General features: G+C 49.5%; 51 protein-coding genes, 1 pseudogene and 1 other annotated feature (2 of these 53 running past the window's edge). Of the genes and pseudogenes, 42 read left to right on the plus strand and 10 right to left on the minus strand.

Annotated elements, in window-relative coordinates; translation table 11 throughout:
• The 5 genes in view from AC0YN0_RS10575 to AC0YN0_RS10595 are tightly spaced (at most 52 nt apart) and all read left to right on the plus strand, a layout consistent with a single transcriptional unit that may run on beyond the window.
• Window positions 1-949, plus strand: the 3' portion of a protein-coding gene (locus AC0YN0_RS10575) for an amidohydrolase (protein ID WP_475821246.1). Its footprint begins 233 nt before the window's first position; the window shows 949 of its 1,182 coding nt (coding positions 234-1,182); its start codon lies off the left edge, out of view; the stop codon is at window positions 947-949.
• 3 nt (window positions 950-952) lie between these two features.
• Window positions 953-2,110, plus strand: coding sequence for an N-methyl-L-tryptophan oxidase (gene solA, locus AC0YN0_RS10580; RefSeq protein WP_475821247.1), 1,158 nt, complete (start codon window positions 953-955; stop codon window positions 2,108-2,110).
• Between the two features lie 18 nt (window positions 2,111-2,128).
• On the plus strand, window positions 2,129-2,614 hold the full coding sequence (locus AC0YN0_RS10585) for a DinB family protein (protein WP_475821248.1): 486 nt from the start codon (window positions 2,129-2,131) through the stop codon (window positions 2,612-2,614).
• A 16-nt stretch (window positions 2,615-2,630) separates the two neighbouring features.
• Complete coding sequence (locus AC0YN0_RS10590; RefSeq protein WP_475821249.1) at window positions 2,631-3,164, plus strand: GNAT family N-acetyltransferase; 534 nt, start codon at window positions 2,631-2,633, stop codon at window positions 3,162-3,164.
• A 52-nt stretch (window positions 3,165-3,216) separates the two neighbouring features.
• Window positions 3,217-4,548 carry an LLM class flavin-dependent oxidoreductase gene (locus AC0YN0_RS10595; RefSeq protein ID WP_475821250.1) on the plus strand — a complete coding sequence of 444 codons (1,332 nt, stop codon included), beginning with the start codon at window positions 3,217-3,219 and terminating at the stop codon, window positions 4,546-4,548.
• A gap of 501 nt (window positions 4,549-5,049) precedes the next feature.
• On the opposite strand, the gene AC0YN0_RS10600 is transcribed toward AC0YN0_RS10595, so the two are convergent.
• Window positions 5,050-5,934 carry an IS1595 family transposase gene (locus AC0YN0_RS10600; protein WP_475821251.1) on the minus strand — a complete coding sequence of 295 codons (885 nt, stop codon included), beginning with the start codon at window positions 5,932-5,934 and terminating at the stop codon, window positions 5,050-5,052.
• A gap of 748 nt (window positions 5,935-6,682) precedes the next feature.
• On the opposite strand from AC0YN0_RS10600, the gene AC0YN0_RS10605 reads away from it, so the two are divergent.
• From AC0YN0_RS10605 to AC0YN0_RS10650, 10 genes are all read left to right on the plus strand, one after another.
• Window positions 6,683-7,816, plus strand: a complete 1,134-nt coding sequence (locus AC0YN0_RS10605) for an AbrB family transcriptional regulator (RefSeq protein ID WP_475821252.1) — start codon at window positions 6,683-6,685, stop codon at window positions 7,814-7,816.
• 17 nt (window positions 7,817-7,833) lie between these two features.
• Window positions 7,834-8,064: a binding site (T-box leader), on the plus strand.
• A gap of 106 nt (window positions 8,065-8,170) precedes the next feature.
• Window positions 8,171-9,712 (plus strand): 2-isopropylmalate synthase, encoded by a 1,542-nt coding sequence (locus AC0YN0_RS10610; protein WP_475821253.1) that lies wholly within the window; start codon window positions 8,171-8,173, stop codon window positions 9,710-9,712.
• A 179-nt stretch (window positions 9,713-9,891) separates the two neighbouring features.
• Window positions 9,892-11,664, plus strand: a complete 1,773-nt coding sequence (locus AC0YN0_RS10615; RefSeq protein WP_475821254.1) for a cache domain-containing sensor histidine kinase — start codon at window positions 9,892-9,894, stop codon at window positions 11,662-11,664.
• A complete protein-coding gene (locus tag AC0YN0_RS10620) occupies window positions 11,657-13,165 on the plus strand; it encodes a response regulator transcription factor (protein ID WP_475821255.1) in 1,509 nt (502 codons plus the stop codon). Before AC0YN0_RS10615 ends, AC0YN0_RS10620 begins: the two co-directional genes overlap by 8 nt.
• A gap of 164 nt (window positions 13,166-13,329) precedes the next feature.
• Window positions 13,330-14,703, plus strand: coding sequence for an ABC transporter substrate-binding protein (locus AC0YN0_RS10625; protein ID WP_475821256.1), 1,374 nt, complete (start codon window positions 13,330-13,332; stop codon window positions 14,701-14,703).
• 85 nt (window positions 14,704-14,788) lie between these two features.
• Window positions 14,789-15,655 carry a carbohydrate ABC transporter permease gene (locus AC0YN0_RS10630; RefSeq protein WP_475821257.1) on the plus strand — a complete coding sequence of 289 codons (867 nt, stop codon included), beginning with the start codon at window positions 14,789-14,791 and terminating at the stop codon, window positions 15,653-15,655.
• A complete protein-coding gene (locus AC0YN0_RS10635; protein WP_475821258.1) occupies window positions 15,652-16,482 on the plus strand; it encodes a carbohydrate ABC transporter permease in 831 nt (276 codons plus the stop codon). Before AC0YN0_RS10630 ends, AC0YN0_RS10635 begins: the two co-directional genes overlap by 4 nt.
• A gap of 36 nt (window positions 16,483-16,518) precedes the next feature.
• A complete protein-coding gene (locus AC0YN0_RS10640) occupies window positions 16,519-18,084 on the plus strand; it encodes an alpha-L-rhamnosidase-related protein (RefSeq protein ID WP_475821259.1) in 1,566 nt (521 codons plus the stop codon).
• Between the two features lie 118 nt (window positions 18,085-18,202).
• Window positions 18,203-18,868 (plus strand): NAD-dependent epimerase/dehydratase family protein, encoded by a 666-nt coding sequence (locus AC0YN0_RS10645; protein ID WP_475821260.1) that lies wholly within the window; start codon window positions 18,203-18,205, stop codon window positions 18,866-18,868.
• A 156-nt stretch (window positions 18,869-19,024) separates the two neighbouring features.
• On the plus strand, window positions 19,025-20,581 hold the full coding sequence (locus AC0YN0_RS10650; protein ID WP_442049300.1) for an ABC-F family ATP-binding cassette domain-containing protein: 1,557 nt from the start codon (window positions 19,025-19,027) through the stop codon (window positions 20,579-20,581).
• Between the two features lie 58 nt (window positions 20,582-20,639).
• Here the strand turns inward: AC0YN0_RS10650 and AC0YN0_RS10655 are convergent, their stop codons facing one another.
• Window positions 20,640-21,422, minus strand: a complete 783-nt coding sequence (locus AC0YN0_RS10655) for a CAP domain-containing protein (RefSeq protein WP_475821261.1) — start codon at window positions 21,420-21,422, stop codon at window positions 20,640-20,642.
• Between the two features lie 250 nt (window positions 21,423-21,672).
• On the opposite strand from AC0YN0_RS10655, the gene AC0YN0_RS10660 reads away from it, so the two are divergent.
• The 5 genes from AC0YN0_RS10660 to AC0YN0_RS10680 all read left to right on the plus strand — a co-directional run bounded on the left by AC0YN0_RS10660 (window position 21,673) and on the right by AC0YN0_RS10680 (window position 27,362).
• Window positions 21,673-22,452, plus strand: a complete 780-nt coding sequence (locus tag AC0YN0_RS10660; protein WP_337099300.1) for a phytoene/squalene synthase family protein — start codon at window positions 21,673-21,675, stop codon at window positions 22,450-22,452.
• A 255-nt stretch (window positions 22,453-22,707) separates the two neighbouring features.
• Window positions 22,708-23,826: an ABC transporter permease gene (locus tag AC0YN0_RS10665; RefSeq protein ID WP_475821262.1), complete on the plus strand. Its 1,119-nt coding sequence runs from the start codon at window positions 22,708-22,710 to the stop codon at window positions 23,824-23,826.
• Window positions 23,826-24,503: an ABC transporter ATP-binding protein gene (locus AC0YN0_RS10670; RefSeq protein ID WP_475821263.1), complete on the plus strand. Its 678-nt coding sequence runs from the start codon at window positions 23,826-23,828 to the stop codon at window positions 24,501-24,503. The genes AC0YN0_RS10665 and AC0YN0_RS10670 overlap by 1 nt, the downstream gene beginning before the upstream one ends.
• A gap of 194 nt (window positions 24,504-24,697) precedes the next feature.
• Window positions 24,698-26,191, plus strand: coding sequence for a DHA2 family efflux MFS transporter permease subunit (locus AC0YN0_RS10675; RefSeq protein WP_475821264.1), 1,494 nt, complete (start codon window positions 24,698-24,700; stop codon window positions 26,189-26,191).
• Between the two features lie 181 nt (window positions 26,192-26,372).
• Window positions 26,373-27,362 carry a glycoside hydrolase family 113 gene (locus tag AC0YN0_RS10680; RefSeq protein ID WP_475821265.1) on the plus strand — a complete coding sequence of 330 codons (990 nt, stop codon included), beginning with the start codon at window positions 26,373-26,375 and terminating at the stop codon, window positions 27,360-27,362.
• Window positions 27,363-27,426: 64 nt separating this feature from the next.
• Here the strand turns inward: AC0YN0_RS10680 and nagZ are convergent, their stop codons facing one another.
• Complete coding sequence (gene nagZ / locus AC0YN0_RS10685) at window positions 27,427-28,728, minus strand: beta-N-acetylhexosaminidase (RefSeq protein ID WP_475821266.1); 1,302 nt, start codon at window positions 28,726-28,728, stop codon at window positions 27,427-27,429.
• Between the two features lie 137 nt (window positions 28,729-28,865).
• Entirely contained in the window at window positions 28,866-29,228 is a 363-nt protein-coding gene (locus AC0YN0_RS10690) for an IDEAL domain-containing protein (RefSeq protein WP_475821267.1), read from the minus strand.
• Window positions 29,229-29,546: 318 nt separating this feature from the next.
• On the opposite strand from AC0YN0_RS10690, the gene AC0YN0_RS10695 reads away from it, so the two are divergent.
• From AC0YN0_RS10695 to AC0YN0_RS10740, 10 genes are all read left to right on the plus strand, one after another.
• Complete coding sequence (locus AC0YN0_RS10695; protein WP_475821268.1) at window positions 29,547-30,668, plus strand: NADH-dependent flavin oxidoreductase; 1,122 nt, start codon at window positions 29,547-29,549, stop codon at window positions 30,666-30,668.
• Window positions 30,669-30,826: 158 nt separating this feature from the next.
• Entirely contained in the window at window positions 30,827-31,726 is a 900-nt protein-coding gene (locus AC0YN0_RS10700) for a hypothetical protein (protein ID WP_475821269.1), read from the plus strand.
• Between the two features lies 1 nt (window position 31,727).
• Window positions 31,728-36,047: a DUF4062 domain-containing protein gene (locus AC0YN0_RS10705; RefSeq protein ID WP_475821270.1), complete on the plus strand. Its 4,320-nt coding sequence runs from the start codon at window positions 31,728-31,730 to the stop codon at window positions 36,045-36,047.
• An 11-nt stretch (window positions 36,048-36,058) separates the two neighbouring features.
• On the plus strand, window positions 36,059-37,762 hold the full coding sequence (locus AC0YN0_RS10710; RefSeq protein ID WP_475821271.1) for a hypothetical protein: 1,704 nt from the start codon (window positions 36,059-36,061) through the stop codon (window positions 37,760-37,762).
• A gap of 34 nt (window positions 37,763-37,796) precedes the next feature.
• Window positions 37,797-38,567: a CBS domain-containing protein gene (locus tag AC0YN0_RS10715; RefSeq protein ID WP_475821272.1), complete on the plus strand. Its 771-nt coding sequence runs from the start codon at window positions 37,797-37,799 to the stop codon at window positions 38,565-38,567.
• Between the two features lie 52 nt (window positions 38,568-38,619).
• The gene (locus AC0YN0_RS10720; RefSeq protein WP_442049287.1) at window positions 38,620-38,904 is read left to right on the plus strand and encodes a RyR domain-containing protein; all 285 of its coding nucleotides are present in this window, start codon (window positions 38,620-38,622) and stop codon (window positions 38,902-38,904) included.
• Window positions 38,905-39,108: 204 nt separating this feature from the next.
• Entirely contained in the window at window positions 39,109-39,594 is a 486-nt protein-coding gene (locus AC0YN0_RS10725) for a hypothetical protein (RefSeq protein ID WP_475821273.1), read from the plus strand.
• Window positions 39,575-39,757 (plus strand): hypothetical protein, encoded by a 183-nt coding sequence (locus tag AC0YN0_RS10730; protein ID WP_337099311.1) that lies wholly within the window; start codon window positions 39,575-39,577, stop codon window positions 39,755-39,757. Before AC0YN0_RS10725 ends, AC0YN0_RS10730 begins: the two co-directional genes overlap by 20 nt.
• Before the next feature lie 351 nt (window positions 39,758-40,108).
• A complete protein-coding gene (locus tag AC0YN0_RS10735; protein ID WP_475821274.1) occupies window positions 40,109-40,558 on the plus strand; it encodes a hypothetical protein in 450 nt (149 codons plus the stop codon).
• Window positions 40,559-40,730: 172 nt separating this feature from the next.
• Window positions 40,731-42,362, plus strand: coding sequence for an MDR family MFS transporter (locus AC0YN0_RS10740; RefSeq protein ID WP_475821275.1), 1,632 nt, complete (start codon window positions 40,731-40,733; stop codon window positions 42,360-42,362).
• Window positions 42,363-42,447: 85 nt separating this feature from the next.
• Here the strand turns inward: AC0YN0_RS10740 and AC0YN0_RS10745 are convergent, their stop codons facing one another.
• Entirely contained in the window at window positions 42,448-42,906 is a 459-nt protein-coding gene (locus tag AC0YN0_RS10745; protein WP_475821276.1) for a MarR family winged helix-turn-helix transcriptional regulator, read from the minus strand.
• 144 nt (window positions 42,907-43,050) lie between these two features.
• Here AC0YN0_RS10745 and AC0YN0_RS10750 point away from each other — a divergent pair, with 144 nt between their 5' ends.
• Together AC0YN0_RS10750 and AC0YN0_RS10755 are read left to right on the plus strand one after the other, a co-directional pair.
• Window positions 43,051-43,488: a MarR family transcriptional regulator gene (locus AC0YN0_RS10750; protein WP_475821277.1), complete on the plus strand. Its 438-nt coding sequence runs from the start codon at window positions 43,051-43,053 to the stop codon at window positions 43,486-43,488.
• A gap of 1 nt (window position 43,489) precedes the next feature.
• The gene (locus AC0YN0_RS10755; protein WP_337099318.1) at window positions 43,490-44,242 is read left to right on the plus strand and encodes a GTP pyrophosphokinase; all 753 of its coding nucleotides are present in this window, start codon (window positions 43,490-43,492) and stop codon (window positions 44,240-44,242) included.
• Window positions 44,243-44,257: 15 nt separating this feature from the next.
• On the opposite strand, the gene AC0YN0_RS10760 is transcribed toward AC0YN0_RS10755, so the two are convergent.
• Window positions 44,258-45,157, minus strand: a complete 900-nt coding sequence (locus tag AC0YN0_RS10760) for a LysR family transcriptional regulator (protein WP_475821278.1) — start codon at window positions 45,155-45,157, stop codon at window positions 44,258-44,260.
• Window positions 45,158-45,279: 122 nt separating this feature from the next.
• Here AC0YN0_RS10760 and AC0YN0_RS10765 point away from each other — a divergent pair, with 122 nt between their 5' ends.
• Window positions 45,280-46,374 (plus strand): branched-chain amino acid aminotransferase, encoded by a 1,095-nt coding sequence (locus AC0YN0_RS10765; protein ID WP_475821887.1) that lies wholly within the window; start codon window positions 45,280-45,282, stop codon window positions 46,372-46,374.
• Between the two features lie 108 nt (window positions 46,375-46,482).
• On the opposite strand, the gene AC0YN0_RS10770 is transcribed toward AC0YN0_RS10765, so the two are convergent.
• Window positions 46,483-47,322 (minus strand): helix-turn-helix transcriptional regulator, encoded by an 840-nt coding sequence (locus AC0YN0_RS10770; RefSeq protein WP_475821279.1) that lies wholly within the window; start codon window positions 47,320-47,322, stop codon window positions 46,483-46,485.
• 122 nt (window positions 47,323-47,444) lie between these two features.
• Here AC0YN0_RS10770 and AC0YN0_RS10775 point away from each other — a divergent pair, with 122 nt between their 5' ends.
• The 3 genes from AC0YN0_RS10775 to AC0YN0_RS10785 all read left to right on the plus strand — a co-directional run bounded on the left by AC0YN0_RS10775 (window position 47,445) and on the right by AC0YN0_RS10785 (window position 50,718).
• Window positions 47,445-48,446, plus strand: coding sequence for a Gfo/Idh/MocA family protein (locus tag AC0YN0_RS10775; protein WP_475821280.1), 1,002 nt, complete (start codon window positions 47,445-47,447; stop codon window positions 48,444-48,446).
• Between the two features lie 24 nt (window positions 48,447-48,470).
• Window positions 48,471-49,409, plus strand: coding sequence for an aldo/keto reductase (locus AC0YN0_RS10780; protein WP_442049277.1), 939 nt, complete (start codon window positions 48,471-48,473; stop codon window positions 49,407-49,409).
• A 220-nt stretch (window positions 49,410-49,629) separates the two neighbouring features.
• Entirely contained in the window at window positions 49,630-50,718 is a 1,089-nt protein-coding gene (locus tag AC0YN0_RS10785; RefSeq protein ID WP_475821281.1) for an LLM class flavin-dependent oxidoreductase, read from the plus strand.
• Between the two features lie 83 nt (window positions 50,719-50,801).
• Here the strand turns inward: AC0YN0_RS10785 and AC0YN0_RS10790 are convergent, their stop codons facing one another.
• Window positions 50,802-51,491 (minus strand): LrgB family protein, encoded by a 690-nt coding sequence (locus AC0YN0_RS10790; RefSeq protein ID WP_475821282.1) that lies wholly within the window; start codon window positions 51,489-51,491, stop codon window positions 50,802-50,804.
• On the minus strand, window positions 51,488-51,865 hold the full coding sequence (locus AC0YN0_RS10795; RefSeq protein ID WP_475821283.1) for a CidA/LrgA family protein: 378 nt from the start codon (window positions 51,863-51,865) through the stop codon (window positions 51,488-51,490). Before AC0YN0_RS10795 ends, AC0YN0_RS10790 begins: the two co-directional genes overlap by 4 nt.
• 110 nt (window positions 51,866-51,975) lie before the next feature.
• Between AC0YN0_RS10795 and AC0YN0_RS10800 the strand changes: the two genes are divergently transcribed.
• Window positions 51,976-52,908, plus strand: a complete 933-nt coding sequence (locus AC0YN0_RS10800) for a LysR family transcriptional regulator (protein ID WP_475821888.1) — start codon at window positions 51,976-51,978, stop codon at window positions 52,906-52,908.
• A 131-nt stretch (window positions 52,909-53,039) separates the two neighbouring features.
• Window positions 53,040-53,192 (plus strand): annotated as a pseudogene (locus AC0YN0_RS10805) (NAD(P)-dependent oxidoreductase); the annotation flags it as partial.
• Between the two features lie 93 nt (window positions 53,193-53,285).
• Here AC0YN0_RS10805 and AC0YN0_RS10810 read toward each other — a convergent pair.
• Window positions 53,286-54,062, minus strand: coding sequence for a Cof-type HAD-IIB family hydrolase (locus AC0YN0_RS10810; RefSeq protein WP_475821284.1), 777 nt, complete (start codon window positions 54,060-54,062; stop codon window positions 53,286-53,288).
• 133 nt (window positions 54,063-54,195) lie between these two features.
• Between AC0YN0_RS10810 and AC0YN0_RS10815 the strand changes: the two genes are divergently transcribed.
• The 4 genes from AC0YN0_RS10815 to AC0YN0_RS10830 all read left to right on the plus strand — a co-directional run.
• Complete coding sequence (locus tag AC0YN0_RS10815; protein WP_475821285.1) at window positions 54,196-54,750, plus strand: NADPH-dependent FMN reductase; 555 nt, start codon at window positions 54,196-54,198, stop codon at window positions 54,748-54,750.
• A gap of 158 nt (window positions 54,751-54,908) precedes the next feature.
• Window positions 54,909-55,493: a TetR/AcrR family transcriptional regulator gene (locus AC0YN0_RS10820; RefSeq protein ID WP_475821286.1), complete on the plus strand. Its 585-nt coding sequence runs from the start codon at window positions 54,909-54,911 to the stop codon at window positions 55,491-55,493.
• 61 nt (window positions 55,494-55,554) lie between these two features.
• Window positions 55,555-57,003, plus strand: coding sequence for a DHA2 family efflux MFS transporter permease subunit (locus tag AC0YN0_RS10825; RefSeq protein WP_475821889.1), 1,449 nt, complete (start codon window positions 55,555-55,557; stop codon window positions 57,001-57,003).
• A 178-nt stretch (window positions 57,004-57,181) separates the two neighbouring features.
• Window positions 57,182-57,671, plus strand: the 5' end (the start) of a protein-coding gene (locus AC0YN0_RS10830; RefSeq protein WP_475821287.1) for a glycoside hydrolase family 43 protein. The gene runs 1,115 nt beyond the window's last position; only the first 490 of its 1,605 coding nucleotides appear in the window; its start codon is at window positions 57,182-57,184; its stop codon lies beyond the right edge, outside the window.

Genomic DNA, 57,671 nt, shown 5'->3' on the forward strand with positions numbered 1-57,671 from the left:
GGATATCGACGCTTTGCCCATACAGGAGGAGACGGGATTGCCGTTCGCCTCGAAGGTACCGGGTAAGATGCACGCATGCGGGCATGACTTTCATACGGCATCCATTATTGGAACAGCTTTGCTGCTAAAGGAGCGGGAGGCGGAACTTGCCGGAACGGTGCGGTTCTTGTTCCAGCCCGCGGAGGAGAAGGCGAAGGGCGCGCAGCAACTGATTCGGGCCGGTGCGCTAGCCGGCGTCGATGCGGTATTCGGCTTGCATAACAAGCCGGACTTGCCGGTAGGCACGATCGGGATTAAGGGCGGACCGCTCATGGCGGCAGCGGATGGCTTCGTTGTTGAGGTGGAAGGTCGAGGCAGTCATGCCGCCGTTCCTGAAGCTGGGCTTGACCCTATCGTAACTGCAGCGCATATGATAACAGCGCTGCAGTCGATCGTCAGCCGCAACGTTAGCGCGCTGGATAGCGCGGTCATCAGCGTGACGAGACTTAACGCCGGAACGGCGTGGAACATTATCTCGGACAAAGCGGTATTCGACGGCACGCTGCGGACGTTCGGCGATGAAGTGAGAAGTGTGGTGCGAGAGCGGTTCGAGCAGGTCGTGCATGGCGTGGCGGCAGCTTTCGCCACGAAAGCAGCAGTGAAATGGATCGAGGGTCCGCCAGCTGTACGCAATGATCAGAAATGGGCGGAAGCAGCGATTCCGATTGCCGAGAAACTAGGGTATAAGGTCATAGCGCCAACCCCTTCACCAGCAGGCGAAGATTTCGCTTTCTACTTGAAGGAGACGGAAGGTTTGTTCGTCTTCCTCGGAACGGACGGTCCGCAGGAATGGCATCATCCTGCCTTCGATCTTGATGAGTCAGCGCTGCCAGTAGCGGCTTCGTTCTTCGCAGCGCTTGCGGATGAAGCTCTTCACAAGCTGTCGGCACAGTCCCGTAAAGGAGGATAGACCATGTCTAATGCGTATGACGTCATCGTCATTGGAGCCGGTTCGGCAGGGATGAGCGCAGGTTACGAGCTTGCTTCGCGAGGGCACAAGACGCTGCTGGTAGATGCCTTCGATCCGCCTCATCAGGAAGGCAGCCACCATGGCGAGCCGCGCCTCATCAGGCATGCTTATCATGGCGGTGACGTATATGTGAAGCTTGCTCTGCGCGCGGATGAGCGATGGCTGGAACTGGAGCAGTTATCCGGGAAGAAGTTGCTGGAGCGGTCAGGCGTTCTGAACATGGCCGATATTAGCTATTACGATTACGCTGGCCGTCTTGACGATGCACAAGCGAATGGCGTTGTGACCGAGTTGCTGGAAGCAGATGAAATCAATCAACGTTTCCGAGGCGTACAAGTACAAGACAGCTACCGCGGCTTATATGAGCCGAATGCGGGTTACCTGTATAGCGAGCGATGCGTGGCTGCATACAAGCAGTTAGCTATCGCTGCAGGAGCGGAGCTTGTTACGAACACCCTCGTGACGAAGATCGTCCCGCAGCAATCAGGTGTGACGGTGTATACGAAAGATCGCGTTTATACCGCAGAGCAGGTCATTGTTGCTGCGGGTGCAGCGTTCAACCGGTTATTTTCATACGAGGTTGTTCCAGTGAAGGCCGTTCGCAAAGTAGTAGCCTGGTTCGAGACGAACAGCGGAAACTTCGATGCCGGCATTTTTCCTGGTTTTACATGGGGAGGCGCATCGGGCGGCTATTATGGATTTCCGAGCATTGACGGTGCCGGAGTGAAGATCGGTCGTCATGATGGAGGCTACGAATGGAAGCCGGGAGAGACAATCGCACCCTTCGGGACATACCCCGAGGATGAAGCCGATCTGCGAAGAGCACTCGAATCCTTTATGCCAGGCGCGGCCGGAAAGCTGCTACGGGGCGTTGTGTGCAAATACGAGATGACGCCGGATGAAGATTTTATAATCGATGCTCATCCCGAGTATCCGAATGTAAGGCTTGCTGGAGGCTTCTCCGGGCATGGCTTCAAATTCGCAAGCGTGATAGGCGAAGTGCTTGCCAATCAGATTGAAGGCGTAGATACCGGCTATGATCTGACTAAGTTCAAGATCGGCCGCTTCAAATCGCATGAAGTAAATGATAAACGTTCGTAACGATGAGGGGGAGCTTGCATGAGCCAGATAACTGAAAATGTGAAAGCTTATTTGAACGCCTATGATGAAATCGAACAAGAAATTAAGGGATTAACGGAGGAGCAGCTCAAGTGGAAAGCGGCTCCGGAATCATGGAGCGTGACGGAGGTGCTTACCCATCTTGTGGATCACAGCATCGTCGTCTCCTTCCGTATACGCGAGCTGTTATCCGGATCGGAAGCGAAGCTTCCTGCCTTCAATCAAGATGCTTGGGTGAGCGGTCAGCTTGCGAATGAAGAGGATGTGCAACATATCGTGGCGGCAGCTCATGCCTTCGTTTATTACAATAGCTTGTTGTTCAAACGAATACCTGCGTCGGATTGGGATCGCACGGCCGTTAATTTCAAAGGCGAAAGCGTATCGTTATCGACGATTGTTAAGGCATTCGTTATTCACGTTAACGGACATTTAGGGCAAATTCGAAGAATTAAGGCGGCAGAGTCGGCTGCACGCAACATCATATAAGAGGGCAGGTGGCAGTATGAGTCAGCAATCTATTAACATCCGTCATGCGGAACAAACCGATCGCGCAGCGATCGAAGAGGTGCTATTAGACGCTTACGGTCAGTATGAATCGGTGCTGCCTTCGCCATATTGGGAGCAATATAAGTCAAATATATTGGAAGCTATCGATGCCGGTACGACAAAAGCAAGATTGGTAGCAGAGCTGGATGGAGAGGTTGTTGGCAGTGTGTTCCTGTTTGATTCCTCGGCGCTTGCTTACGGCAATCCCGAGCTGGATATTCAATCTCCGATCATTCGTTTGCTTGCTGTATCGCGCAAGGCGCGCGGCCATGGCGTAGCTACCGAACTTATCCGCGGCAGCGCTAGATTGGCGCTCGAGTGGGGAGCTGAAACGCTGCATCTCCATACTTCCGATATGATGGATTCGGCCGTCCGCTTGTATGAGCGTCTTGGTTTCGAGCGAGCGTTCGACAAAGATATCGTGAACGGTGCAACGCTCGTCAAGAGTTACCGACTGCAATTGAAGGAGACAGCGTTGTTACAAGCTTGACAATCAGTCTGCAATTTCATGCAAAAATGAATCATATAGGAGGTTGACTACAATGGCGAAGAAGCGTAAATCGATCAAGTTTGGTGCAATTATTCATGGTGTAGGAGGCAATATATCGGCTTGGAGACATCCTGAAGTGCCTGCCGATGCGAGCGTTAATCTCGACTTCTACAAACGGCAAGCACAAACGGCAGAAGCCGGTAAATTCGATCTCGTATTTATTGCCGATGGACTTTATATTAACGAGAAATCGATTCCTCACTTCTTGAACCGGTTCGAACCGATTACGATCTTATCAGCATTAGCTGCGGTTACGTCCAAGATCGGGCTAGTCGGTACGTTGTCGAGCTCTTATGCCGAGCCGTTCACGGTCGCTAGACAATTCGGCTCGCTCGATCATATTAGCGGAGGTCGCGCAGGCTGGAACGTCGTTACTTCGCCGCTTGAGGGCTCGGCGAACAATTACAGCAAGAAAGAGCATCCGACGCATGATGAGCGTTACAAAATTGCCGAGGAGTTTCTCGAGGTTACGCGCGGGTTATGGGATTCGTGGGAGGACGATGCTTTCGTAAGGGATAAGGAAAAGGGCGTATTCTTCGATCCATCGAAGATGCACCGTCTCGACCATAAAGGCGAATATTTCTCGGTCCAAGGACCGCTTAATATTGCACGTTCCAAGCAAGGGCATCCCGTCATCTTCCAAGCGGGCTCGTCGGAGAGCGGCAAGCGACTGGCAGGCAAAGCAGCGGACGCTGTCTTCACTGGCCATGAGAATATTGAGGAAGCAAAAGCTTTCTACAAAGAAGTGAAGGAACGTACCGTGGCCGAAGGCCGATCGGTCGACGACATCGCGATCTTCCCTGGTATTGGTCCGATTATCGGCCGGACAGAGGAGGAAGCGGAGCGCAAGTATCAGGAGATCGCAGAGCTTGTCTCGATCGAGAACGCGCTGAACTACCTAGGCCGTTTCTTCGAGCACCACGACTTCTCGCAGTATCCGCTTGACGAGCCATTCCCGGATCTCGGCGATCTCGGCAGCAATAGCTTCCGCAGCGGCACGGATAAGATTAAGCAGAACGCCAAAGCTCATAATCTGACGCTTCGTCAAGTTGCGCTGCAATCGGCTACTCCGCGGGGCCAGTTCATTGGTACGCCTGAGAGGATTGCTGATCTTATTCAGCAATGGCATGAGGAAGAAGCGGCAGACGGCTTCATTATTCACTCCTCCATCCCTACCGGGCTGAACGACTTCGTCGAGCTGGTCGTTCCTATTTTGCAAGAACGCGGCATCTACCGTACCGAATACGAGTCGGATACGCTGCGCGGCAATCTCGGGCTGCCAATCCCTGAAAACCGTTATGCGAAGCAGAAAGTAAACATCTAATTTTAGAGGTTGCATCTTAAGGCCAATTGGCGTCAACTGCCGTTTGGCTTTTTTTTGCTATCTTCCGACTATGTCTGATAGTAGGAGTATCGAAGCTGAAAAGGCAATCGGAGGAATAGATGGTTAAGGCGAACACCTAACGCGTCGATTGCTGCTACGAGCGAACAATATTATTTCTATAAACGTCCCTACTCTAAAAATTGCTTTAGCTAACACTCCCAACAGCTCAGGAAAAACTCATAGCGATAGCTTAGAATTAGATAGGTAAACATTAAGTTGCAATCACAACCTCGGTACCCTGTTTTTCCAGTAGAGCTCACTTCACAAAACTAAATTTTTCTTCAACTAAGATTGACCGCAGCTCAGGAAAGGGTTCACATAGGAACAAGCAATGAGGTGCAATTATAAGATTGTAGCTAGTAACGATAATCGTGTTATCGGATGTCAGTTGTATTCTAAAAGTAGGTATTATAATGAGACCGCGATCTACTCATTAGTAGGCTATATAGCTTGTTGATAGAGGTTGTTTTGTTGTTGAGACATAGCCTGATCTTGTTTAAGACATATGTTGAGAAGTGTCTCCATGGCTTGCAATGGAGACATATGCTTCGTGTTTTGGCGGAAACAGAATTCATCCAAATAGGGCTGAGCAGAGGAGGAAGGAAGGCCGTAGAAGGAAACATTTATCCAATTAAAAGCTGCTTTTGCGACTTGTTGCAATGGTGAGTGATCTACCAACCCAAATGCAGGACGACGATGGATTACTAGATTGTTGACGTTCTCGTTGACATGAGCAGCCAGAAACTCTTCTTCGGCTTCTTGGGTAAGCAGTTTTCGCGGCTCTTGTTTGCTGGAAGTGAACTTTATTTTGTAATAGGGAACATCAGCGTGACTTGTCGAACGAGCAACTATGACGGCACGTTCGGCTTGCTGCTTCTCAGCTGTTTGGTAAAGCTTAAGACTGTAGATGGCTGATTTGGCTTCGACTTTGCCTGACAGAAGTATTGTACAATCCATATCAGAAATAGCACGTCTGATTTTGCCCAACATGGACCAAGCTGTCTTGTACGATACCGAAATAAGCTCGGCGAGCGTAACAGCATTCATCCTCTTCTTGCAAGCAGCAACTAAATATATCGTACAAAGCCATTTGTTAAGCGGAGTCTTACTCTTGTCCATAACTGTACCTGAAGTAAGCGAGGTTTGATGCTTGCATCTGGAGCATTCGTACAAGGGTAATCGGCGAGTATTAATCGTGTAAGCGGAGTTGTGATCGCAACGAGGACACCGAAAGCCGACCGGCCACTTAAGCCGATGTAACAGTTCTATACAAGCTGCTTCATCCGAATATTGTCGTTGAAATAACAATAACTCATATTCCATCATTAATCGCCTCCACTTACTGATAGGAACATATGTTCTTATTTTATTGTAACATAGCTATCATTAAATTACAATCTTTGGATATTGAAGATTACTATGAGCTGAATTGGCGTAACGGTAACAAGTCGAATGTGGATTGCAAGCTGCTGGTTGTTAGTGTAGGAGGGTCTGTGTAAAAAGTAGTGGTTTCCTGAGCAGATGGGAGTTCTGCCTAAAGCGATTTTTTGAGGGATAGGATCGTATCCGAAGAGGAAAAGGCGGAGGTAGCAGTGATAAATTGAATGAGTGAGGGTATTGATTGAACTGGAAGGCGAGACATGCGAAAGAAGATTTTTTTCCTGAGCAGATCGGAGTTTTGTCTAAAGCGATTTTTTGAGGGGTAGGATCGTATCCGAAGAGGAAGAGACGGAGGTAGCAGTGATAAATTGAATGTGTGAGGGTATTGACTAAACTGGAAGGCGAGACATGCGAAAGAAGAATTTTGTTTCCTGAGCAGATGGGAGTCCTGTCTAAAGCGTATTTTTGAGGGATAGGATCGTACGTCGAGGAAGACGAGGAGGAGGCACCAGCTGGCGTTTGGACTTAATCGAATTGTGGGGGAGCGCGACCAAAGTCGGTGAAGCTGTGAGGAATGGAGGTTTGCACATGAAAAGTAATGTGTGCTAGAATCATTTGCTGGATTAGTTGGTTTTTATAGATTGAATTGAGCTTTTTTTCACAGTGAATGATAGGATGATGAGGAGTCTTACATATGATTTGGATAAAGAGAACGAATAGCCGCTTCGGCCGTTTTATGGTCACACTTGGCGCTGCTCTAACAGGGGGTATTCTTTTCAAGCTGCTTCATGTACCAATACCTTGGCTGTTAGGTCCTATGATCGCTACCTTAATCGTATGTAATACGACGAAAGTTAAGCTTGTGTGGCCGGGACAGCTGCGGCAAGCGGCTATGATCACGGTCGGATATACGATTGGATTATCGCTGACCGGTTCAGCACTGGGCGAGATGTCGCTGCAGCTTCCTACCATGCTGTTAATGACGGCGTTGTTGCTACTATTTTGCGCTTTCATCGCACTTATTATTTCCAAGCTGTCTCATTCGGATTACAAATCGGCGTTGTTAGGAAGCGTGCCGGGCGGGCTCTCTCAGGTGATATTGCTGGCAGAAGAGACGAAGGGCACGAATCTTACAATGGTTACGGTGACTCAGGTTATACGGTTGATGGTGATCGTTATCTGCATCCCGCTGCTCGCCTATAGTCCAATGATTAGTCATTATGACGGCGGATCGTCTGCAACAGCAGAAACTACTGTTACTGCTGTTGTTGAAGCTTCCACTTCATCGGCTGCATTATGGAGCAGCTTGTTTCCTAATCTTATTTTGTTCGCGGTAGTAGGTGTAGCGTGCGCATGGATAGGTGACAAAATCAAGTTTCCGACCGCGTATTTACTCGGTCCGGCGATCGGAACGGCAGCGCTGCAGTTCACAGGCGTTCATGGACCGGAACTTCCGTCCTTGTTCGTTAATGCCGCCCAGCTAATGATTGGAGTCTACGTGGGAATGCTGCTTAAGCCGCAGCAATTGGAGCATAAAGTGAGAACGCTGCTTTTGGCTATTGCCAGCGGGCTGCTCATGCTTCTAGGTGCGCTTGGTCTCAGCGTCCTGCTCTCAAAGCTTCAATCGGTATCCGAAGCGACCGCCATGCTAAGCCTCGCTCCTGGAGGCATGGATCAGATGGGCATTATCGCCCATGCCATCAATGCCGATCTATCGATGGTAGCCGGGTATCAGCTATTCCGCATGCTGTTTATTTTCTTTGTCGTTCCGCCGTTAATTAGGTTTGTGTTCAAGGTTGTTGACAAACGGCAGAGCAGTGGCATATAATTCAAATAATTTCATCCACAAATGTTACGATTAGAAATAGTAGAAATGTTATGACCTTTCAGAGAGCCGCTGGGTGGTGCGAAGCGGTAACGTCGTTCATTTCGAACTCGTCTATGAACAGCTGCCTGATATGTAGGGTATGCCGGAATTCCACCGTTACAGGGATAGATGGTGACAGCCATCGAAGAAGATCATTTCGCAACGAAATGAATTAGAGTGGTACCGCGAGCTAACGCCTCGTCTCTATACATAGAGACGGGGCTTTTTTGCGTGTTGAATTCCGGGTTCAGCACGCCTCGCTTCACATATAACCGAACAAAATTCCAATACGCAAAGTCCAAGGAGGACATACCTATGAGCCGTAAAATTATTGTATTCGACACCACATTGCGCGACGGAGAACAAGTGCCGGGAGCCAAGCTTAACATACAGCAAAAAATCGAGATCGCTCAGCAGCTCAAACGGCTGAACGTTGATATCATCGAAGCGGGTTTCCCTGCGTCTTCGCTCGGAGATTTCCAAGCCGTGCAGCAGATCGCCCGCAGTGTTGGCGACAGCGTGTCTATTACAGCTCTTGCGAGAGCGGTCAAAGGCGATATCGACGCCGTCTACGAAAGTATAAAGCTGGCGCAAAATCCGTTGATCCACATTGTGCTGGGCACATCCAACATTCACGTGGAGAAGAAGTTCAGCCGCTCCAAGGACGCGGTGCTGCAGATGGGCGTCGACGCCGTCAAATACGCGAAGACGCTGCTGCCGCAAGTGCAATATTCGACCGAGGATGCTTCGCGTTCGGAGTTCGAATATTTGTGGAGCACGATCGAGGCCGTCGTCAAAGCGGGCGCGACGATGATTAACGTGCCGGATACGGTCGGCTACGCGGTACCTGAAGAGTTCGGCGAGCTGATTCGCAAAATCAACGATCGTTTGAAAAATCTTAACGATCAAGTCATTCTTAGCGTTCATTGCCATAACGATCTTGGTCTTGCTACGGCCAATACGCTGAGCGCAATCAAGAACGGTGCCCAGAAGGTCGAAGTTACGATTAACGGTCTTGGCGAGCGGGCAGGCAATGCTTCCTTGGAAGAGGTCGTGATGGGGCTTAAGGTGAGAGAAAACCATTTCGGCTGCTACACGGATATTAACACGAAGGAGCTGCTCAAATCGTCGAGACTCGTTACTTTATTAACGGGGCTTGATGTGCAGGTGAACAAAGCGATTACGGGAGACAACGCCTTCGCTCACTCGTCAGGCATTCATCAGGACGGTCTGCTGAAGGATAAGCAGGTGTATGAAATTATGTCGCCGGAAGATATCGGAGCCGACAGCATGGAGTTGATCTTGACGGCAAGATCCGGCAGGCACGCATTCAAAAACGCGGTTGAGAAAATGGGCTTCGATACGAGCGACGCGGAAGACTTCGAAGCGTTGTTCGCCAAGTTTCTGACGCTGGCCGATGCGAAGAAAGAAGTGTACGACCATGACGTGTTCTATCTCGTGACGAATCACCGTACGATCGATGCGAGCAGCAAGCAGCTGTTCGAGCTGGAGTCGTTCCAGGTCGTCAGCGGCGACGTAAGTCCGTCAGCGTCCGTTACACTGAGAAAAGGCACGGAATCGGTTCAAGGAAGCTCGGGCGGAGACGGTCCGATCGACGCGCTCTATAGCGTCATCAAGTCATTGGTTGGCCTTGATGTCCAGCTCAAAGACTACAAGATCAACAGTCTATCCAGAGGCATGGAGGCCGTCGGAAGAGTCAATATCCGAATCGATTACGCGGGCAAGACGTATTCGGGCCGCGCGATGGATACCGATATCATTAAAGCGAGCGCGCTAGCTTTCTTGAATGCAATCAATGCTGTATTGTTGGACAGAGCCAATGAAAGCCAAAGCTAGGAGCAAGTATCAAAGAAGGGACCTGGACATCTATGTTCAGTGTCCTTTTTATTTGGATTGGATGTCCGATTTTTTTGGATTGCACACATTAGGCTAACTTTTGACCTTGTGCAGGTTTCAAGGAAGCAGTAATATTTATGAATACTTACTGATGATCGATCAAGGGGGCGGATATATAGATGAAGCAATGGCTGCATAACCTGTTCGTCCAGGTTCGCTTTCGTAAAATTAGAAGCCGTTTTTTCGCCGCCATGATTTTGTTATCCGTCCCGCCGCTGGCGATTCTCGGCTATATTTCCTTCAATATTGCCAAAGAGACGCTTATGGATACGAATAAGCAGACGACGCAGGATCATCTTCGCACGTCGAGTGAGGTAGCAGATTTGATGTTTCGCAATGTCATTAACCTTAATCGATCCGTCATCTTGAACAATGATATCCGAGACGACTTGAGAGCGAGCCGAAATCCGACTTCCGAAGAGCAAAGCCTCATTAAAGACCGAACAATGGATCAATTGCAAAAAATGATAAACAGCAACTTTCTCGATTCCCGGTTTGTTGATTCGATCTGCCTGTATGATCTTCGGTTCGAGGCGTATTGCTTAGGCCGATCGGACGATGCGGGTATTTATAAGGGTGAGAATAAATACGAGCAAATCGAACAGAGCGACTGGTATCAGAAAGCTTTTAAGCGCCAAGGCGGCGTCGTTTTTTTTAGCAGCAATATCTTGGGGGACAAGTCCAATACGTTCTCTACGGTTAAGCTGTTTCGCGACTCTGATACGAATAACGGAGAACCGATCGGGCTGCTCGTTATTAACATATCGAAGTCCATCTTCGATACGATTTTTACGAGAAACATTCATTACAGCGGTGAGTTCCTCGCTATCGATTCGTCCGACGACAAGGTCCAAGTGATCTATCCGAAGCAATCTAAAATGATAGAGCAGCAGACTAATGACAATCTTGAAGCTACGTACCGCAGGCTGCAGGATCAGGGCTACCTGAGCGTCAACTACGAGAATGAGACGACGGGATGGATATTCATCCATGTAATCGCCATGCAGGATCTGTTGAAGGAGTCGAACAAGATTGGCTGGGCGACGGCGCTCATTGCTTCTGTAATCGGATTCATTGCGCTGGTCTTGTCATTCATTATCTCCGGGAGCATAACGAAGCCGCTTCTGCAGCTCAAAAAAATGATGGTTAAGTGGACGACAGGCACAAGAGATTTCGACGAAACGTTCGAGGAGGATGAGGTCGGCGCGATCGGCGAGTCGTTCAAGAGAATGTCGTCCGTTAACGAGGAGCTCAGCGAGAGGCTGCTCCATTCGGAGCTGAAGGAACGCGATGCCGAGCTTCGCGCACTCCAGGCTCAGATCAAGCCCCATTTCTTGTACAATACGTTAGATTCGATCTATTGGATGGCGACGCTTCAGAATAATCATGATGTTGCCCAAATGGCGATATCGTTGTCGGAGAGTTTCAAGTTGAGCTTGAACAAAGGCAAGGAAACGATACCTTTGTACAAAGAGCTGAAGCATGTCGAACACTATATGACGATTCAAAATATACGCTATAACAATCGCTTCCAATATATAGAGGATGTGGAGCCTGCTATAATGGGCATCGAAATTTTGAAATTGCTGCTGCAGCCTTTAGTGGAGAATGCGATCTACCATGGTTTGGAGCCTAAGGTCGGCGAAGGGACGATCAGCTTGACAGGCCGCAAGGATGGAGAATTCGTGCAATTCGCCGTGGAGGATGACGGAGTCGGCATCGAGGATATGGCGAAGACCGAGCAAGGCTACGGACTTCGCAACGTAAAGGAACGCATTATGTTGTTCTATGGGGAATCGAGCTCATTTCTTATCGTAAGCGAAGCAAACGTGGGTACGAAAATCGTTATACGATTTAAATACTTGGAAGAGGGAGGCGCAGAACATGCTTAAAGCGGTCGTATTCGATGACGAATATATCGTGCTTAAGGGGCTGCAAACGATGATCGATTGGCCGAGCTTCGGTATTGAGCTGGCGGGTACGGCAAGCGACGGTTACAGTGCGCTAGAGCTGTTCAGAAAAGTGCAGCCTGACATTATTCTGACGGATATACGCATGCCCGGCATGGACGGCCTGCAATTAATCGAGGCGGTCATGAAGGAAGCTCCGAATACGTACTGCATCGTCTTCAGCGGCTTTAATGAATTCGAATACGTTCGCCGAGCTATAGAACTGGGCGTTGCCGATTATTTGGATAAGCCTATTACGATTCAAAGCATCGAAAAGGCGATCCGCAAAATGTTAGTAAAAACGGAAGAGCAGAAGGAAAACTTGGCGATTAAGCAAAAATGGGAGGAGAGCAAGCAGGAGCTGTTGGAGAAGGCTACGCTGGATTTGCTGCTGACAGGCATAGAATCTCTGCCGAAGTGGCGCTCCTGCTTCGGACCGGATGTCGAACGGCTTAAGGGCGTTACGGTTCTGGCCTATAGCGGAAAGTTTGTTTGGACGAATCAGGAGCAGGTAGAGGCTGTTGCCGTCAAGCATGGCCAAGAGCAGTGGCTTGCGTTATTCCATTATGAGCACCCTACCCATGAATGGTGGGAGTGGCTCGCTTATGATGTAGATCTTAATGACCGGGAAGCGGTTGCGATCGGGGTCGGCCATACGTATTCGAACCTTGAACAAACATGTGCAAGCTGTAAAGAAGCGGTTCGCGCCCTGCGTTCAGCTCGCATGCTGCAGACGAAGGGGATCGTTCGATTCGAGGAGCTCGGTGAAGCGATGACTACGCCTAAAGGGCTAAGCGAGCGAGAAGAAGCGATCGTTCTTAGCATTCGTGCGGGCAATAAGGCGGGATTGCTGGAGCAGATTGATTATTTTATCGCATGGATCCTGAATGAGAAGGTCGACACGGAAATCATCGAGCGGGAAATGCTGAAGCTTATTTATATGACGCTGCAGGCTGCTCAAGAATCGGGATTGGATGCTAAGGCGGATGAGTTCCATCGGCGATATATGCCGCATGTCGAGATCAGTGAAGCGGCTGCCAGCGGACAGCTGCTGCCATGGTTCCGCGAGCAAATCGAGAAGATCGCCGACTTGACGATGGAATCGCGGGAACTATCAAAGCATGCTGCCGTCGAGCAAGCGAGAGCTTATATCGAAATGAACATTTCGCGGGATCTGTCGCTGCAGGAGGTTGCAGGTCACGTCGGCTTGAATGCAACCTATTTAAGCGTACTGTTCAAGGAAGTGATGGGCGAAACGTATATTAAGTTTCTAACCCGCTACCGGATGGAGTATGCCAAGATTCTGCTTGCCAAAGGGTTGAAGGTGAATGAAGCGAGCGAGAAGGTCGGCTATCATACGTATCGGCATTTTTCCGAGGTTTTCAAAAAGCATACGGGGTTTACGCCGGGACAATATAAGGATGAATTAGGGAATCCGTCGTGACTCCCTATTTTTATGTTCATATTCCATGCTATCCAAAAAAAACGGACATCAATCGATAAAATGCAGCACTGCAAACGCATACAATATCCGGTTTATAATCATGTCAGAGGGTACCCGGGCCCTAACTGCCATATTAATTCGAAGAATCAGGGGGATTTAAGCAGATGACGAATACAAGAAAAAGCTTGATTACTCTTTTTTGCGGCGTACTGATGACAAGCATGCTTGGCGCTTGCGGCAACAACTCGAACGGAACGAACGACAACCAGGCGCCAGCTGCTAATGACAATGCAACGTCGGCACCGGCATCTAACGACAACGGCGCATCCGACAAGAAAGTAACGATCTCATTGCTGACGGACAATACGCAGGATGCGGTTAATACGGCTAAAGCGGCTATCGAAGCGTTCGAAGCGAAATACCCGAATATAACGGTTGAGCACGAGACGCGTCCCGGCGGCGGCGAAGGCGACAACTTCGTCAAAACACGCCTATCCACCGGCGATATGAACGACGTCTTCTTCTATAACTCCGGTTCACTCATGCAGGCGCTAAACCCGGCGCAAAATATGGTCGACCTCACGAATGAGCCGTTCATGGACAACGTCCTCGATACGTTCAAAACGACGGTTGCATTCGAAGGCAAAGTATACGGCGCACCTGCCGGCGCGGCGCTTGGAGGCGGATGGTTCTATAACAAAAAGGTATATGCGGACTTGGGATTGTCCGTTCCGAAAACATGGGATGAGCTCATGGCGAACAATGAGAAGATCAAAGCTGCAGGCATTACGCCGGTCATCGGCACGTACAAGGACGACTGGACTAGCCAAATGATTTTGCTTGCTGATTACTACAACGTACAGGCGCAACTTCCGGCGTTCGCAGAGGAATATACGGCTAACAAAGCTAAATTCGCAACGACACCGGCAGCTCTAAGAGGCTTCGAGAAGCTGCAGGAAGTGTTCGACAAAGGTTACTTAAACAAGGATTTCAAAGCGACAACCTATGATGCTGGCGTGAAAATGCTTGCCGAAGGAAAAGGCGCGCATTACCCGATGCTGACATTCGCGGTACCGGTATTCGAGCAAAACTATCCAGATACGCTTGATGACATCGGTTTCTTCGCTCAGCCTGGCGACAACGCTGACCAAAACGGCTTGACGGCTTGGATGCCTGGAGGCGCGTATATTTACAAAAACACGGAGCATCTGGAAGAAGCGAAGAAATTCGTCGAATTCGTCGCTTCGGCGGAAGGCATGGAGGTATGGGCGAAAGTATCGAAACCGACAGGCCCTTATTTGATTAAGGATGCAAAGCTGCCTGACGATATTTCGCAAATCGTCAAGGATATGCTGCCATACTTCGAGAACAACAAAACCGCTCCGGCGCTTGAGTTCGTATCGCCGCTCAAAGGACCGAGCTTGCCGCAAATCACGACGGAGGTCGGCGCGGGCTTCAGACCTGCTAAGGAAGGCGCTGAGCTGTATGACAAGGACGTAGAGAAACAAGCCCAGCAGCTAGGACTTGCAGGCTGGTAATCGATGAAGGCATCTGAATAGAATTACAGTCGGCCCTCATAATGGATGCAGGGCCGACTTTATAGAACAATCGGGAGGGGACAGCATGAACAAGGTATGGAAAAGGAACTATTCGTATACCTTCCTACTGCCTGGAGCTATTATTTACTTCATTATTTTTATATTGCCGACCTTCATGTCTTTTTTCTTCAGCATGACAAGATGGACGTTGCTCGATTATGAGTTTATCGGCTTCGATAACTTCATTACCTTCTTCCAAGAGCCATCGCTTACGATCGGTTTCAAAAATACGTTCATTTATGCGCTTGTGACCTGCGTCCTTAAAGTAGTGCTGGGTTTATTGCTAGGTGTGTTCCTTACATCGAAGATCAAATCCAAAGCTTATCTTCGCTCGGTCGTGTTCTTCCCGACCTTGGTCAGTACAATCGCGATCGGAACGGCCTTCAGCATGATGATGCATCCGACCGAAGGGCTTATCAATACCGCATTAAGCGCAATCGGCATTGCCGGACCAGACTGGCTCGGCGATACGCGGATGGCACTGCTGTCCGTCGCTTTCGTTGATGTATGGAAAGGTGTAGGCTTCGCTACCGTTATTTATATTGCAGGCATTATGTCCATTCCGGAAGACTACTACGAGGCGCTGCAGATCGACGGGGGCAATGCTTTCAACAAGTTCTGGAATATTATCGTTCCTCTGAGCCGACCGGCTACGAATTCGGTCATTACGCTTGCTTTTATAGGCGGCTTGCGTTCCTTCGATCTGATCTGGGCGATGACGAAGGGCGGACCGGGTTTCACGACGGATGTGCTTGCATCGGTTATTTACAAGCAATATCAGGGCGGATTCTATGGTTTAGCGACTGCGGGCAACGTTATTTTATTTATCTTCGTAACCTTACTCGTATATCCGCTCACGGCATATTTGAACAGAAAAGAGGTTGACCTATGATTCGATCCTCCCGCAAGTTCATTGTTGAAATTATCGCAATCTTAGCGTCTATCGTTGTTTTCTGGGTGCCGTTCTATTTCATCATCGTTAATGCAATGAAAGATGCGAAGGAAGCGTCGCTTATGAATCTTTCATGGCCTTCCAGCATTCATATTTGGGAAAATATTGTCGAGGTTATTTCGATTCGCGATTATATGCTCGTTCGAGCTTTCTACAACAGCACTTTGCTGACGGTTCTATCGATTGTCATAATGGTCGTCGTCTGCGCCATTACAGGTTTTGTCATGCAGCGCCGCAAAGACAGATTCACCCCATGGCTTAGCTTCTTCGTCCTTGCGGGCCTTATAATACCTCCTGCCATCGTGCCGACCATTTGGGTACTTGACGGAATCGGCTTATTCAAGACGATGACCGGTATCGTGCTTGTCGAGGTTGCGCTCGGATTTCCTTTCGGCGTGCTTCTCTATCGCGGTTTTATGAGCGGTATTCCCCGCGAGATCGACGAAGCGGCAACGATTGACGGCGCTGGTGGATACCGGTTGTTCTTCCAAATGATCCTTCCGCTGCTGAAGCCTGTTACAGCAACGATTATTGTTACGTCGTCCGTCTCTATATTTAACGATTTCACGAATCCGCTTTATTTCTTTCCGGGTTCCAAAAACGCGACCGTTCAGCTCACACTATACAATTTCACGAGCCAGTTCGTGTCGCAGTGGAATTTGTTGTTTACGAACATACTGCTTATTACGATACCGCCTTTGCTGCTGTTTATTTTCTTCAATAAGAAAATCGTAGCCGGTATGACCGCTGGATCGGTTAAAGGCTAATCAAATACGAACTGAGATGTGATAGGGGGAAGCGAAATGCAGCAACTGCGACAACCGATGAGATTAAATGAAGCTTTCGTTCAAAAAGCGGAGCAGCTAACGCCTAAGCTGTTCCAGCAAGACGTGCGGCCGCAACGAATCGTAAATGTCGTTGCCGATGATAAAGCCTTTCAGGGCTGGCGGGTAGACGATGCTTATCGCATGGACGAATGGAGCGACAAGCCGTTCGGCAAAGGTGACAGCTCGATTGTGGATTTCGGCGAGCATCTCGTCGGTTATGTAACCATGAACGTGCGACCGGTAGGAAGTCCGCCCGATGCGCCTCTGAAGCTAAAGCTTATATTCGGTGAAATGCCATGTGAAGTGGCGGAGCCGTTCGAATCGTATGACGGCTGGCTCAGCAGCTCATGGCTGCAGGAGGAAACGATATTCGTTGACGTCCTTCCGGCTGAGATCAAGCTGCCTAGACGGTATTGCTTCCGGTATATGAAAGTGATCGTCATGGACACTTCGGCCAAATATAAAGTGTCATTCGGAGATTTGCGTTGCAGCTCGGTGACTTCCGGCGATGTATCGGCGATTAGTCCTTTGCCGAACAGCGTTCCCGCCGATCTGGCAGATATGGACCGAATCGGCATCAAAACGCTTCAGGATTGCATGCAGACGGTATTCGAGGACGGTCCGAAGCGGGATCGACGTCTATGGATCGGAGATCTGAGGCTGCAAGCTCAGGCCAACTACTTAACGTTCAACCAATACGAGCTCGTTAAACGTTGTCTGTACTTGTTCGGCGGCATGACGCTTGCGGGCGGCGAGGTAGGCGCATGTGTTTTCGAGAAGCCTTATGCGCATGTGGACGATACGCTGCTTTACGACTATTCGTTGTTTTTCGTAGCGACGCTCTATGATTATGTCGAGGCTTCTGGCGATACGGAAACGCTTAATGAATTATGGCCGGTTGCGATGGAGCAGATCCGGATCGCGGTTCGCAGGCTGGGTGGCAACGGCATCGTGATGGACGACCCGACCTGGTACTGCTTCATCGACTGGCATCCCGACCTTAACAAACAAGCCTCGGCGCAAGCTGTATTGCTCTATTGTCTAAGAAGAGGACTTCAGCTGGCAGAGAGATTGGGACTTAACGAAGAGCGCGATTATATACGCGGACAGATCGATAATGCGGCCAAAGCCGCAATGGATCAGTTGTGGGATGAACAGCAGGGCTTATTCGTTAGCGGCTCAGAGCGCCAGGTTTCATGGGCATCGCAGGTATGGATGGTGTTGGCGGAGGTGCTGGATCCGGAGCAAAATGTGAAGTTGCTTAATAATCTTATGGATCAATCTCCGGTGATCGGCATGAACACGCCTTATATGTATCACCATTTTATTGAAGCGTTGTTCAGTTGCGGGATGAAAGATAAGGCTGCCGAGCGGATGTGGGCGTATTGGGGAGAGATGATGAAGGACGGGGCGGATACGTTCTGGGAGCTCTACAGTCCCGAGGACAAAAAGCTGTCGCCTTACGGAAGCAATCTCATTAACAGCTATTGTCACGCCTGGAGCTGTACGCCGACGTACTTTATACGCAAATATTTGATTTAGTAGGAAAGTGAAGTCCTGTCGGTGGTTGGCAGGACTTTTTTTGCTTTAGTAGGTTGAGTTGACTTTAATAGATCGTTTCGCAATACTGAAAGGAGGAATATGAGAGGAGCGATAGGCAATGAATGTACTCCTATTCGGCGCATCAGGCATGGTCGGTCAAGGCGCGCTTCGCGAATGCTTGCTTGATCCCGAAGTGACAAACGTGCTGTCAGTTGGGCGAAGCGGGACGGGGAAGCAGCATCCTAAGCTTACGGAAATTATACATAAAGATTTACTTGACCTAGCTGCGATCGAGGATCAGCTTACCGGCTATGACGCTTGCATCTTCTGCCTTGGCGTATCCTCTGCGGGCATGTCCGAGGAGAAGTATCGCGCGATTACTTACGATATTACGATGAGTATTGCGCGTACGCTTGTAAAGTTAAACCCGCAAATGACATTCCTGTACGTGACGGGCATGGGGACGGACAGTACGGAGCAGGGCCGAAGCATGTGGGCAAGAGTGAAGGGCAAGACGGAAAATGATTTGCTGAAGCTGCCTTTCAAGGGCGCGTATATGTTCCGTCCCGGCGCGATCTTGCCGAAGCATGGCGTAAAGTCCAAGACGAAGCTGTACCAATTTTTCTACGTCATATTGAAGCCGTTATATCCATTGATGGAGCGTATGAAATCGGTCACGACCTCGGATAATTTGGCTTGGGCGATGGTCAAGGTTGCCAAGCATGGCCATGGCAAGGCGATAATCGATAGCGAAGAGATTAATCGGATTGCAGCCGTGCGTTGAGCATTTCTTATCCGCTGCTCCTTATGAGGGAGCAGCTTTTTTATTAGCGCATAAAATGCTTCCTATTGTCGGAAATTGTTCGATCTCCCATTGAGTTGTCCCCGTCCTCCGCTTATAATATAACGAGACTAATAATAGAAGAAAAGGTGTTAATCAATGAGCATATTAAACGTAGAAAGACTAAGCCACGGCTTTGGGGATCGTGCGATCTTCAATAACGTGTCGTTTCGCTTGCTTAAGGGCGAGCATATCGGGCTGATCGGCGCCAACGGCGAAGGCAAGTCCACCTTCATGAACATTATTACAGGCAAGCTGCAACCGGATGACGGCAAGGTCGAGTGGTCGAGAAGGATGCGTGTCGGTTACCTTGACCAGCATGCCGTGCTAAGCAAAGGCATGACAATGCGCGATGTATTGAAGGGCGCGTTCCAATACTTGTTCGACTTGGAGCAAGAGATGAACGACAGCTACGCGAGAATGGGCGATGTAACGCCGGAAGAACTTGAGCAGTTGCTTGAGGATGTCGGCACGATTCAAGATACGCTGACGAATCAGGATTTCTATATGATCGATGCGAAGATCGATGAGACGGCTCGCGGTCTTGGACTTACGGATATCGGCCTCGACAAGGACGTCAACGATCTAAGCGGCGGTCAACGCACGAAGGTGCTTCTTGCTAAGCTGCTGCTCGAGAAGCCAGACGTGCTTCTGCTCGATGAGCCTACCAACTACTTGGACGAACAGCATATTGAATGGTTAAAGCGTTATTTGCAAGAATATGAGAATGCCTTCATTCTTATTTCGCATGATATTCCGTTCCTGGACAGCGTTATTAACCTGATCTACCATATGGAAAACCAAGAGCTGAACCGTTATGTAGGCGACTACAGCCACTTCCAGCAAGTGCATGAAATGAAAAAGCAACAGCTGGAATCGGCTTATAAGCGTCAGCAGCAGGAGATTGCAGACTTGAAGGATTTCGTCGCGCGCAACAAAGCGAGCGTTGCAACACGCAACATGGCGATGTCGAGACAGAAGAAGCTCGACAAGATGGAAGTCATCGAGCTTGCGGCCGAGAAGCCGAAGCCGCAATTCAACTTCAAAGACGCGAGAGCGTCAGGCAAGCTTATTTTCGAGACGAAAGGTCTCGTTATCGGTTATGACAGCCCGCTCTCCAGGCCGCTTGATCTACGGATGGAACGCGGACAGAAGATTGCGCTTGTCGGTGCGAACGGTATCGGTAAGACGACGCTTATGCGCAGTATCTTAGGAGAAATCCCTGCTCTTGAAGGAACGGTCGAACGCGGCGAGCACCAGTACATCGGCTATTTCGAGCAAGAGATGAAGGAAGCGAATTACAACACCTGTATCGAAGAAGTATGGAAGGAATTCCCATCCTTCTCGCAATTCGAGGTGCGTGCGGCGCTTGCTAAATGCGGACTAACGACTAAACATATTGAGAGCAAGATCGCAGTACTGAGCGGCGGCGAGAAAGCAAAGGTTCGCCTATGCAAGCTCATTAACCGCGAAACGAATCTGCTCGTGCTCGATGAGCCTACGAACCATTTGGACGTGGATGCGAAGGAAGAACTGAAACGGGCGCTTAAAGCCTTCAAAGGCAGCATTCTGCTTATTTCCCACGAACCTGAATTTTATCGGGATGTTGTGACGGAAACTTGGAATTGCGAGTCTTGGACAACGAAAGTATTCTAATTTTGATGAATAAGGAAAGCCTGCCCGACTGCTGCAGTCAGGCAGGCTTTCGCATATTTTAGCCGATAAATTCTTGGACCCATTCGCCTTTGTAATAAGCGACGCCGATCTTCGTGAAGCTAGACTTAAGAATGTTCGCTCGGTGGCCCGGGCTGTTCATCCAGTCGTTCATGACTTGCTGCGGGGTAGGCTGGCCTTTGGCAATATTTTCGCCTGCATATTGATAAGTGATGCCGAATTGGCGCATCATATCGAATGGCGACCCGTATGTCGGCGAGTTATGATCGAAGTAGTTGTTGTCGAACATATCCTTTGCTTTGACCATCGCCATATTGGCAAGCTTCGCATCCATGCTCAGCGCACCAAGCCCAGCGCTCTGACGCTGCGCATTTACAAGCTTAAGCACTTCCTGCTCGAAATCGCCCGTACCTTGGCTAGTGCCCGGATTCGGGTTCGTGTTCGGAGCATTCGTTACGGTTGGCGCAGGTGAATAGGAAGGATTTTGTACATAATTGCCATTCCCGTTGTTGTAATTGCCATCATTCGTATTTCCGCCCGGATAGCCGATCTGTATTCTTCCCATCAGCCAGTCAGGCAAATTGAGCGATCTTGTTCTCATCGTATTGTCCGGCTGTCCGTGCGGATACGTAAGTGAAGAAGAAAAAGTGCCATTCTGCGAGTTGATCTTCATATTTCTGTCGGTATGAGGGATGGTTGTCCGCGTATTGGCAACATTGTTGATCCGCATATGCTCGCCAGTCGATTGTTTTTCAACCGTGTTAGGCGTGGAGGAACAAGCAGTAACAAGCAACAACGCAGCCAGCGCAACGTATTTCTTCATGAAATTCGATCAGCTCCTCGGCAAAGTATGATGTCGTGCGGGTTCGGCATTATGGTTGCCCGTTCACGCTTCCGCTATCCCGACATTCCGAGTCAAACGATGCCAATTCGCCATTCTTTGATGGCAATGGAGTATATTATTTCAGAATGACGTTGAAACTAGAATGAAATATGCTATCATAAAAATAAGTGATTAATCAAGCAAAAAGAAAAGCTGCTTTGTGGAAGGAGTAGTAACCCTGAACGCCGCAATGAAGATGTTGAAAAAGACAAGCCGCACTTTTTTTATTCCCATTAACCGTTTGAAAGCAGGCTTGAAAGAAGCTGTTAGCTCTGCTTATTTGTGTATGAGAGCGATCGATGAGATTGAGGACCACGAGACTCTCCCTGATGATCTAAAGGTGGAGCTGCTGTTAGCGATCCACGAGGCGTTTCAATCCGAGGATGTCGTTAAGAAGACGCAGGAAGTGCTTGCTCCGCACAGCAAAGTGCTGCCTGAAGTAACGATGATGCTTCATGATTGGGCGTTGTTATGCCCTCCGACGGTTGCGCCGGTTGTGTATCGCTACATTTCCAAAATGTCCAAGCAGATGGCCGATTGGGTGCATACGAGCTGGAATATCGATACGGAAGAGGATCTTGATCGTTATACGTACAGCGTTGCCGGCATGGTTGGCGAAATGCTCTCCGAAATCTGGCTGTGGTTCGACGGTACGAAGAGCGACTTTGCAAAAGCGGTTGCGTTCGGCAGAGGTTTGCAGGCGGTTAACATTTTGCGTAATCGCAAGGAAGACTTGGAACGAGGGGTAGACTTTTTCCCTAACGGCTGGGGCTCTGAAGAAATGATAACGTACACTCGCCGCAATCTGAAGCTTGCCGATGCTTACATCGTGGAGTTGAAGGGCGGACCGGCACTCGATTTTTGCAAAATACCGCTCACTTTAGCACATGCAACAGTTAATCTCATTGCCTCAGGCGGCAACAAGCTAACGAGAGATACGGTTTTGAAGCTCGTGAACAGTATTACTTAGTGGAACCGCGTGAACCGATTAAAGTCTAATCTCACTTCGATTGAGTGATGGTTAGGCTTTTTTTTTGACGTATAGGAAAGTATATGATATTGCACATACTTTCTCTATCCGTTTCGACGAAACGTTGGCGTCTATAGAAATGAAGCCGTTAGGCGTTTCTTCTTATGCTTCTTTGTAATCGTTTGTCATCTGTTATTCACACTCCGTTCATGTTGCGTTCCTAAACTTGGAGCTATTCGAAGGGAGGAGAAAGCCATGTATCTAGCTCTTAGAGAAATGCGTCACGCCAAGACGAGATATGCTTTAATCATCACGATTATGCTGCTCGTTTCTTTTCTGGTGCTGTTCGTAACGGGGCTTGCGCGAGGGCTGGCTTATGCGAACGGTTCGGTTATCGAGAATATGGAAGCGGATTATATGATCCTGCAGGATGATGCCGATCATCGATTGATGCGATCGGAACTCAGTGCTCACCAGCTGGGGGCTGCCGAAGCCGTATTGGGGAAGGAACACGTGTCTGCCTTTAACTTGAAAATGACAACATTGTCGCAAGAAAACGGGCAAGGAAAAGCGGACGTCGCGTTAATAGCTATTGATCCCGATAGCTGGATCGCCCCCGTCGTCACCCAAGGCAAAACGTTGACGGGGGATAGTGAAGGTGCGATTGTCGTCGATCGCAAGCTAGCGAAGGAGGGTTATACGATTGGCAAGGTTGTTGTGGATCACGCAAGCGGTACAAGCTGGACAATAAGCGGTTATACCGACGATCAGTCGTTCAGCCATACACCGGTCGTGTTCCTGAATCCGCTGGAATGGAGCAAGCTGCAGGCCAAGATGGCACTCGGGAGAGATGCTCGTACCGACATCGGTCCATACAACGCTTTTGCCGTACTAGCATCGGAGGATGAGGCTGACCGGTTACGTACAAAAGTAGAGGGAGTCGAAGTGATTTCGAAGGGCGAAGCCGTGTCGGCAATACCAGGTTATAAGGAAGAACAGGGCTCTTTAATGATGATGATCGTATTTTTGTTCGTTATTTCGGCTTTTGTTCTGGCGGTATTCTTCTATGTCGTCACGATTCAGAAATCTGGCCAATTCGGCGTATTGAAGGCGATTGGAACGAAAACGGTATATCTTGTAGCCGGTGTCGTCGGACAAGTGCTGATGCTTTCGGTAGGCAGTTTGGCGGTTAGTTTGCTTCTTATATGGGCAGCTGAAGCCGTTCTTCCTAACTCGCTGCCTTTCCAACTGGAGAGCGGCACATTGGCGTTCGTGTGCGGTTCATTCGTCGCCATGTCGCTAGCCGGTTCATTGCTGTCGGTGTATCAGGTTGCCAAGACAGACGCTTTAGAAGCTATCGGGAGGACGACATAATGGCCATTAAGCTGCAATTGGAGGATGTAAGCCGTACGTTTCAAGACGGCGGTACAACGCTTACCGTACTGAGCAAGCTGTCGCTCCAAGTGAAAGAAAACGAATTGATCGCGGTAATGGGACCTTCGGGTTCCGGAAAAAGCACGTTTCTGTCTATCGCCGGCGCGTTGCTTACGCCAACGAGCGGGGAAGTATTCATTGGCGGCGAAGCGATCTCGGGTTTGAAGGCGAAGCAGCTAGCCGAATTAAGGCTCCGCAAGATCGGCTTCGTCTTTCAAAGCGCGAACCTCATCCCCTACTTGAAGGTTGAAGAGCAATTACTGCTGATTGCCAAGCTGGCTGGCCAGAAGAAAGAGGAAGCGCGCATACGTGGCAAGTCACTGCTAGAGCGGCTGGGACTGTCGCATAGAAGCCGGTTCTATCCAAGCCGTCTGTCAGGTGGGGAAAAGCAGCGAGTCGCTATTGCAAGAGCGCTAATGAACAAGCCTGACGTGCTGTTCGCCGACGAGCCGACGGCGAGTCTCGATGCTGAGCGAGGAGCAGCTGTCGTCAAGATGCTGGCGGAAGAGGTGCGGGCCGAAGGCCGCGCTGCAGTAATGGTAACTCATGATGAACGCGTTTTGTCTTATTGCGATCGTGTGCTTTATTTAGAGAAAGGGGCTCTACGTGAAGCTTAGCCTAATGTAAAGCTATATAGCAGAAGCTGCCTGGGAAAGAGGATCCTAGGCAGCTTCTTTTTTTTTTGGTAAGAAAAAAAAAGACGGGTTTCCATTAAAATTACTTTACAACTAAAGTATTTTGGAGTAGCATACATTTTATCGTTATTAAGAACGAAAAGTCATTATAGAGAAAAAGGTGTGAAGAGAACAATATGAAACAGAACGATCTTAACCATGTACGATTCTGGCCGGTAATGCTTGCGATCTTTATCGGATCCTTTCTGTGCGTGCTTGCATCAGCAAGTATTAACCTTGCATTGGAGCCGCTCAAGGATCATTTCCATACGACCTTAGGCTCGGTGCAGTGGACGTTAACCGGCTTCATGCTTGCAATGGGCACGACAGCGCCTATCGCCGGCTACTTAGGGGAGAAGCTGAGCTATAGACGCTTATACTTGTATTCCTTAATTGGCTTCACGCTTGCGTCCGTATTGTGCGCGGCAGCTTGGAGCGAGGGATCGCTTATCGCGTTCCGCGTTATGCAAGGCGCGTTCAGCGGCTTGATCATTCCGGCTACGATGTCTATTATTTATCAAATTATTCCGAAGGAAAGACAAGCGATGGCGGTAGCCTTCTGGGGCTTATCCGCGATGCTCGCTCCAGCCTTCGGACCGACGATCAGCGGTTGGGTGCTTGAGAACTTCAATTGGCATTGGCTATTCCTGATGAACATTCCAATTGGACTTATCGCGATCGGCTTTGTATACGCCTATATCCCTTATTACCGTATGAATGTGCCAAAGGCGTTCGACGGTATCGGATTCATTACTGTTATCATTAGCAGCTCTTCCTTGCTGTTAGCGTTGGGACAAGGACATGGCTGGGGATGGAGCTCTGTCAAGGTAATTGGCTTGTTCGTAGTTGGCGGTATTTCACTGATCTTGTTCATATGGCGTGAATTGACCGCGGAGACGCCGCTTCTGAATTTGCGCGTGTTCGCGAACGGCCGATTCACACTGAATGCGATTATTGCGAACATTATTACAATCAGCTTATACTCGGGTACGCTGCTTACCCCAATATTCTTGCAACGCATCCAGCATGTATCAGCCATGGACACGGGGATGATCCTTCTCCCGGCTTCTCTGGCTATGGCGCTGTTGATGCCCGTTGTCGGCAAGCTGTACGGCATTATCGGTCCGCGCTGGTTGATGTCGATCGGCATCGTGCTCTTGTCGGTCGGTACGCTTGCACTTAGCTGGCTTAGCGTAGATGTATCCCATTCCTACGTCATCTGGTGGATGGTCGTTCGAAATCTCGGCATCGCCTTCGTCGTAATGCCGTCGAGCAACGCGGCGATGGAGCAAATTCCGGCGGAGCTGTCCGGACACGCATCAGCGATCACGAACTGGACGCGGAACGTATTCGGTTCGTTCGCGATTGCGATCTTCACGACGATGTTAACGTCAAGGTCGATCGGCCATGCTACGGATTTCGTGAAGGCAGGCGACACCGATCCGCTGCATATTGAAATGATGTCGTTCACGATGAGCGTGAATGACGTGTATGTAGTGGCAACGATTATTGCCATCGTTGCTTTGCCGCTAAGCTTGTTTGTCGGCAAGTTAAATCGTGCAACACCGGTGGACAAAGCAAACGCCAAGTCTGCTGATGGTCAATTGACCGCGAAAGTCGCATCGAAATAATGAAGCAAGCGGAAGAAGCAGACTGCTCCGCGCAGTTTGCTTCTTTTTGCATTCTAATGCTCAGCGCTCGATCAAGCATAATACCATATTTAGTCCGCATAGTTCCATTTACTGACGTTGCTCTGCGGATTAGTATGAGAGGGATTGCACATGCGACATGCAGCATAAGGAGGAGCTATCGATGACAACCGCACCTTTCTTCAAAGGGATGACTTATGGATGGGGCTCAAAGCGCGGAGAGTATCGTCAGCCATACGCCATCGATTCTATGCGCAAGCTGAGAGAGACAGGCAGCGAGTGGATAGCTTTATCGTTCTGGACATACCAGGATACGATACATGCTACTCAAATTTATTTTGATTACGGCTATACGGTGACCGATAGAGACATTGAGTTTGCGGTGAAGCAAGCGAAGAGTATTGGGCTTCGGGTATGCCTGAAGCCGGTCGTCAATTCACGTGACGGCATATGGCGTGCCCATATCGGCTTCCCGAACGATAACGATGCTGCACCGTATTGGGAGAAATGGTTCGAATCCTATTCGAATTTCTTGTGCCATTATGCGGAGCTGGCTGAAGAGCTGGACTGCGAAATGTTATGTATCGGGTGCGAGATGGTGAAGACGGAATCGCGCTCTGCACAGTGGCGCACACTTATTGCCAAGCTCCGCACCATCTATAGCGGACCGATTATTTATAACGCGAATCACGGCAAGGAGGAGGGCGTTGATTGGTTCGATGCGGTAGACTATATCGGTACTAGCGCATACTATCCGGTTGGCGTGAAGCCGGGAGACAGCGTGCAGTCGATGGCAGCCAATTGGGAGCGGTATAAGCCGCGGCTTGCTGCCTTGTCGGCGAGATTCAATAAGCCAGTCGTATTCATGGAGATTGGCTGCCGAAGCGCGCTTGGCTGCGCAACGATGCCGTGGGACTTCACGCATAAGGAGCTACCGGCGAGCGAAAGCGAGCAGGCTAACTTCTATCAATCTACGCTACAAGCGTTTTGGGACGAGCCGTGGTTCGCCGGATTTTTCTGGTGGGACTGGAGCGCGAAGCTGTACGCTGATGAGGATGCTGCATCAAATCGGGGGTTCGGTATATACGGGAAACAAGCGGAGCACATATTAAAAGACTATTATGCGAAAACCGTTGTGAAGGAACGATTGTAATAAGCGGAATAACTGAGGGGCGTTCGAAAGTGAACGCCCCTTTGTTATGTTGCGCGGATCGGGTTTACTTCTTGTTTACGCTCAGAGCATCGTTGAATCGCTCGTTAATCGTATCCATGTCGATGTCGCTGATTGGGCCATCGTTATCGCTTAGCGCATACTTGGCTTTCAGCGCCAATATCCGATGGACATGCTCATCGATCTTTTCTTTGCTTAGTTCGCCTGAGGCAGCGCTTGCCTTAAGCGCATTATACACTTTGTTCTGCATTACGTTGTCATGCCCCACTAATACGATATCGGTGCCAGCCTGGATGGAACGAACGGCCGCTTCACCAATATCATGATGGTTGATAATACCGCCCATCGTCATATCATCTGTCATAACGACACCATCGTATCCGAGCTCGTCACGCAGCAAATCGGTGATGATCTCTTTGGACAAGGATGCTGGATTCGTATCGTCTATGGATGGAATGAGCAGGTGCGCAACCATTACCGCGTCGGCATCATGAGCGATCGCCTCCTTGAAGGGAAGCAGTTCAAACTGTTCCAGCTCGGATAAGCTCTTGCCGACTACAGGCAGCTCTAGATGAGAGTCGACGGATGTATCTCCATGCCCGGGAAAATGCTTCACGACCGCCGCGATATGATTCGACCGAAGTCCTTCCATCGTGCCGATTCCATGACGTATGACCGAGTCTGCATTCGAGCCAAAGGCCCGGCTTCCGATAACGGGATTGTTCGGGTTGCTGTTAATATCGAGAACGGGGGCGAAGTCCATATTGAAGCCAAGCGACTTAAGCGCTAGACCGGTTGCCTGGCTAACGGCCCCAGTATAACTGTCGTTATCCGCTGCGCCGATGGACTTCGCGGTAGGGATGGCCACAAAGGATTTCGGCAGGCGATTCACTTTGCCGCCTTCCTGATCGACGCTCAGCCATAACGGGACTTTGTTCGATTCGTTCTCGGACTTAAGCGCATTCAGCAGGGAGATGATCTGGCCAGCGCTGTTCATGTTGTCTTTGAACAAAATAAAACCGCCAATCTTATTCTCTTTAATCATTTTAATGGCTTCCTTATCGGCTTTCGTACCTTCTAATCCGATAATGATCATTTGGCCGATCTTCTCATTAAGGGTCATATCATCAATCTGCTCCTGTATAGGATCGATAACGGGTTTTGCTGTTTCGGCAGGCGGCGGATCGGTCTGAGCGGCGGTTGTAGCCGTTGGTTCGGGTTCGGTAGATTGGATAGGCGGGGTTTCGTTTGGCACATTCGTATTGTTGGCCTGGTTCGAGCCGCAGCCCGCAACGATCAAGCAAATCATTAGCAGTGTTAGAAGATGGAATGACTTTCTGTGCATCATGCATCCCTCCATTTATTGAATGGCTGTACCTATCATTGTAATCAATGTCGCGGAGCGATACAAATCGTCTGCATGCATATGAAAAAAATGGCAAACAAAAAGACAAGCCGGCGTTTAAGCCGGCTTGCCTCTCACTCTTATATAAACGACGTTAGTCGGGAATGCTTAGCATTGTTCTTGTTGCGGCTATCGTAGTTGTCCAGCAGCTTCACGGCCTGCAGTTGATCAGTCAGCTCCATGAACCAAGCTTCATCTCTAGTCGCCAAAGCAAGATCGATCATGCTTAACAATTGCTGCGCATTCATTGGCGCGTCTTCGGGAATTTTTTTGATCCAATGCTCGCGAACGGCGGTAGGTTTGCCTACTGAATCTTCATTGTCCGATTTAATAACTTGTACGGTGACGATTCCTTCAAGAGAATCGATATGCTCGATAAATCCTTGAATTAATTCTCCGTTGCCCGTTCTTCCTTGTACCCAATCGCTCGTTTCAAATCTCATCTTTTCCACCGCCCCTATTCAAATGTGTGTAACTGTAATCAATGTTGTTACTGTAATAATATAATATACAGTTAAAGCTGTCAAGCGGGTAATTGCTTATATTTTCAAAATATAAGAAAGCATTGTACGCTTATACTAGGCTTATATTTCATCCGCGAAACGTTGGCTTACGCCGCCAGAGGACGTCTTCAGCCGTTTACGCTTGAGTGAGATATAACGCTTGACAGTCTAACTGTATCATAATATAGTACAGTATACAAAATAGTTACAGTTTGAACTGAAGCTATATATGAAGTATATACAACGAGGAGTGTTGAAATGAAGGAACAATACAAACCACTGTTCGAAAGCTTTACGTTCAAAAGCGGCGTTCAGATAAAAAATAAAATCGTAATGGCTCCAATGACTAACTTTTCTTCCCTTGAGGACGGAACGGTATCCGAGGATGAGCTTCATTATTATGAACGCAGAGCGGGCGGCGTGGGGATGGTTGTAACGGCCTGCATCTACGTATCTCCGAATGGCAAAGGCTTCCCCGGTCAATTCGCGGGCGATCGCGATGAGATGATTCCAAGCATGAGCCGCGTAGCCGCCTCCATTAAGGAAAAGGGCGCTAAAGCTGTGCTTCAAATTTATCATGGAGGCAGATTGTGCCCGGCAGCGTTAGTGCCTGGCGGCGATGTCGTCGGCGCAAGCGCCGTTGCTTCCGAACAAAATGACGGCGTTGTGCCAAGAGCGTTAACGGAGTCAGAGATCGAGTCGATTGTGCGCGATTTCGGCGCAACGACAAGAAGGGCTATTGAAGCCGGGTTCGACGGCGTGGAGATTCATGGCGCTAACGGATATTTGCTGCAGCAGTTTTTCTCCGAGCAATCAAATACGAGGGATGACCGTTATGGCGGCGATATCGACGGACGCCTCGTCTTCCCGTTAGCGGTTGTTGATGAAGTGAAACGAGTTGCAGCTCAGCATGCGAAGGAACCGTTCCTCGTTGGATATCGGTTCTCCCCTGAGGAAGCGACGACTCCGGGCATTACGATGGAGCATACATTTAGGCTTGTGGATGAATTGGCAAGGAAGGACCTAGACTACCTGCATATATCGCTCATGGAGGCGGATTCTTTGCCAAAACGCGGAGCTGAGCCTATCAAATCTCGTCTCGAGTGGATTCAAGAGCGCGTAGGGCATCTCGTACCGATTATCGGGGTAGGCTCGATTCGAACGCCTGACGAAGCGCTTCGTACGCTTGATGTCGTACCGCTTGTCGCGATTGGGCGGGAGCTCATTATGGAGCCTGAATGGGTAGAAAAAGTGGAGAGCGGACAAGAGGATCGGATTAGAACGAAGTTGTCGAGAAGCGGGCAAGCGGATCTGACCGTGCCAACCCCGTTATGGGAGATGATCGTAAGACCGACGAACTGGTTCCCGGTTGGAGATTAATCTAATAGAGTAAGCCGCAACGGCTGCCTGGGTGATGCATTAGCTTTAGCATCATCTATGGCAGCCGTTTTCTGATCGTTGATGCTGTAACCGTAGTGTAACGCTCTATTTCGTATACTGAATAAATGAAGGAATGCGGGGGAGAGTCGAAGAGTCGGATGAATACGAACACTAATCTTTACTTTAATCGGATTGAGCTTGTAGGCGTACTAACGTACGTCCCTGGGCAGCCCATGCAGACGGGCAAACGTTTGATACATAGCATGAAGATGGAGGCAAAACGGCCTAACGGAGCCGTTGATGAGCTCGATCTTGTATGGTTCGACCGAAAGGATGTTCCATATCAAGCCGGCGATTCGGTACGGCTGGAAGGTGCGGTGATCAGCAGCGTTTATGATAGAAAGGGTTATAACGTAGATAAGCTGTATCAAAATGCAGTTGAGCACTACTATAATTTGTTTCAAGAATATCCGACTACGAGAGTACCTGTGTCCGGCAAAGGGGAAATTATCGATTGGGATAAGCTCGTAAATCGCGGACTCATCCCTTTTATGCCTCATGATACGTTATTTCAGTCACAAGGGAATAAGCTTCGCGGTGAGGATGCCGAATACTTATACGAAGTTAACGAGCATCTGACGGTTACGAAGAAATCGCCGCATACCGCTTGTCAGGTTATGGTGACTGCTATGCAGCCCGTGAAAGCGGATGATAACAGAGTGCTGAGAGGGGTCAACCAAGTTCATATTCAAGGACATATCAATAAAGTGATTTCATACTTTCCAGAACACGGGGCGCGGAAAATTCCATATTTGAACCTTGGTATAACCGTAAATGCACATGGCTTCAAAAGTTATTTGCATTTGACTTGCTGGGGAGAGATAGCTAAACGGAACGCGGATCTGATCGTTGGCGAGTTTGTGCAAATAAGAGGGCATCTGCACAAACGTTTCTATAACGTCAATGTGATGAAGAAGCGCAAAGAACAGCAATATACGAACTTCACTAGAGAGATATACGTCAACGAGCTGACACGGATTCCCAAAGGAGCGCAATAATATGACGGCTGCACGGAAGCAAGTACAAGGTGCCAAAAGAGGCATCAGACTGTTCTTATCGTCGCCGTTTCTCGATATGGATGCGGAGCGTGACGAGCTAGTTACGAATATTTTTCCCGAATTAAGGAGTATATGCGCAAAGCGCGGTGTCGTGTGGAGCGAAGTAGACCTGCGATGGGGCATCCAAGAGGAGAAGATTCACGCCAAGGAAGTGCTGCCCATCTGTTTAAGTGAGATTGACAGCTGCATTCCGTTCTTCGTCGGCATACTCGGGGAGAGGTACGGCTCGTCGCATTCGTATCCGGAACATATTGTACATCAATATCCGGAGCTGGCGCCTTATATGGACCGTTCGATAACGGAGATCGAGATTCGCCATGCCCTCTCGCAGCCTTCCGTGCTTAGCAACGGCTTCTTCTACTTCCGCGATCCAGCGTTCCTGGAGACGGTTGCCGAAGATGAGCTTTATAAATACGTAGAGCAAGTGCGTGAAGAAGAAGTGCGCGAGCTAGACGAAGCGCGAGCAAAGGTGCTGATGCTGGATAGGCAGAGTAAGCTTGCTCAGCTTAAACAAGATATTAAGGCCAGCGGCGTTACTTGCAGAGACGGCTTCCGAGACAGACAGGAGCTTGGACAATGGGTGAAACGTGATTTCATCCACCTTATTAATAGTTTGTATCCCGAGGAGAAGCGAGCAGACGATGTAGAACGTGAACGGTACGAGCATGAGGTGAATGCCTTGAATCTCGTAAACGAAACGTTTATCAAAAACTCGCATTATTTCGAGGAGCTTGATCGCCTTGTGCTAGCAGAAGGCAAGTCTATCGTGGTGCATGGCATGTCGGGGCTGGGCAAGTCTGCGCTGCTTAGCAACTGGATGCATGAGAAGCTCGAGGAGCAGGCGGAAGGCAAGAGCTCGATTCAAGGCATTGCTCACTTCGTCGGTCTCACGAGGAACAGTATGACCGCGCTCGGCACGGTGAAGAGGCTAATCGCCGAGATGAACGGTCGATTTGCGCTGCGCATCGACAATCCCATTCAAGCTGATCTCGTTAGAGATGCATTCTTAAGATGCCTCAGTTCCGTCCCGGCGACGGAGAGGCTGCTGATTATGATCGACGCGATTAACCAATTCGAAGATGCAGCAGACGAGGAGTTTTTCAGCTGGCTGCCGCTTGAAGTGCCGGACAACGTTCTGATCGTCGTTTCCAGTACAACCAATTGCGCGCCGAAGCACGACAAATGGAAGTCTCTCGAGATCGGGCCGCTCAATCGAGAACAGAAGGAACAGATCATTAATCAAGTGCTGACCGTCATGCACGGCAAATCGCTTGAACCGCGGGAGCATAAAGCGATTGTTGAATCGGTGCAAACGAATAATCCGTTGTTTTTGCGGGCTCTTCTGGAAGAAATAAGACTGATCGGAGATTCGCGAAGCAGGCTGCAGAACGAACTGGCTAAATATTTGCAAGCAGAGACGCCTGACGTTCTCTATGAACAAATATTGAGTCGTTTCGAGCGTGTGTATGACGAATGGATCGTTCCGGGCTTCGTAAAAAATACGCTGCTGCTGTTATGGTCTTCGCGTTCCGGCTTGCTTTACAGTGAGCTCAAGCACATATGGAGCCGCATCGGACACAAAATTCCGGATACGATTTGGGCAACGTTCATGGTTGCGCTAGAGCCTTACTTGACGCATCGTTCCGGACCGCTTCGCATCTATCATATGTATATGCGGATCGCTGTTCAGAGGCGGTATGGCAGACAATCGCAGGATGTGTCGTATGCTCGAGGACAAATTATGAACTACTTCCAAAGCGAGATCGGTCTAGAAAATAAAGGCCGTCTCATCGACGAGCTGCCTTGGCAATACATTCAAGCAAATGAGTGGGAGCTTCTCAAACATCAGTATCAGGATACGGACTTCCTGCTCGCAGCCTGGAACAAAGACGCCTATTACGTGAAGGAAGTATTATCGACGCTGGAGCAGAGGACGCTTCCTTGGGAGAATGCCGGCATCGAACAGGTAAAGCTGCCCTACATGTACAGCAATGTCATGTATAACAAAGCGGATTACGCCAAAGAGATCGTTTTGCTTCTTGCAGAGCTTCTCGCCGACAGTTATCCCGATGAATCCCTTGCGTTATATTCGAATGCCGAAGATAGATATAGAGAAAGCAATGAACTGAAAACGTTACAGCACATTTTGTACAAGCAAGCGCTCATTCTGCAAGACCGCGGTAATTTTCCAGCATGTATGGAGAAGCTTGTCCTGCAAAAGGAAATTTGCATAGCTAATGATTACATTGACGGTTTGCAAAATGGTCTTGGACTTGAAGCCGGCGTACTTAGCTCGCAAGGCCGCATGGAGGAAGCATACGAGCTGCTGTCGAAGCAGCGGAAGCTTCTTGACCGACTGGCAACTTTCGAAGGGCGCAAACAATACTTAATTCGCCGTGCGGAGATGAACCGGATTCGCTATCGTTTGGATGAGGCTGCAGAGCAATTGAAGGAGCTGGAACAGCTCTGCCTGGCGACGGGCAATCGCGATGCGCTGCAGGAGTGTCTTGGGGAGCAAGTGTGGCTGCAGTTTGAAATCATCTATATCGGCAATAAGGAAGGGATCGACGCGGCGCTTCGCTTGCTCGATAGAAGGGAAGCGATTTGTTCTGAAATTGGACATCACCGGGGCTTATTGCAGACCTCGTTAATGCGTTCGGACCTTATGCGGCTGAAAGGCAATTATTATGAGGCAAGATATTCGGAGAAATATCAAAATCATATGAACCGCCAGTTGAAGAACGACTACTTGCAGCAGCAAGCTTATGGCGTTCATGCAGCGATTCTTTTCCACAGCGAAGTGGAGATTGCGAGAACTTCCGGCCGCTTCATACGGCATAATCGATGCAATCGAGCGCTCGAAATGCTTCGCAGCCGCGAGACGATCTGCAAGGAGTTGCAACTGTACGAGGAGCTTCAGGATACGTATGGGATGCAGGCAAGTATTCTATACCGCGGCATGCGCAACAAAGACGGCGTCATCGAAGAGGCGTTGGAGAAGCGCGAGAAGCAGGAAAGTATATGCCGCAGCATTGGCTACACGATGGGGCTTCAACGAGCGTTGAAAGGCAAAGGCCTAATCTATGAGTATTTGAAAAACTACCCTGAATCGATTCGTACGTTCCAACAACAGATCGAAATTTTGCGCGAGTGCGGCATGGAGAATGGCAACCAGATGCAATATGCGCTGGGCAACTTGTCCAAAGTGTATATCCAGTTTTATAAGCAAGAGCCGGTCAAGGCTTATCTGCAGCATGCGATTGCGAATTTGCAGGAGCAGGAACGGATTAACGCGCTGCTCGATAATGGGAAAGGCGTATTATTCTCGCTCCTAAAGCAAGCGGAAGTGCTGGAGCTGCTGGATCGGCAGGAGGATGCGATTGTTATTATCGACAGATACTTGCTTCTCTCCGAACAGAATAGGTGGGAGAACGAGCAGCGTACTGGCGAACAGTTCCGCCAGAAGCTGCTTGCGAGGATGAATGGGATAGAAAAAGCAGCTGCAGCGGCCGTCATCATTACCGCCCAAGGTGAGCCTGACGCTTCGCCATTGTCGGAGGAAGAAGAAGCTTTGCTGGAGCGGATTGGACGAACCGGCCATTCAAGAGGACGGAAACTTTATTCGGGAGAAGTAGAGTGGCATGTTATGCTTAAGCAGCTCAAGCTGCTAGAGAAGCGAGGACTTGTTCTCATTCATGTGAACAAGTACCAATCTATGCATACGAAGGGCGAATATAGGCATCTACTCTTCCAATTGACGGATAAGGGGAGAGCGATATACTCGGAGAGATGGAGGCTGCTTCCAGCCGACTCCGAATACGACCAGCTTGCAAGCTGTCCTAACGGAATTAAGTACCAGTATTTGCTGGCGGAGACGAAGGATAATTTGACTGCGTTAGGCTATGAACTGGATGTTTCAGAAGATGACAGGCTGATTCGCCTTAACAAGGAGGATGCCGGGTCGTTGCTCTATATTGCGCTTGAGTCGGATACAGAGGAGGTTATGTTCCATTTGTTCGATGATTGGTCGATGCGAGGAAGTAAACAACCTCATTCTCTGCACGTGCTCAGTACGAATGATGAATTCATTTATAACCAAGTGATGCCTAGATTTTATAAGTGGCTCTTCAACAAATACGGACAATTGCGCGAACTCCAGGAGCAGTATATCGTGCAGATTATCCCTGTGTCGTTCTCAATGAACCCAAGGCCGGAGAAGCTGCTTACGCATGACGTGCTAATACATGCCCATATGGAATAGGAGTAAGAAGAATGAATACGAGTGAGCTAACACCGCTATTGTTCGGAGTCAGCGGACATATTGATTTGTTCGAAGAGCATAAGCCGTTGCTAAGGTCGATTATAAAGGAACAACTGAGGCAATACCTCGAGAAGTATCCGCATACGCCGATTATCATGCTATCGCCGCTGGCTGCCGGAGCCGATCAGATCGCAGCCGAAGCGGCTATCGAGTTGCGGGACTGCGGACAGCCGGTGAAGCTATATGTTCCGCTTCCGATGGCAGAAGCGTCCTATTTGGAGCTGTTTCAAGAGGAACAATCCCGCGCAAGCTACTATTCGCTGCGGGACAAGGCGGACTTTGTATACGTGCTGGACGAGCCTGCGATTAGCGCTGGAATGACGCTGCAGCCGGAGGATTATTATGGGCAAGTATCGGACCATATCACGAAGTACTGCCATGTGCTGCTAGCACTCTGGGATGGCGTCGAGAGAAATGATCTGAAGGCGGGAACCTCTTATTCGGTTCGTAATATGCGCTACGGAATCGAGTCGGAGATAGCCGGCGCGAACAAGCTGCTCGATCCGGTAACGAGCGGCATCGTCATTCATATCCGCACGCCGCGCAAGTCCAATGGCAGCGTAAACGATAAAATAGCCGAGCCTGTTCCCATCTATCCGGCTAATTTTCAGGATGCGCAAATGACATTCGACCGCATCTTAACGAACATCGAAACATTTAACGAAGACATTCATTTGAAAGTGGCTCCCGATTCGGATGTACGTGAGGCCATAGACAATCTATGTCCAGCAGGTCGCGTGCTCCCGCCGATATTGGAATCGTTGGCGCTGAAGTATGCCGCTAGCGACAAAATGGCTGTCAAATTAAAAAATATGCGCAAAAAAGTATTCAAGATGCTTCTTATAACGGGGGTTCTGCTAGTCGCTTCCTATGAGCTGATGAGCCAGCTGCCTATTATCGTTATTGCGTACATCATATTGCTGGCTTGGGCCGGCTACAAGTATAAAGTAGGAAGGAAACGGGAGTATCATCGCAAGTACCTGGATTACCGCGCTTTATCCGAAGGTCTTCGCGTGCAGCTGTTCTGGTATTTGGCAGGCGTCGATCAAGATGTATCGGACGTCTACTTGACGCAGCAGAGAAGCGAGATTGAATGGATATGCAGCGTTATACGTACGCAAAATTATTTGATCAAGGTACAGAAGGATAGCAGCCCGATCAAGGAATTTGAATGGGTGAAGGTTAAGTGGATCGAGGATCAGATCAGCTATTTCAATGGGTCCAAGGAAACGAAGAAGCGGGAAGGGAAGAGAGCCGCTCTGCAATCCGATTGGCTGTTTCTATCCGGCGTTGTGCTGATCGGATTGGTCTATATATGGAATGTGTTCGAAAGCCCGTTGGCGATGGAGACATGGGCGTCATGGCTAATGGTCCCCGCAGCTGTACTGGTAGCCGCCGGAATCGTGAGGACGGATTTCGATTCGCAAATGTCGGACAACTCGCTGTCGGGCGAGCATGCTCGGATGCATGTGCTTTTCACCTACGGCCTCAACAAGACGGAGCAATATTTGAATCCGAAGGACGGTTCATCGGCTAATGAAGCATCCGCCAGAGAAGTCATCTATAAGCTCGGCCAGGAATTGCTCGACGAGAACGGCTCGTGGATTTACGTGAATCGGGAGAGAGACGTCAGATTGCCTATCGGCTTGAAATAGGAGTCGTTTAGAAGCATTTAGCAGGAGAGCGAGAGTGAATGACAGCGTGTCGAATACAATCATAGAGGGATCGACGTCCGCGAGTGAGCGATCAGAGCGATTCGAGGCAGCCTTCAATAAAATTCATCTGAAGCTGAAGCAGCTATGCGCCATGGACGGCAGTTTCGTTGAGCTCGTTGGCCGGGCTCAGCCTCGATATGCCATTATCCGTCAATATGCCGACGCATTGCGCTCATTCGCGAAGCTTCGGAACGTCATTGTTCATGAGAAAATAAAACCTAACTATTATATTGCCGAGCCGCATGTGGAGATCGTACAACAGATCGAGAAAATATGCGATCAGCTCTGCGATCCGCCGATAGCGATAAATATCGCATCGCGCAACGTCGTCGCATTCGATGCAACCGACCCGCTCTCCCTTGTACTCGCAGAGATAAGCGCTACTTCGTATTCGCAATACCCGGTCTACAAGGATTTCGAATTTTGCAAGCTTATTACCGCTGACGGAATCTTGAAATGGATGCATGCTGTCGTCGTTGACGGACTGCTGGATCTGAATGGTGTAAAGCTCGATCATATTATGCCCTACGAGCTAAACCAGAATTGTCGGTTCGTCAGCAGAAGGACGAGCGTGTTCGAGCTGGAGGAGCTGTTCGAGGACTGTTACCACAGTGGAAACAAGATCGATGCGGTGCTCGTAACCGAGAATGGACGAGAGCAAGAGGGGGTTCTTGGGATCGTGACGGCGTGGGATCTCATAAAGATCGATGAAGATTATTTGGACAAACGGTTGGCTGGCTATTAATATGGAGAAAATAGGAATAGCAGTTTGCGAGCTTTGGAGGTTGAGAGAATTCATGGGATATAATCCGAAACCGATTGATACAAGCGGAGTAGAGCTGGGCGACGACATATTGGAACTGACCGAGAAGCTGGCTGAGAATACGCATGATGAGTGGGCTCTTCAGCGAATGTCGGACGGTTGGACGTTAGGCGCACAGCGGGACGACGTCAACAAGCTGCATCCAAGTCTTATTCCTTATGCAGATCTGACCGAGAGCGAGAAGGAATACGATCGTATTACAGCGTTAAAGACGCTGAAGGCGCTTATCGCCCTCGGTTATTCGATCCAGAAGAAGTAGCGGGAAGTTATAATGGAAAGCGAACCGTATCCGCCTGGGATACGGTTTTTTTGTGCGCTTGCGCCGCGAAAAATTAGTTCTAATCGGGCGCGCAAACCGCTATAACTAAATAACATGGAGTAAAGCAACGGCAATTGAAGGCAAGCGTGGCGACGTTGTTTTGGGGAAGGGAGAGGAGGAGCAGTTCTGGAGGACATTCGGAATTTGAACGATTTCCTTGCCGTGTTCGGGCTTCCTATCGCGATGAGTCTTATCGGGGGATTAATCGGACATTTTGTTAAAAATGGGATAGTCGAACTGCCGAAGTTCGTCATAGAATATGACGAGGAAGGGGCTAACTTCTCCAGCAGCAAGCTGATCCGCTCCGTACAGCGGCCGCTTCGCTTCCTCTTCTTTATGATTGGATACCGCAATGGCGGCAGCGCCAAAAAAAATATATTTTTTGACCTCGGCTTCCTTGGCGACCTGCTTATAGCCATCGGCACGGGCATCGTGGCGAAAAGCACGCTAGCCATGGCCAACACGGACAATATATATGCCGTTGTCAGCAGCTCCCTGCTGGCCGGCTATGCGGGATTGTCTTACTTGAAGGCGAAGCAAAGCAAGGAGATCGCCGATACGGTTATCGAGCAATTGGAAGTGGATCATAAGGGAAAGGAGGAGGGCGCGCGTGGCGAGAGCAACAGCTAAAGTAACGCCGGACGAGATGAAGCAGCTTAAGATGCTGGCCGAAATTGTGAAGAACCCTCAACTTCCAATGTCCGACAGAAGAATAGCCAAATCGCAATACGAGACGATTATCAAAAATGCCAAAGGGTTGAAACGCGGTATCATATCCTCATTTTCTATTTAATAGCACTGTAAGTCGAAAGCCGCTCCCTGGTGGGGCGGCTTTTTGTATGCATTTTTTACGCACAAAACTTATGTTGGATTCTGGCAGTAACTTTCTACAGTTTGGGTCATATCCGAAAGCTATAATGGATATTTGCAGTAACTTTTTCCTCTTTAGGCCGGAATCACTCTGGTTGGATCGAAGTTAATGCAGAAATCCAACATAGCTCTCCAAACCTGATTCTAGCGAACGAAGTTAATGCAAATATCCAATGTAGCTCATCCAACTAGCACGGGAAAATTAATATACAAAGGTATAAAAAGTAAATAAAATAAAGGGAACATGTAAGTTGGAAGTTGGGGGCAGCGAACGATGAACCTTTTAAATAGTATCGAGTTGAAAAATATTAACGTACAGTGCAAGCCGCGGATTTTTGGAGTAGATGCGTATTGGGATCAATTAACCCATTTTAATTACCGTCTCAGCTCGTCTAAGGTTTATGGTGTTGTAAGTAAACCGGGAGCAGGGGCTTGGGCACTTTCTTATTTGTTAGCGGGACAGGTGAAACAAGATTCGGGATATATCTTTGCCAATAATGGCAGCTTATTGACCCAGGCACAGCTTAAACAGAGCAGTTGTTATGTCGGTGACATCATTTATAGAAGAAATAGGTTTGGCATAAAATATTATCCGACTGTGCGACAATTGTTCGAAGAAGATCCGCAAATGAACGAGGAAGCCGTTCGGAGCGTCGTGGAAGAGCTGGAGCTATCGAAACGCTATATTTTTGAACCCCGCCCTGGCGGGGTTTTTTTTGCGTAACCAACCGAATCTCGTTCAACGCTCGTTCAAAAAACTTTCGAAATATGCCAGTTGTCTTAGTACTAAAATTGTTGTAAGATACATGGATAGGTAGGTAGCCTAACTATTTAGCGGTAGTAATTTTACTGCTAAAGGGTAATATTAAATTATAAAAGCAAGGAGAGTAAACTTCATGGAGCAATTATCACAGAAGAAAAAAGTTACGATCATGATTGCGCTAATGGCCGCGATGTTCTTCGCCGCTATTAACCAAACGATCGTTAGTACGGCGATGCCGCGCATTATTGCGATGCTTGGCGGCATTGAGCACTATTCTTGGGTTATTACGATTTACATGCTAACCTCTACGATCGCAACCGTTCTGGTCGGCAAGCTATCCGATATTTATGGACGAAAACCGTTCCTGTTATTCGGTATCGTCATCTTTATGATCGGGGCATTTTTATCAGGAACGTCTACATCGATATTCCAAATGATTACTTACCGCGGTATTCAAGGTCTTGGCGGCGGCATTCTAATGTCCGCAACCGTAACTGCCGTCGGCGATTTGTTCGCACCGCGCGAACGTGCAAAATGGACCGGCATCATGATGGCCATCTTCGGCTTCTCCAGCGTTATTGGCCCGACTTTAGGCGGTTTCATGGTCGATCATATGGATTGGGAGTGGATTTTCTGGATCTTCCTTCCGCTTGGTTTAGTCGCTTTCGTCATGATTATGAGAATGTTCCCTAAGACGGTGCGCAAAACAACCGAACCGATCGACTATTGGGGCTCGCTCTTCTTGACTCTAATGATCGTTGCCTTACTGCTTGGTTTCTCATGGGCAGGAACGAAATACGATTGGGGCTCGTTCGAAATTATCGGCTTAATGTCGTTGGCAGCCGTATTTCTCGTTATTCTGCTGCTTATTGAGCGTAAAGCGAAAAGCCCAGTTCTTCCGCTTGGCATGTTCAAGAACAGTATCGTAACCGTATCGAACGTCATCGGCTTCTTGATGAACGCAGGCATGATGGGCGCTATGATGTACCTGCCGTTCTTTACGCAAGGCGTTCTCGGCTATTCGCCGACCACTTCCGGCTTTATCAATATGCCGATGTCGGTTGCGATGATCGTGCTTAGTACATTGTCCGGCCGCTGGATTTCCAAATCCGGCAAATACAAACGTTTTGCAATCGCGGGTATGCCGTTCATGGTAGTTGGCATGCTGCTGATGGCGTACATGACGAACGTATGGATGGCTGTCGGAGCAATGGTCGTCTTCGGTATCGGCCTTGGCATCTCGATGCCGGTCTTCACGCTGACGGTTCAGAACGCCGTGGAACCAAGCCAGCTCGGGGTTGCTACAGGTACGGCTACGCTGTTCCGTAACATGGGCGGCACGATCGGTATAGCAGTGCTCGGCACAGTTATGAACTCGACAATGGCAGGCAAGCTGAAGGATGCGCTTGCTGCGGGCGAAGGTCCGGATCTGTCCAAAGTCGATCCTGAAGTGGCGAAAGAAATGGGAAGCTTCATGAACCCGCAATTGCTGCTTAATCAGCCGAAGCTGAAGGAGCTGCAACAATCCCTTCCGACAGAGGTTCACGATCTGTTCAATCAGACGATTGATTTTATTCGTAATGTTCTTAGCGATTCGCTAACTGTCGTCTTTTTATTCGGGATGTCACTGCTTATCGTTGCACTCGTTGCGGTGTTCTTCTTGAAGGAGATCCCTCTTCGCACATCGAATAACATGAAGGCTGCAGCAGCACCATCCGATGATAAAGCCAAAGATTTAACAAAAAAAGAGCCAGCTATTCAATAACTTGAATTAGCTGACTCATGAGGGGGGATTTCGAGTCGGCCAACGTGCCTATTCGAAATCCCTTTTTTCTCATTTGTATATTTTCCTAGCTTTCCTGATGTCTGACTAGATCCAAATATTCGAAGACGTCATTCAGCAATCCGATTAATTGATCGCTTTGCTCCTTGCCGAGATGATCAATCAGACCAATGAACATTTCATGATATCGTTTTTTGGCTTCAACCGCGAGCTGCTCGCCCTTCTCGGTAAGCATGATTTCGGTAATCCGTCGATCATTATTGTCCGATTTACGGTAGACGTAGCCGCTTTCAATAAGGCTGTTCACCATTTGGGTAACGGTTGGCGAAGTTACTTCAAGACGTTTGCTTATATATTTAACGGTTGTCCCTCTGGAACCATTGACTGAACCGTGCTTAACGCAGAGCAGCACGCGCATTTCGCTCGCTTTGAGACCTAATATCGTCTTTTTGCGCCAGTCGGCCTTGCCGAAGCGTTGAAATATATCGATTAATTTTTCGACATTTTCGTATTTATCGATACTCATTACAATCACCTCGGATGATGGAATGTAGAAAGGCTAACAAGAACGTTGCCAAGGTCATTATAGATATTTTGTGCCAAAATAGTCAACAAAACTTAATCCTCGTTACGGCATTTGAGTGTTAAAATAAATAAGTGAGGTGTAATAATGAGCAATTATGAAGAGTGGTTGTCACTATCGCCCTTATTGAAGAGCACGTACAAGAAGCTAAAAGCCGAATGGTATAAAGGTGTCGATGATTCGTTCTCTATAAGCCAAATTCGGATGATGCAGCATTTGAGCAGGACGAGTCCAATAAAATCGACGGATCTTGCAGAGATGCTGTGTGTGACCGCAGGCGCAGTAACGCTGATGGGAGACAAGCTGTATGAACGCGGTCTAATCGACCGGTATCGAGGCGAGCGGGATCGAAGAGTTGTTTATATTGCTATAACGGAGCAAGGCAAGCAATACATTTCCTCCTTCCGGGCCAATGACGAGCAGCTTATCAAGATTATAGCGGAACGGATAACGGAAAAGGATATGCATGAGCTTAAGCGAATCATCTTGCTGTTGAACGAAAGTTTGGAAGGGGATTATCAGTAGGATGGACCAAATGCTAATGATTAAAGACTTGAAGACACAAATGACCCGGTTCATGATGATGTATAAGTTCGCGCTTAGCGAGCTGGAGACAAGAATTGAAATTTTGCAGGAAGAATTCCATTTGCTTCATGAATACAATCCGATTGAGAATACGAAATCGCGTCTGAAGTCTCCAAAAAGTATTTTCGAGAAGCTGTATCGGAAGCAGACAGGGCTGAGCTTAACTAGCATTCGCAACAGTATTCGGGATATTGCCGGCATGCGCATTACATGCTCGTTTATCTCCGATATCTATCGGATCAGCGATATGCTTCGGAACCAGTCGGACCTGAATATCGTTGAGGTCAAGGACTATATTAAGGAACCAAAGCCAAATGGCTACCAAAGCTTGCATTTGATCATTGAAGTGCCTGTATACATTTCGGACCGCCGAGAAAATGTGTTCGTCGAGGTACAGATTCGCACGATTGCGATGGACTTCTGGGCAAGCTTGGAGCACAAAATTTTTTATAAATATAATCAGGAAATTCCAGAGCGCCTGCTGAACGAGCTGCGCGAAGCGGCTGTCTCCGCATCGGCTCTCGATCATAAGATGGAGCGGCTGCATGATGAGATCGAGGCAATCAAGGAAGAGCAGGACAATGATTTCAGCGACGAGCTGCTACAACTGCTGATGAACAATAATAAGCAATTAGGCCAGATCGGCTTGCCTAACGTGCTTGCGGAATTCCTTGACGACCAGTTTGCTAAGTAGTTGGCAGCTAGGTGTTTAGCTGTTGTCGGGACGGAAACTGTCGATAAAATATTGCGCGCGCTTCGGAAGGTAGCGATCGTTCAGCCATAAGATGCCTACACCGGATTGGAAGTCTGCATCCTCGATCCGCAGCATCGTAACGACGTCGGACGGGAAAGAAGACAAGACAGACTTCGGAAATACGGTTGCGCCGATACCTGCGGCGATTAATGACATAATAATAGCGACGCTGGAGCATTCGCATATAATATTAGGCTCGAAGCCGTGGCGTCTGCATTCATTGACGACCTGCTCGTGCATCCGAAGCGTTTTGTCCGTCTTGAGGGTCAGGAACGGGAACTGGGCAATCTCGGCCATGTTGATCGATCTGCGGCTCGCGAGCGTCGTCCAAGCGCTTGGAATGACGACGACGAACGGATCGGAAGGAAGCGGGAGTACGGTATAATCGCTCACGATCGACTGTGCTTCGAACGGCAGACGCGCAACGATTAGATCAATCGCGCCTTTCTCAAGCTGCTCGCCAAGGTAGAAGTGATCGCCCTCGAGTATTTTGTAGGTCACTTGGGGGTAGCGTTCCCGATACCGCTCGATCTGCTTCGGCAGCAGCGAGATGCAGGACACGACGGAGCCGATGGACAAGACGCCGCGAGCGCCTTCCTCCGTTTCCTGCACTTCGCGGATCGCGCCGTCGAATTGGAGCAGCAGCGATTCCGCTTTTTCCAGCAGCAGCTGTCCGGCGCCGGTGAGCTTAAGTCCTTTGCCGCTGCGGTCGAACAGCGTTACGCCAAGCTCTTCTTCGATGAGCTTCAGCTGGCGGCTAAGAGGCGGCTGCTCCATATTAAGCCTTTTGGCGGCGCGCGTAATTTGCCCTTCTTCGGCAATCGCAACGAAATATTTGAGCTGGCGCAGATCCATGGGGCATCCCTCACTGTCTCATACCTTTAAGGTATGGGGTTTGTATAAAATAGATATTTTAAATATATCGCATGAAGTGTTAGCATTCAATTAACAGCCCTAAAAAAAAGGAGAGTTGCATGATGTTAGAAGGTTTGCAAATCGAGCGCACAACGACAAAGAAGGCTAAGCCTCCGGAGTCAAAGCTGGGATTCGGCAATTATTATACAGATCATATGTTTATCATGAATTACGAAGAGGGCAAAGGATGGTTCAACCCGCGCGTAGTACCTTACCAACCGATCGTACTTGATCCGGCAGCGAAGGTGTTCCACTATGGCCAGACGATATTCGAAGGTTTGAAAGCGTACCGTACGAAGGACGGCCGCGTGCAATTGTTCAGACCGCACAACAACTTCCTGCGGATGAACCGTTCCAACGAGCGTCTGAGCGTTCCCGAGATTAATCCGGATGTTGCTGTTGAAGCGCTTAAACAGTTGATCCAAGTCGATATAGACTGGATTCCTTTCGAGGAAGGCAATTCGCTCTATATTCGTCCGTACGTAATTGCCACGCAAGCTCAGCTAGGAGTTGCACCATCGACGGAATATCAATTCCTGATCATCATGTCGCCGGTAGGCGCTTATTATCCGGAGGGCGTGAACCCGGTTAAGATCTACGTTGAATCTGATTACGTTCGCTCGGTGAAGGGCGGCGTCGGTGAAGCGAAGACGGCAGGCAACTATGCGGCTGGCCTTAAAGCCCAAGAGATCGCTAAGGAGAAAGGTTATACGCAAGTGCTTTGGCTGGACGGCGTTCACCGTAAGTACATCGAGGAAGTGGGCAGTATGAACGTCTTCTTCAAAATCGATGGCGTTATTCATACACCGGCGCTTAGCGGCAGTATCCTGGACGGTATTACGCGCAATTCGATTATTCACCTGCTGAGACATTGGGGTTATGAGGTTCAAGAAAGCGCGATTGAAATCGGCGAGCTGTACGAAGCGAGCAAGCAAGGCAAGCTGGAGGAAGCGTTCGGCACAGGTACGGCTGCTGTTATTTCTCCAATCGGAGAGCTGAACTGGCAGGACGAAGTGCTTGTCATTAATAACGGCAAGACGGGCGAGCTTTCGCAGAAGCTTTACGATACGCTGACAGGAATCCAAAAGGGCGAGCTTGAAGATCCGTTCGGCTGGATGATCGAAGCAGCTGTATTCGATTCGCAATTGGCGAAATAATATAAAGTAAAACAAGAAAGGCTTTCCTACGGGTTGGAGATCAATCGACCTTGCAGGAGAGCCTTTCTTGTTATGCGGCGGCGTTGGGCTGTAAGTGCAAATATGCGCTTACATGCCGAAAAGCTGGCGATAGGCCGTAGGCGTCATGCCCTCATGTTCGATGAAGCGCTTGTTGAAATAGCTGACGCTCGGGTAGCCTGCATCTTGGGCGATTTGGCCGATGTTCGCCTCTTTGCGGTCGAGCAGCCATTGTTTGGCCATCTGCAGGCGGCACCTCGTTATGAAGTCCATCGGAGTCATCTTCATCGTGCTCTTGAACAGCTTGCAGAAGTAATGCGGCGTAACGCCGGCTCTCACGGCCCATTCTTCCAAGATGAACGGACGCATGGCTTCCTCCTGCATATACGGCAGCAGCTCCAATATCCGGTTGCCGGCCGAGCTCGCTTTGCTGCTGCCTGTCAGCGGCACGGCCTGCTCGGCGAACAGCGCGAGCAGCGTATACGTCAATGTGGACAATCGGATGGGATGGAGCATCCGATGTGTCTCCGCCTCCACGAGTAGCTCCATATGCGCCTGCTCCCAGCCTTTCGTCTGCCGCAGCGTCCATAGTTGGCTCTTGTGAAGACCGCGTTCCAAGAAATAATCATGCACGCCGCTTCCGTAAAAATGAACCCATCGCACGTCCCAAGGCTCATCCTTGCTGCTGTAATAATGCTGGGATTGCATCGGAAAGTAGAGGACGGCATCTCCTTGCGTAAGCTGGTGCGTTTTTCCTTCCCATTCTACATACCCTTTGCCTGAGGCGACATAGTGGATGTTGAAGGTGTTGTGCGCATCCGCCGCACGAATCGTATGATGCTCGGGATATTCACTGTATGCGCCTACCGATTCTGGCAGGCAAAAGTAAGGCGTCTGCGAAAGCGTAAGCAGATGGCTCTGGCGTTGCATGGCTATCACCCCGATGACAATATTGTTTCAATTGCGTGCAAAATAATATCATTTTAATTTTGATTTGATCGTCATATAATCACAATATAGTCGTAGAAAATATTCGATGAGGTGATTATAGCATGACCAGCAAAAAGTTAAAATGGGGCATCATGGGCTGTGCGGGGATTGCAAAACGCGCTGTCATTCCGGGATTGCAATTATCCGGTCTGAATGAAGCGGCGGCAATCGCTAGCCGTGATCTAGACAATGCGAAGCGTACTGCCGAAGAGCTGAACATACCTACTGCTTACGGCAGCTACGAGGAACTGCTCGCTGACGATTCGCTCGACGTTATCTACATTCCATTGCCGAACCATCTTCACCGTGAATGGACGATCCGCGCAGCGGAAGCAGGCAAGCATATCTTGTGCGAGAAGCCGCTCGCACTGAATGAGAAGGAAGCGGCAGAGATGGCGGAAGCTTGCGCCAAGGCCGGCGTGCTGTTGTCGGAAGCATTCATGTACCGTTATCACCCTCGCTATGCGATGATCAAGGACATTATCGCATCCGGCCAGATTGGCGAAGTAAGAGCGATTCGCAGCGCCTTCACCTTCAACAATGCCGGAGACAAAAAGAACGTCAGATACCGTAAGGATTGGGGCGGCGGCTCGATCTATGATGTGGGCTGTTATCCGATCAATGCAGCAAGGCTGCTGCTCGGCCAAGAGCCGCAAGCGGTTACGGTACAAGCTTTGTTCTCACAGGAGCATGACGATGTCGATATGATGGCGTCCGGCCTCATTGAATTCGACAACGCGGTATCGCTTAGCTTTGATTGCGGCATGTGGGCGGCGTTCCGCAATCCGCTTGAAGTGCTCGGCTCGGAAGGCATTATCGAGGTGCCAAGCGCCTATGTTACGCCTAACCCGGGAAGCGGCAATTTCTTCGTCACTGCTCAAGGCGAACGCAAAGAAATCGAGGTTCCTCATGTAAATGCTTACACGGAACAGGCGGATCACCTGGCACGCGCAATTGCTGGAGATTCCGCGATGCGCTTCGATACAGTGGACGCTCTTGCGAATATGAGAGTCATTGATGCTTGCCTGGAATCAGCGCGTACGCGCTCTAGAATTACAATCTAACGAAGAGAGAGGATGGAGATATAGATGGAATACATTACAATTCAAGGCGCTAAGAAGCCGGTCTCGCGGCTTATGAAAGGTTCGGACTACTTCTTCCATCATTCCTATGAGAAGGCGGCTGCCAACTTAGACGCTTATCTGGCTATCGGCGGCAACTCGATTGATACGGCGCATATTTATTGCGGCGGACAGAGCGAGGAAGTCATTGGCCGTTATATGAGCGAACGCGGTAATCGGGAGCAGATCGTCGTATTGACGAAAGGCGCCCATCATGATCAATCCGGCCCGCGCGTCAGCAAGGAAGCGATCGCCGCAGATCTGAAGGATAGCTTGAGAAAGCTGCAAACGGACTACATCGACTTGTATGCCCTGCATCGCGATGACCCGTCTATTCCTGTCAGCGTCATTATCGACGCGTTGAACGAGCATGTTGCCGCAGGCGTAGTACAAGCAATCGGCGTATCGAATTGGACTTGGCAGCGTATTGAGGAAGCAAACCGCTACGCAGCGGATCGCGGACTAGTAGGGTTCACGTTCAGCAGTCCTAATCTAAGCCTTGCCAAAGCGAACGAGCCGTTCTGGTCGGGCTGCGTATCAGCAGATGAGGAAACTTGCGCTTGGCACGAAGCTAATCAGTTGCCTTTGCTATCGTGGTCGTCGCAAGCCAGAGGGTTCTTCACGGGAAGATTCTCTCCGGAAGTGCGCGACAATGCCGATCTAGTAAGAGTGTTCTACAGCGACGACAACTGGGAGCGGCTTGAGCGCGCGAAGCAGCTTGCAGCAGACAAAGGCGTTAGCGCGATTCAGATCGCCCTCGCTTACGTGCTTAACCAATCGTTCCCAACCTGCGCCTTGATCGGCGCTCAATCGACGGAAGAACTGCAATCCTGCGACGAAGGTTCGCTTATTAAGCTGACGAAGGCTGAGATGGACTGGCTGGACCTGACGAAACAGACGGTATAACAGCTGCAAAACTAAAGATTAAACCATTCAGAACGTTTCTTTTGACTTCATTATTCATGGAGTCAAGAGGAACGTTCTTTATTTTACAACGAAGCAGGTTTGACGGTATTCAATAACTTATGTATGATTACTTACATAAAGTAACTGCGTTAGCGGGCTTGATGAAAGCTGCATAAATAGGGAAATATAGAACGTTGAAGACTATTAGGGGGAAAGGCAGATGCTCAGTCACGAGAAGGTAAAGGCAAGCAACGGGACAGAATTCGAATTCGGTATATATACATTAGGAGACTTGGCTGCTGATCCTCATACGGGCAGGTCACTATCCGCAGCACAGCGGATTAAGGAGGTGCTTGCAGCGGCTAAGCTAGCCGATGACGCAGGGCTCGACGTATTTGGCGTTGGCGAGCATCATAGGCTTGATTTTGCGATTACGTCGCCGCCCGTATTGTTGGCAGCTATTGCGCAGGCTACCAAACGGATTCGTCTGACCAGCGCAACGACAGTGCTTGGGACTGCGGACCCTGTAAGAGTATTCGAAGACTTCGCCACGCTCGATCTATTGTCGGAGGGACGTGCAGAGATCATTGCAGGACGAGGAGCATACGTGGAATCATTCCCATTGTTTGGTTATGAACTGGATGACTATAAAGAGTTGTTCACGGAGAAAATGGATCTGTTGTTGGAGCTCGGCGAGCATGAGCGAATTACGTGGAACGGCGAGCTTCGATCTTCGCTGGATGACGCAGAGATTGCACCGAGACCGTTCCAGCCGAAGATGCCGATATGGATAGGCGTTGGCGGAACGCCTTCGAGCGCGCAGACGGCCGGCAAGCTGGGCGTAGGGATGGCACTAGCTATATTGGGCGGCGATCCGCAGCGTTTCCAGCATCTAGTTACCGCGTATAGGGAAGCTGCCTTTGAAGCGAAGTTTTCTGCGAAACAGGCTAAAGTAGCGATAACGAGCCACGGTTTCATTGCTAAGACGTCCGAGCAGGCTATAGCCGATTATTATCCGTATTACGCGAATTATGTATATGAATTCATGGGCGGCCGCGAACGCGGAGAGAAGATAACGAAGCAGCAGTTCGAGCTGATGGCGGGACCAGATACGGCTCTAGCTGTAGGCAGTCCACAGCAGATCGTCGAGAAAATATTGGCGCAGCACGAGCTGTTCGGACATAACCGGTATATGGTGCAGTTCGATATCGGCGGCCAGCCTTATGCGAAGGTTGCCGAAGCGATCGAGCTGCTGGCTACAGACGTTATGCCGGTTGTACGGAGAGAGCTCGGAAAGAAGCAGGGGTAGAACAAGGGTTAAAACAAATAAGCTGCTCATGAAGGTCGCAGGACTTTTCATGAGCAGCTTATTTGTTTTTGTATGTCATCTACTCATTGCAAGTATCCAACAAACCAAGGAGTGGCCACTAACGTAACGAAAGCGGTCAGCATCATGGCAATTGTCGCAACGGAGCCGGATACGGGATCGTATTCCATTGCTTTCGTAATGCCGGCTGAATGGGCGCTAGTGCCGAACAAAACGCCTCTGGCAATCGGATTGTTGATTCTGCACCATTTGACGATTAGCGGCCCTACAATCATGCTCAGCAATCCAGTGACGAGCGTCGCAACAGCTGTAATCGTCGGCAGTCCGCCGATGCTGCCAGAGATGGATATCGCGATAGGCGTTGTGGCCGAACGCGGGGCCAAGCTGTCGATGATAGCGATCGGCAGTCCGAACATATTGGCGATGCTGGCGGAGGTGACGATCGCTAAGGCAGCGCCGCAGCTAGCGCTAATCGTTATGATGGAGGCATCTTTTTTGAATACGGCAGCATTCTTGTACAAAATGACGGCAAGCGCGATTGTTGCAGGCTCAATCAGCTTTGTCAGCAGACCGGCCCCTGCGTTATACGATCGAAAGGATACACCGCTCCAATGCAGGGCGCCAATGACGATGATCGGCGTAATGAGGAGCGGGGTTAAAAGGATTTTACCTGTTTTGGCATAGACGAGCTTTGAAAACCAGAAAACGGCGATCGTGATACATAACCAGCCAATCGGCTCTAACAGCTTCATCATTGCTGGCCACCTGCTCTCCGTCTGCTCATGTATTGCCCGAGCAGTCCGCTGCACAGCATGACGGCGATGAGGCTCAACAGGATCGTCAACAAGATAGGTATACCGCTTCGTGCAATCAAATTTCCGTAATCGATAATGCCGACTGTCGACGGGATGAAGAACAGCAGCATTTGGGCGAGCAGCCAGGTAGCACCTTGATCGATCCAATGCAATCGCATAACCCCGAGCTGGAGTAAAGTGAATAAGAAGATAATGCCGACAATCGTGCCAGGGATCGGAAGATGCAGCCATGCAACGAAGGCGTCCGATCCTTGGGCGAGCAGGACGAAAAAGACAATCTGAGCAATGGTGCGCAATATGGATTTCACTTTCATCAGTCCGAACCTCGCTTTCATTCCATTAAGTATACGCAGTGCCCTCTTATGAGTAAAATGAATATATTGAATTGTTTTCATTCCATTTGGTTATGGAAAGAGGTGATCGTATCGACGTTCGGCAATTGCAGGTTGTATCGGAAATTATACGGCAAGGCAGCTTTACGAAGGCTGCAGAGACTCTCCATGTCACACAGCCTACGATTAGCAAAATAATTAAGAGCATAGAGGATGAACTGCAAATGGAACTGTTCGCGCGCGAAGGGAGAGCCTTCAAGCTGACAGATGCAGGTCATGCGATTCTACAGCATGCAGGCCCGATTTTGCTGGCCTTCGACAATCTGATGCAGGAATTAAACGATCTGTCCTACTTGAATAAGGGGAGCATTCGCTTCGGCGTGCCGCCGATGGCGGGAGCGCGTTTCTTCCCGGAAGTCATCAAGCAATTTCAAGAAAAGTACCCGGGCATCACGCTCGGCATGCTGGAAGACGGCGCGAGGAAGATTGAAGAGAGCGTTGCGGACGGGACGCTGGATGCCGGGGTAGTCCTATGGCCGGCCGACGAGGCGATGTTCAATTCCATCCCCATCGTGAAAGATCGGCTAAAAGTGATCGTGCCGGCGAATCATCCCTTCGCGGAGCGTAAGCGGATAAGCCTGAGAGAGCTTGCAGCAGAAAGCTTTATTTTGTTCAATAGCGACTTTGCGCTTCACGGACGGATTATTAACGAATGCCGACAAGCGGGCTTCGATCCTCGCATCGTTCATGAAAGCTCGCAGTGGGATTTCATTGGCGGGATGGTCGGTGCGGGCTTGGGGGTTGCCATGCTGCCCGGAGCCGTATGCAATCTTCTTGATGAGGAGAAGACGAGGGCAATCGAGCTTGATGATCCGATCATTCCTTGGGAGCCGGTGCTCGTATGGCGAAGGGAGGGTTATCTGTCCCGCGCTGCAAGGGAATGGGTACAGTTTATGACGGACTATTTTGGAGAAAAGCAGACTAAATTGCACGAGCAATCGGGGATGGTTGGCGAAAACGGTTGACATAGTGATTGAATGTAACTACCCTAGTTGCAGAAAGTGTAATTGTGATAGTTACAATAAATCAGGAGGTCATTTATGATGAAAATAGCAGTTATCGGTGCAAGCGGCAAAGCAGGGAACTTAATCTTGAAGGAAATTATCAGGTAGGCGCGGATAACCTGCTCGTTAACGCAAAGGGCGACAGTTATGTCAGCTACGCCGACTATGCAATCGCAGTGATTGACGAAATCGAGCAGCCGAAGCATCTGTACAAACGGTTCACGCTTGTATCCGAAGGTCAATAAATCGATTACTACAGCACACAAAAAAACCGGCCGCAGCTCAAGCTGCTTGTGCCGGTTTATTGCGTTCCGTTTCAGTTACTGCAACGGATACTACTAGTCGATCAGACCTGCATACTTCAACCCTTTGCGAATGCCGCCTTCGTCGACGTGAGCAGTCACATAGTCCGCATATGGCTTCACTTCTTCATGCGAGTTGCCCATCGCGATGCCGAGGCCGACAACGGACAGCATCTCTACGTCATTGAGTCCATCCCCGAAGGCGACCGCTTCCGATACGGAAAGATTGAGGTGCTTCAGCAGCGCCTCAATGCCTTGCGCCTTCGATCCATCGGATGGCAGTACGTCGAGCGCAGTCTTATGCCAACGGATGTAGCGCAGCGCAGGCACGGCTTCGTTATACAGATGCTCTTCATGCTCCTCGCAATGAAGGAACACTTGATAGATGCTCTCGTTCTTCCAGAAGTCAGGGTCGTAACCCGGCAAGTCGACTCGAAGCGACTTGACGGCATCCACCATATGCGGATGGCTTTCCTCGCTCGCATAGAACTCGCTGTGTCCTTCGAACACGAGTGAATGGTTATGCTTGGCCGCATGGCCTACGAGCGCTTCAAGATGCTCGCGCGGAATTGCTTTCTCGAAGATCGGTTTTCCTTTGTAAACAACATATGCGCCGTTCAGGCTGACGAAGCTGTCGATGCCGAGCTGCTCGGCGATCGGCCGGAAGAAATAAGGAGCTCTGCCCGTTGCGATAACGGCTTCCACACCGCGGCTCTGCAGCGCGCGTATGGCGTCGATCGTATCCTGCGGAATTTGCTTCCGCTCATTTACTAACGTTCCGTCAATGTCAAAAAAAGCAATTTTGTAGCTCATCCCAATATGATCTCCTATCCATAAATCTTCTATTTGATTCATTGCATTGTATATTGTGGTAATATAACATCAGATGCCGTTATTAGGCAATCCAAAAACCATTTCCAATCGGACAAGGAGTCGTTGATTACATATGAAAATCGCAGCGCTTGTCGGCAGCAGCCGCAAAGGTTCTTTCAACAAACAAATTGCTGAGTTTATGACGAAGCGTTATGCCGGTAATGGCAAGCTGACCATCGAGTTTGTGCCTATCTCGGACCTTCCGCTATACAACCAAGATAATGAATCGACACCGCCGCCGTCTGTTATTGAAGCCAAACGAATTGTCGCCGAATGCGAAGGAGTACTTATTGTAACGCCTGAATATAATCATTCCGTGCCGACCCTGCTTAAGAACGCATTAGATTGGTTCTCCCGCGTCGACAAGGTGCTTGTAGGCAAGCCGGTATTCATCGTTGGCGCATCGCCAGGCGTGCTAGGCACAGCAAGAGCGCAGATGCATCTCCGCCAAATTCTTAATTCGCCGGGCATTGCAGCCCTCACGCTGCCGGGTAATGAAGTATTCATTAATGGGGTCAGCGAGAAATTGAACGCCGATGGCGAGCTTATACATGAATCGACGGTTCAGCACTTGGATAAGCTGGTCGACAACTTCATCGGCTGGTCGCAGCGTTTGAAGCAGCAATAATAATCTAATCGTGACGATTATGCCGGTTCGTAAGCATGCTTATGAGCCGGCTTTTTTGCGTGGTAACATAAGCGCTTAATTGAAGATAAGGGTTGACAGCGAACAAGTATTCTGTTTTTATTATGTAGACCGATCGTTATAATGAAGAGGGTGATCCGGTGTCAGAGAAGCAAAATGCTAAGCAATCGATTGTGGAAACAGCCTCCAAGCTGTTCGTTACGCAAGGCTATCATGCGACGGGACTAAGTCAAATTATTAAGGAAAGCGACTGTCCCAAAGGCTCTGTATACTATTACTTTCCGAAAGGGAAAGAGGAGCTGGCGATTGCCTCCATCGAATGTACGAAGCAGGAGGTGCTTGCGAAGTGGCATGATTGCTTCGATAGAAACGAACATCCAGCTGACGCAATCGCGATGTGCATCAACGAGCTTGCCGAAGACGTCGCCAAGAACGACTATGAAGGTTATGTGCCGTTCAGCTTCTGGTTGGCTGCCGAGACATCATCGGTCAGCGACAAGCTGCGGGAAGCATGCCAATCCGTATTCGCCGCATGGCAAAATGTCATTTCCAGCCGATTGATGATGACGGGGATCGGACAAGCTAAGGCTGCCGAGCTCAGCATGGTCATCGTATCCCTGCTCGAGGGGGCGTTGTTGCTCGCCATCACCAACCGCGATACGACACCGCTTTTAAGCGCTGCGAAATATGTGCCCTATCTGATCACGAAATGCCCTTCTTTATAAGGTGAGAACGTCATGCATACATCAAGACCTGATATAGGAGGAGAGAAATTTGCAAGCTACAATGACAGCAGGCATGCAAGACACGGGAGTGAAATACAAAGTGCTCCCGATTATGATTTCATTATTATTAAGCGGCTTTATCGGCATGTTCAGCGAAACGGCCCTAAATGTCGCGCTTAGCGATCTCATTCAAGTATTCCAAATTACGCCGGCAACGGTCCAATGGCTGACGACGGGGTACTTGCTTACTTTGGGCATTTTAGTGCCGATATCCGGCTTATTGCTTCAATGGTTCACGACGAGGCAGCTGTTTATAGCAGCCGTAAGCTTCTCCGTACTTGGAACGTTCATCGCGGCGATGGCGCCGAGCTTCGAAATGCTGATGACTGCCCGCATTGTGCAAGCAATCGGTACAGCGCTTTTGTTGCCGCTTATGTTCAACACGATCCTCATTATTTTCCCTGCGGAAAAAAGAGGCGCGGCAATGGGCATTATCGGCCTTGTCATTATGGTCGCTCCGGCGGTCGGACCAACGATCGCGGGCCTGCTTATCGATAAGCTGAGCTGGAACTGGATTTTCTGGCTATCGCTGCCGTTCCTTATTATTGCCCTTATTTTCGGTTTTTTCTTTATGCAAAATGTATCGACGATAACCAAACCGCGAATCGACTTGATTTCGATTCTGTTCTCGACGCTTGGCTTTGGCGGAGTCGTATTCGGCTTCAGCAGCGCCGGTGAAGGTGATCATGGCTGGAGCAGCACGAAAGTGATCGTGTCGATGGTTGTGGGCATCATTGCCCTCATTATTTTCGCAATTCGCCAATTGCGGATGCAAGAACCGATGATGAATCTTCGCGCGTTCAAGAAGCCGATGTTCGTAGTCGGAACGTTAATGGTATTCATTTGTATGATGGTTATTCTGTCTTCGATGCTCGTCTTGCCGATGTTCCTGATATCCGGGCTCGGTCTTAGCGCGCTGACAGCAGGCTTGGTATTGCTGCCGGGCGGCTTGATCAACGGTATTATGTCTCCGATCATGGGCGGTCTGTTCGATAAATTCGGACCCAAATGGCTCGTTATTCCTGGTCTCGTCATCGTTGCTGCCGTACTTTGGTTCTTCTCCGGCATTACGACGGCATCAACGCTCGCGCTCATTATCGTGCTTCATTCCTGCTTGATGATCGGCATTTCGATGGTATGGATGCCGGCGCAAACGAACGGCCTGAACCAATTGCCGCGCGAGCTGTACCCGGATGGCACGGCGATTATGAATACGCTGCAGCAAGTAGCCGGTGCGATCGGCACGGCGCTTGCGGTAAGCATTATGACGGCGGGCAGCAAGACGTTTATGGAAGGCGTGGAAAACGTAGCCGACCCGGCGAACATACCGCTAGCCTTGACGGCAGGCATCCAGAACGCCTTCATCTTCGCGATGGTAGTCGCGATTATCGGTCTTGTCGTTGCGTTCTTCATCAAGCGTGTGAAGGTAGACAAAGCGAATCAGCATTAATATCGATACATTGGCGGCTAAGTGCACACTCGTGCAGTTAGCCGCCTTTTTTCGTTATCGGGAATGCAAAACATGTTAAAAAAAAGCACACGGAACTAAAAAAACTTGCATACGCGCGGCGAACCTCCTGTGCTAGTCTGATTAACATAGGCTAACTATTATTATTGGAGGAACGCGCATGCAGTCATCTCATCTAACCATTCAAAATCCGATTCTCCCCGGCTTTCAGCCCGATCCTTCTTTTGTCCGCGCCGGAGAAGACTATTATATCGCCACTTCGACGTTTGAGTGGTTTCCCGGCGTGCAGATCCATCATTCGCGAGATTTGATTCATTGGGAGCTCCTGCCTCAGCCGTTAACCCGCCCAGAGCAATTGGATCTTCGAGGCATACCGAGCTCAGGCGGCGTATGGGCGCCGGCGCTCTCTTATCATGACGGCATGTTCTATTTGCTCTACACAAATGTAGCTGCCCGCAAGAGCGTCTACAAGGACTTGCGCAATTATTTGGTGACGGCCGAGAGCATAGAAGGACCATGGTCCGATCCGGTCTTCCTGAACGGCAGCGGCTTCGACCCTTACTTATTCCATGACAAGGACGGCACGAAGTGGGTGCTCAATATGCAGTGGGATTTCCGCGATGAACACAAGCGGTTCGGCGGCATCGTCA

It is taken from the genome of Paenibacillus sp. J22P218 (assembly GCF_056269195.1).

What these genes read in the sequence shown, in the direction of transcription:
- solA (WP_475821247.1), top strand. Translation starts at nt 953, where the DNA reads ATGTCTAATGCGTATGACGTCATCGTCATTGGAGCCGGTTCGGCAGGG.
- AC0YN0_RS10585 (WP_475821248.1), top strand. Translation starts at nt 2,129, where the DNA reads ATGAGCCAGATAACTGAAAATGTGAAAGCTTATTTGAACGCCTATGAT.
- AC0YN0_RS10590 (WP_475821249.1), top strand. Translation starts at nt 2,631, where the DNA reads ATGAGTCAGCAATCTATTAACATCCGTCATGCGGAACAAACCGATCGC.
- AC0YN0_RS10595 (WP_475821250.1), top strand. Translation starts at nt 3,217, where the DNA reads ATGGCGAAGAAGCGTAAATCGATCAAGTTTGGTGCAATTATTCATGGT.
- AC0YN0_RS10600 (WP_475821251.1), bottom strand. Translation starts at nt 5,934, where the DNA reads ATGATGGAATATGAGTTATTGTTATTTCAACGACAATATTCGGATGAA.
- AC0YN0_RS10605 (WP_475821252.1), top strand. Translation starts at nt 6,683, where the DNA reads ATGATTTGGATAAAGAGAACGAATAGCCGCTTCGGCCGTTTTATGGTC.
- AC0YN0_RS10610 (WP_475821253.1), top strand. Translation starts at nt 8,171, where the DNA reads ATGAGCCGTAAAATTATTGTATTCGACACCACATTGCGCGACGGAGAA.
- AC0YN0_RS10615 (WP_475821254.1), top strand. Translation starts at nt 9,892, where the DNA reads ATGAAGCAATGGCTGCATAACCTGTTCGTCCAGGTTCGCTTTCGTAAA.
- AC0YN0_RS10620 (WP_475821255.1), top strand. Translation starts at nt 11,657, where the DNA reads ATGCTTAAAGCGGTCGTATTCGATGACGAATATATCGTGCTTAAGGGG.
- AC0YN0_RS10625 (WP_475821256.1), top strand. Translation starts at nt 13,330, where the DNA reads ATGACGAATACAAGAAAAAGCTTGATTACTCTTTTTTGCGGCGTACTG.
- AC0YN0_RS10630 (WP_475821257.1), top strand. Translation starts at nt 14,789, where the DNA reads ATGAACAAGGTATGGAAAAGGAACTATTCGTATACCTTCCTACTGCCT.
- AC0YN0_RS10635 (WP_475821258.1), top strand. Translation starts at nt 15,652, where the DNA reads ATGATTCGATCCTCCCGCAAGTTCATTGTTGAAATTATCGCAATCTTA.
- AC0YN0_RS10640 (WP_475821259.1), top strand. Translation starts at nt 16,519, where the DNA reads ATGCAGCAACTGCGACAACCGATGAGATTAAATGAAGCTTTCGTTCAA.
- AC0YN0_RS10645 (WP_475821260.1), top strand. Translation starts at nt 18,203, where the DNA reads ATGAATGTACTCCTATTCGGCGCATCAGGCATGGTCGGTCAAGGCGCG.
- AC0YN0_RS10650 (WP_442049300.1), top strand. Translation starts at nt 19,025, where the DNA reads ATGAGCATATTAAACGTAGAAAGACTAAGCCACGGCTTTGGGGATCGT.
- AC0YN0_RS10655 (WP_475821261.1), bottom strand. Translation starts at nt 21,422, where the DNA reads ATGAAGAAATACGTTGCGCTGGCTGCGTTGTTGCTTGTTACTGCTTGT.
- AC0YN0_RS10660 (WP_337099300.1), top strand. Translation starts at nt 21,673, where the DNA reads ATGAAGATGTTGAAAAAGACAAGCCGCACTTTTTTTATTCCCATTAAC.
- AC0YN0_RS10665 (WP_475821262.1), top strand. Translation starts at nt 22,708, where the DNA reads ATGTATCTAGCTCTTAGAGAAATGCGTCACGCCAAGACGAGATATGCT.
- AC0YN0_RS10670 (WP_475821263.1), top strand. Translation starts at nt 23,826, where the DNA reads ATGGCCATTAAGCTGCAATTGGAGGATGTAAGCCGTACGTTTCAAGAC.
- AC0YN0_RS10675 (WP_475821264.1), top strand. Translation starts at nt 24,698, where the DNA reads ATGAAACAGAACGATCTTAACCATGTACGATTCTGGCCGGTAATGCTT.
- AC0YN0_RS10680 (WP_475821265.1), top strand. Translation starts at nt 26,373, where the DNA reads ATGACAACCGCACCTTTCTTCAAAGGGATGACTTATGGATGGGGCTCA.
- nagZ (WP_475821266.1), bottom strand. Translation starts at nt 28,728, where the DNA reads ATGATGCACAGAAAGTCATTCCATCTTCTAACACTGCTAATGATTTGC.
- AC0YN0_RS10690 (WP_475821267.1), bottom strand. Translation starts at nt 29,228, where the DNA reads ATGAGATTTGAAACGAGCGATTGGGTACAAGGAAGAACGGGCAACGGA.
- AC0YN0_RS10695 (WP_475821268.1), top strand. Translation starts at nt 29,547, where the DNA reads ATGAAGGAACAATACAAACCACTGTTCGAAAGCTTTACGTTCAAAAGC.
- AC0YN0_RS10700 (WP_475821269.1), top strand. Translation starts at nt 30,827, where the DNA reads ATGAATACGAACACTAATCTTTACTTTAATCGGATTGAGCTTGTAGGC.
- AC0YN0_RS10705 (WP_475821270.1), top strand. Translation starts at nt 31,728, where the DNA reads ATGACGGCTGCACGGAAGCAAGTACAAGGTGCCAAAAGAGGCATCAGA.
- AC0YN0_RS10710 (WP_475821271.1), top strand. Translation starts at nt 36,059, where the DNA reads ATGAATACGAGTGAGCTAACACCGCTATTGTTCGGAGTCAGCGGACAT.
- AC0YN0_RS10720 (WP_442049287.1), top strand. Translation starts at nt 38,620, where the DNA reads ATGGGATATAATCCGAAACCGATTGATACAAGCGGAGTAGAGCTGGGC.
- AC0YN0_RS10735 (WP_475821274.1), top strand. Translation starts at nt 40,109, where the DNA reads ATGAACCTTTTAAATAGTATCGAGTTGAAAAATATTAACGTACAGTGC.
- AC0YN0_RS10740 (WP_475821275.1), top strand. Translation starts at nt 40,731, where the DNA reads ATGGAGCAATTATCACAGAAGAAAAAAGTTACGATCATGATTGCGCTA.
- AC0YN0_RS10745 (WP_475821276.1), bottom strand. Translation starts at nt 42,906, where the DNA reads ATGAGTATCGATAAATACGAAAATGTCGAAAAATTAATCGATATATTT.
- AC0YN0_RS10750 (WP_475821277.1), top strand. Translation starts at nt 43,051, where the DNA reads ATGAGCAATTATGAAGAGTGGTTGTCACTATCGCCCTTATTGAAGAGC.
- AC0YN0_RS10755 (WP_337099318.1), top strand. Translation starts at nt 43,490, where the DNA reads ATGGACCAAATGCTAATGATTAAAGACTTGAAGACACAAATGACCCGG.
- AC0YN0_RS10760 (WP_475821278.1), bottom strand. Translation starts at nt 45,157, where the DNA reads ATGGATCTGCGCCAGCTCAAATATTTCGTTGCGATTGCCGAAGAAGGG.
- AC0YN0_RS10765 (WP_475821887.1), top strand. Translation starts at nt 45,280, where the DNA reads ATGTTAGAAGGTTTGCAAATCGAGCGCACAACGACAAAGAAGGCTAAG.
- AC0YN0_RS10770 (WP_475821279.1), bottom strand. Translation starts at nt 47,322, where the DNA reads ATGCAACGCCAGAGCCATCTGCTTACGCTTTCGCAGACGCCTTACTTT.
- AC0YN0_RS10775 (WP_475821280.1), top strand. Translation starts at nt 47,445, where the DNA reads ATGACCAGCAAAAAGTTAAAATGGGGCATCATGGGCTGTGCGGGGATT.
- AC0YN0_RS10780 (WP_442049277.1), top strand. Translation starts at nt 48,471, where the DNA reads ATGGAATACATTACAATTCAAGGCGCTAAGAAGCCGGTCTCGCGGCTT.
- AC0YN0_RS10785 (WP_475821281.1), top strand. Translation starts at nt 49,630, where the DNA reads ATGCTCAGTCACGAGAAGGTAAAGGCAAGCAACGGGACAGAATTCGAA.
- AC0YN0_RS10790 (WP_475821282.1), bottom strand. Translation starts at nt 51,491, where the DNA reads ATGATGAAGCTGTTAGAGCCGATTGGCTGGTTATGTATCACGATCGCC.
- AC0YN0_RS10795 (WP_475821283.1), bottom strand. Translation starts at nt 51,865, where the DNA reads ATGAAAGTGAAATCCATATTGCGCACCATTGCTCAGATTGTCTTTTTC.
- AC0YN0_RS10810 (WP_475821284.1), bottom strand. Translation starts at nt 54,062, where the DNA reads ATGAGCTACAAAATTGCTTTTTTTGACATTGACGGAACGTTAGTAAAT.
- AC0YN0_RS10815 (WP_475821285.1), top strand. Translation starts at nt 54,196, where the DNA reads ATGAAAATCGCAGCGCTTGTCGGCAGCAGCCGCAAAGGTTCTTTCAAC.
- AC0YN0_RS10825 (WP_475821889.1), top strand. Translation starts at nt 55,555, where the DNA reads ATGACAGCAGGCATGCAAGACACGGGAGTGAAATACAAAGTGCTCCCG.